Annotated in this window: 56 protein-coding genes, 1 tRNA gene and 1 pseudogene (1 of these 58 only partly in view); 25 read left to right on the top strand and 33 right to left on the bottom strand. The window is 65.9% G+C overall.

Annotation, left to right across the window (positions count from 1 at the left end; genetic code table 11):
- Positions 1-284: the end of a DEAD/DEAH box helicase gene (locus tag QCD70_RS04285; RefSeq protein WP_301213947.1), read on the top strand. Its footprint begins 1,534 nt before the window's first position; 284 of the gene's 1,818 nt are visible here — the last part of the coding sequence; its start codon lies beyond the left edge, outside the window; the stop codon is at positions 282-284.
- A gap of 28 nt (positions 285-312) precedes the next feature.
- On the opposite strand, the gene QCD70_RS04280 is transcribed toward QCD70_RS04285, so the two are convergent.
- On the bottom strand, positions 313-705 hold the full coding sequence (locus QCD70_RS04280; protein ID WP_055949911.1) for a PPOX class F420-dependent oxidoreductase: 393 nt from the start codon (positions 703-705) through the stop codon (positions 313-315).
- Positions 702-1,613, bottom strand: coding sequence for a DMT family transporter (locus tag QCD70_RS04275; RefSeq protein WP_301213946.1), 912 nt, complete (start codon positions 1,611-1,613; stop codon positions 702-704). The genes QCD70_RS04280 and QCD70_RS04275 overlap by 4 nt, the downstream gene beginning before the upstream one ends.
- Positions 1,614-1,652: 39 nt before the next feature.
- Here QCD70_RS04275 and QCD70_RS04270 point away from each other — a divergent pair, with 39 nt between their 5' ends.
- Both QCD70_RS04270 and QCD70_RS04265 read left to right on the top strand, forming a co-directional pair.
- Positions 1,653-2,165 carry a MarR family winged helix-turn-helix transcriptional regulator gene (locus QCD70_RS04270; protein ID WP_301213945.1) on the top strand — a complete coding sequence of 171 codons (513 nt, stop codon included), beginning with the start codon at positions 1,653-1,655 and terminating at the stop codon, positions 2,163-2,165.
- 68 nt (positions 2,166-2,233) lie between these two features.
- Positions 2,234-3,277, top strand: a complete 1,044-nt coding sequence (locus QCD70_RS04265) for an NAD(P)-dependent alcohol dehydrogenase (RefSeq protein ID WP_301213944.1) — start codon at positions 2,234-2,236, stop codon at positions 3,275-3,277.
- 84 nt (positions 3,278-3,361) lie between these two features.
- Here the strand turns inward: QCD70_RS04265 and QCD70_RS04260 are convergent, their stop codons facing one another.
- A complete protein-coding gene (locus QCD70_RS04260) occupies positions 3,362-3,931 on the bottom strand; it encodes an ECF transporter S component (protein WP_301213943.1) in 570 nt (189 codons plus the stop codon).
- 94 nt (positions 3,932-4,025) lie between these two features.
- Between QCD70_RS04260 and QCD70_RS04255 the strand changes: the two genes are divergently transcribed.
- Positions 4,026-4,622 (top strand): GIY-YIG nuclease family protein, encoded by a 597-nt coding sequence (locus QCD70_RS04255; protein ID WP_301213942.1) that lies wholly within the window; start codon positions 4,026-4,028, stop codon positions 4,620-4,622.
- A 9-nt stretch (positions 4,623-4,631) separates the two neighbouring features.
- Here the strand turns inward: QCD70_RS04255 and QCD70_RS04250 are convergent, their stop codons facing one another.
- The 4 genes from QCD70_RS04250 to QCD70_RS04235 all read right to left on the bottom strand — a co-directional run bounded on the left by QCD70_RS04250 (position 4,632) and on the right by QCD70_RS04235 (position 10,129).
- Entirely contained in the window at positions 4,632-6,866 is a 2,235-nt protein-coding gene (locus QCD70_RS04250) for a glycoside hydrolase family 3 N-terminal domain-containing protein (protein WP_301214218.1), read from the bottom strand.
- A gap of 79 nt (positions 6,867-6,945) precedes the next feature.
- On the bottom strand, positions 6,946-7,818 hold the full coding sequence (locus QCD70_RS04245; RefSeq protein ID WP_301213941.1) for a carbohydrate ABC transporter permease: 873 nt from the start codon (positions 7,816-7,818) through the stop codon (positions 6,946-6,948).
- Complete coding sequence (locus tag QCD70_RS04240) at positions 7,818-8,834, bottom strand: carbohydrate ABC transporter permease (protein ID WP_301213940.1); 1,017 nt, start codon at positions 8,832-8,834, stop codon at positions 7,818-7,820. Before QCD70_RS04240 ends, QCD70_RS04245 begins: the two co-directional genes overlap by 1 nt.
- Before the next feature lie 11 nt (positions 8,835-8,845).
- Entirely contained in the window at positions 8,846-10,129 is a 1,284-nt protein-coding gene (locus QCD70_RS04235; RefSeq protein WP_301213939.1) for an extracellular solute-binding protein, read from the bottom strand.
- Positions 10,130-10,354: 225 nt separating this feature from the next.
- Between QCD70_RS04235 and QCD70_RS04230 the strand changes: the two genes are divergently transcribed.
- Both QCD70_RS04230 and QCD70_RS04225 read left to right on the top strand, forming a co-directional pair.
- Positions 10,355-11,377: a LacI family DNA-binding transcriptional regulator gene (locus QCD70_RS04230; protein WP_301213938.1), complete on the top strand. Its 1,023-nt coding sequence runs from the start codon at positions 10,355-10,357 to the stop codon at positions 11,375-11,377.
- A 77-nt stretch (positions 11,378-11,454) separates the two neighbouring features.
- Complete coding sequence (locus QCD70_RS04225) at positions 11,455-13,839, top strand: HAD-IC family P-type ATPase (protein WP_301213937.1); 2,385 nt, start codon at positions 11,455-11,457, stop codon at positions 13,837-13,839.
- Here the strand turns inward: QCD70_RS04225 and QCD70_RS04220 are convergent.
- The 5 genes from QCD70_RS04220 to QCD70_RS04200 form a co-directional block, all read right to left on the bottom strand.
- On the bottom strand, positions 13,821-14,231 hold the full coding sequence (locus QCD70_RS04220; protein WP_301213936.1) for a hypothetical protein: 411 nt from the start codon (positions 14,229-14,231) through the stop codon (positions 13,821-13,823). The genes QCD70_RS04225 and QCD70_RS04220 overlap by 19 nt on opposite strands.
- A gap of 36 nt (positions 14,232-14,267) precedes the next feature.
- Positions 14,268-16,010, bottom strand: a complete 1,743-nt coding sequence (locus QCD70_RS04215) for an ABC1 kinase family protein (RefSeq protein ID WP_301213935.1) — start codon at positions 16,008-16,010, stop codon at positions 14,268-14,270.
- 5 nt (positions 16,011-16,015) lie between these two features.
- A complete protein-coding gene (locus QCD70_RS04210) occupies positions 16,016-16,576 on the bottom strand; it encodes a PadR family transcriptional regulator (RefSeq protein WP_301213934.1) in 561 nt (186 codons plus the stop codon).
- A 93-nt stretch (positions 16,577-16,669) separates the two neighbouring features.
- Positions 16,670-16,966: a hypothetical protein gene (locus QCD70_RS04205; RefSeq protein ID WP_301213933.1), complete on the bottom strand. Its 297-nt coding sequence runs from the start codon at positions 16,964-16,966 to the stop codon at positions 16,670-16,672.
- Positions 16,967-16,971: 5 nt separating this feature from the next.
- On the bottom strand, positions 16,972-17,679 hold the full coding sequence (locus QCD70_RS04200; protein ID WP_301213932.1) for a HEAT repeat domain-containing protein: 708 nt from the start codon (positions 17,677-17,679) through the stop codon (positions 16,972-16,974).
- 88 nt (positions 17,680-17,767) lie between these two features.
- On the opposite strand from QCD70_RS04200, the gene QCD70_RS04195 reads away from it, so the two are divergent.
- Entirely contained in the window at positions 17,768-18,751 is a 984-nt protein-coding gene (locus tag QCD70_RS04195; RefSeq protein WP_301213931.1) for a Ppx/GppA phosphatase family protein, read from the top strand.
- Between the two features lie 84 nt (positions 18,752-18,835).
- Positions 18,836-19,792: an alpha/beta hydrolase gene (locus tag QCD70_RS04190; RefSeq protein WP_301213930.1), complete on the top strand. Its 957-nt coding sequence runs from the start codon at positions 18,836-18,838 to the stop codon at positions 19,790-19,792.
- Between the two features lie 101 nt (positions 19,793-19,893).
- On the opposite strand, the gene QCD70_RS04185 is transcribed toward QCD70_RS04190, so the two are convergent.
- The gene (locus tag QCD70_RS04185; RefSeq protein ID WP_301213929.1) at positions 19,894-20,715 is read right to left on the bottom strand and encodes an SDR family NAD(P)-dependent oxidoreductase; all 822 of its coding nucleotides are present in this window, start codon (positions 20,713-20,715) and stop codon (positions 19,894-19,896) included.
- A gap of 127 nt (positions 20,716-20,842) precedes the next feature.
- Here QCD70_RS04185 and QCD70_RS04180 point away from each other — a divergent pair, with 127 nt between their 5' ends.
- Both QCD70_RS04180 and QCD70_RS19190 read left to right on the top strand, forming a co-directional pair.
- On the top strand, positions 20,843-21,319 hold the full coding sequence (locus tag QCD70_RS04180) for a TetR/AcrR family transcriptional regulator (protein ID WP_301213928.1): 477 nt from the start codon (positions 20,843-20,845) through the stop codon (positions 21,317-21,319).
- Between the two features lie 573 nt (positions 21,320-21,892).
- On the top strand, positions 21,893-22,270 hold the full coding sequence (locus tag QCD70_RS19190; protein ID WP_367316689.1) for a YbhB/YbcL family Raf kinase inhibitor-like protein: 378 nt from the start codon (positions 21,893-21,895) through the stop codon (positions 22,268-22,270).
- A 195-nt stretch (positions 22,271-22,465) separates the two neighbouring features.
- Here QCD70_RS19190 and QCD70_RS04175 read toward each other — a convergent pair whose 3' ends face one another.
- Positions 22,466-23,179, bottom strand: a complete 714-nt coding sequence (locus tag QCD70_RS04175) for a haloacid dehalogenase-like hydrolase (RefSeq protein ID WP_301213927.1) — start codon at positions 23,177-23,179, stop codon at positions 22,466-22,468.
- 672 nt (positions 23,180-23,851) lie between these two features.
- Here QCD70_RS04175 and QCD70_RS04170 point away from each other — a divergent pair.
- From QCD70_RS04170 to QCD70_RS04140, 7 genes and pseudogenes are all read left to right on the top strand, one after another.
- A complete protein-coding gene (locus QCD70_RS04170; RefSeq protein WP_301213926.1) occupies positions 23,852-24,232 on the top strand; it encodes a hypothetical protein in 381 nt (126 codons plus the stop codon).
- Between the two features lie 219 nt (positions 24,233-24,451).
- A pseudogene (locus QCD70_RS04165) lies at positions 24,452-25,358 on the top strand (IS982 family transposase).
- Between the two features lie 171 nt (positions 25,359-25,529).
- On the top strand, positions 25,530-25,805 hold the full coding sequence (locus QCD70_RS04160) for a hypothetical protein (protein ID WP_301213925.1): 276 nt from the start codon (positions 25,530-25,532) through the stop codon (positions 25,803-25,805).
- 114 nt (positions 25,806-25,919) lie between these two features.
- Complete coding sequence (locus QCD70_RS04155) at positions 25,920-26,318, top strand: VOC family protein (RefSeq protein ID WP_301213924.1); 399 nt, start codon at positions 25,920-25,922, stop codon at positions 26,316-26,318.
- A 236-nt stretch (positions 26,319-26,554) separates the two neighbouring features.
- Positions 26,555-27,925, top strand: coding sequence for a DUF7507 domain-containing protein (locus QCD70_RS04150; protein WP_301213923.1), 1,371 nt, complete (start codon positions 26,555-26,557; stop codon positions 27,923-27,925).
- 1,006 nt (positions 27,926-28,931) lie between these two features.
- Positions 28,932-29,702 (top strand): helix-turn-helix transcriptional regulator, encoded by a 771-nt coding sequence (locus QCD70_RS04145; protein WP_301213922.1) that lies wholly within the window; start codon positions 28,932-28,934, stop codon positions 29,700-29,702.
- Between the two features lie 104 nt (positions 29,703-29,806).
- A complete protein-coding gene (locus QCD70_RS04140) occupies positions 29,807-30,670 on the top strand; it encodes a hypothetical protein (protein ID WP_301213921.1) in 864 nt (287 codons plus the stop codon).
- A 68-nt stretch (positions 30,671-30,738) separates the two neighbouring features.
- Here the strand turns inward: QCD70_RS04140 and QCD70_RS04135 are convergent, their stop codons facing one another.
- Positions 30,739-31,302 carry a hypothetical protein gene (locus QCD70_RS04135; RefSeq protein ID WP_301213920.1) on the bottom strand — a complete coding sequence of 188 codons (564 nt, stop codon included), beginning with the start codon at positions 31,300-31,302 and terminating at the stop codon, positions 30,739-30,741.
- A 651-nt stretch (positions 31,303-31,953) separates the two neighbouring features.
- On the opposite strand from QCD70_RS04135, the gene QCD70_RS04130 reads away from it, so the two are divergent.
- From QCD70_RS04130 to QCD70_RS04110, 5 genes are all read left to right on the top strand, one after another.
- On the top strand, positions 31,954-32,931 hold the full coding sequence (locus QCD70_RS04130) for an aldo/keto reductase (RefSeq protein ID WP_301213919.1): 978 nt from the start codon (positions 31,954-31,956) through the stop codon (positions 32,929-32,931).
- Positions 32,932-32,988: 57 nt separating this feature from the next.
- Positions 32,989-34,551 carry an MFS transporter gene (locus QCD70_RS04125; RefSeq protein WP_301213918.1) on the top strand — a complete coding sequence of 521 codons (1,563 nt, stop codon included), beginning with the start codon at positions 32,989-32,991 and terminating at the stop codon, positions 34,549-34,551.
- Complete coding sequence (locus tag QCD70_RS04120; protein ID WP_367316688.1) at positions 34,440-34,937, top strand: PPOX class F420-dependent oxidoreductase; 498 nt, start codon at positions 34,440-34,442, stop codon at positions 34,935-34,937. The genes QCD70_RS04125 and QCD70_RS04120 overlap by 112 nt, the downstream gene beginning before the upstream one ends.
- Positions 34,938-35,105: 168 nt before the next feature.
- Positions 35,106-35,591: a MarR family winged helix-turn-helix transcriptional regulator gene (locus tag QCD70_RS04115; RefSeq protein ID WP_301213916.1), complete on the top strand. Its 486-nt coding sequence runs from the start codon at positions 35,106-35,108 to the stop codon at positions 35,589-35,591.
- A gap of 247 nt (positions 35,592-35,838) precedes the next feature.
- Complete coding sequence (locus tag QCD70_RS04110; protein WP_301213915.1) at positions 35,839-36,111, top strand: hypothetical protein; 273 nt, start codon at positions 35,839-35,841, stop codon at positions 36,109-36,111.
- A gap of 561 nt (positions 36,112-36,672) precedes the next feature.
- Here QCD70_RS04110 and QCD70_RS04105 read toward each other — a convergent pair.
- Positions 36,673-36,746: transfer RNA gene (locus QCD70_RS04105), tRNA-Pro, on the bottom strand.
- A 194-nt stretch (positions 36,747-36,940) separates the two neighbouring features.
- On the opposite strand from QCD70_RS04105, the gene QCD70_RS04100 reads away from it, so the two are divergent.
- Genes QCD70_RS04100 through QCD70_RS04090 form a run of 3 tightly spaced genes read left to right on the top strand, consistent with a single transcriptional unit; the run spans position 36,941 to position 39,868 of the window.
- Positions 36,941-38,032, top strand: coding sequence for a LolA family protein (locus QCD70_RS04100; protein WP_301213914.1), 1,092 nt, complete (start codon positions 36,941-36,943; stop codon positions 38,030-38,032).
- Complete coding sequence (locus tag QCD70_RS04095) at positions 38,029-39,012, top strand: ABC transporter ATP-binding protein (protein ID WP_301213913.1); 984 nt, start codon at positions 38,029-38,031, stop codon at positions 39,010-39,012. The genes QCD70_RS04100 and QCD70_RS04095 overlap by 4 nt, the downstream gene beginning before the upstream one ends.
- On the top strand, positions 38,999-39,868 hold the full coding sequence (locus QCD70_RS04090; RefSeq protein ID WP_301213912.1) for an ABC transporter permease: 870 nt from the start codon (positions 38,999-39,001) through the stop codon (positions 39,866-39,868). The genes QCD70_RS04095 and QCD70_RS04090 overlap by 14 nt, the downstream gene beginning before the upstream one ends.
- A gap of 23 nt (positions 39,869-39,891) precedes the next feature.
- Here QCD70_RS04090 and QCD70_RS04085 read toward each other — a convergent pair whose 3' ends face one another.
- The 17 genes from QCD70_RS04085 to QCD70_RS04005 form a co-directional block, all read right to left on the bottom strand.
- Entirely contained in the window at positions 39,892-40,272 is a 381-nt protein-coding gene (locus QCD70_RS04085; RefSeq protein WP_301213911.1) for a DUF3054 domain-containing protein, read from the bottom strand.
- Between the two features lie 144 nt (positions 40,273-40,416).
- Positions 40,417-41,925: a ribosome biogenesis GTPase Der gene (gene der / locus QCD70_RS04080; protein WP_301214217.1), complete on the bottom strand. Its 1,509-nt coding sequence runs from the start codon at positions 41,923-41,925 to the stop codon at positions 40,417-40,419.
- 25 nt (positions 41,926-41,950) lie between these two features.
- Positions 41,951-42,691 (bottom strand): (d)CMP kinase, encoded by a 741-nt coding sequence (gene cmk, locus QCD70_RS04075; protein ID WP_301213910.1) that lies wholly within the window; start codon positions 42,689-42,691, stop codon positions 41,951-41,953.
- Positions 42,688-43,770: a prephenate dehydrogenase gene (locus QCD70_RS04070; RefSeq protein WP_301213909.1), complete on the bottom strand. Its 1,083-nt coding sequence runs from the start codon at positions 43,768-43,770 to the stop codon at positions 42,688-42,690. The genes cmk and QCD70_RS04070 overlap by 4 nt, the downstream gene beginning before the upstream one ends.
- Before the next feature lie 3 nt (positions 43,771-43,773).
- Entirely contained in the window at positions 43,774-44,583 is an 810-nt protein-coding gene (locus QCD70_RS04065) for a pseudouridine synthase (RefSeq protein WP_301213908.1), read from the bottom strand.
- Complete coding sequence (gene scpB, locus QCD70_RS04060; RefSeq protein ID WP_301213907.1) at positions 44,570-45,190, bottom strand: SMC-Scp complex subunit ScpB; 621 nt, start codon at positions 45,188-45,190, stop codon at positions 44,570-44,572. The genes QCD70_RS04065 and scpB overlap by 14 nt, the downstream gene beginning before the upstream one ends.
- Positions 45,180-46,007 carry a segregation and condensation protein A gene (locus QCD70_RS04055; RefSeq protein ID WP_301213906.1) on the bottom strand — a complete coding sequence of 276 codons (828 nt, stop codon included), beginning with the start codon at positions 46,005-46,007 and terminating at the stop codon, positions 45,180-45,182. The genes scpB and QCD70_RS04055 overlap by 11 nt, the downstream gene beginning before the upstream one ends.
- A complete protein-coding gene (locus QCD70_RS04050) occupies positions 45,991-46,881 on the bottom strand; it encodes a ParA family protein (protein ID WP_044443921.1) in 891 nt (296 codons plus the stop codon). Before QCD70_RS04050 ends, QCD70_RS04055 begins: the two co-directional genes overlap by 17 nt.
- An 85-nt stretch (positions 46,882-46,966) precedes the next feature.
- Complete coding sequence (gene xerD, locus QCD70_RS04045; protein WP_301213905.1) at positions 46,967-47,893, bottom strand: site-specific tyrosine recombinase XerD; 927 nt, start codon at positions 47,891-47,893, stop codon at positions 46,967-46,969.
- A 3-nt stretch (positions 47,894-47,896) separates the two neighbouring features.
- Entirely contained in the window at positions 47,897-48,559 is a 663-nt protein-coding gene (locus QCD70_RS04040; RefSeq protein WP_441004908.1) for an NUDIX domain-containing protein, read from the bottom strand.
- The gene (locus QCD70_RS04035) at positions 48,552-50,315 is read right to left on the bottom strand and encodes a CTP synthase (protein WP_301214215.1); all 1,764 of its coding nucleotides are present in this window, start codon (positions 50,313-50,315) and stop codon (positions 48,552-48,554) included. The genes QCD70_RS04040 and QCD70_RS04035 overlap by 8 nt, the downstream gene beginning before the upstream one ends.
- A gap of 118 nt (positions 50,316-50,433) precedes the next feature.
- Positions 50,434-52,140: a DNA repair protein RecN gene (recN, locus tag QCD70_RS04030; RefSeq protein WP_301213904.1), complete on the bottom strand. Its 1,707-nt coding sequence runs from the start codon at positions 52,138-52,140 to the stop codon at positions 50,434-50,436.
- Entirely contained in the window at positions 52,133-53,047 is a 915-nt protein-coding gene (locus QCD70_RS04025) for an NAD kinase (protein ID WP_301213903.1), read from the bottom strand. The genes recN and QCD70_RS04025 overlap by 8 nt, the downstream gene beginning before the upstream one ends.
- A 2-nt stretch (positions 53,048-53,049) precedes the next feature.
- Positions 53,050-53,853 (bottom strand): TlyA family RNA methyltransferase, encoded by an 804-nt coding sequence (locus QCD70_RS04020; protein WP_301213902.1) that lies wholly within the window; start codon positions 53,851-53,853, stop codon positions 53,050-53,052.
- Positions 53,846-54,001 (bottom strand): hypothetical protein, encoded by a 156-nt coding sequence (locus QCD70_RS04015; protein ID WP_301213901.1) that lies wholly within the window; start codon positions 53,999-54,001, stop codon positions 53,846-53,848. Before QCD70_RS04015 ends, QCD70_RS04020 begins: the two co-directional genes overlap by 8 nt.
- 28 nt (positions 54,002-54,029) lie before the next feature.
- On the bottom strand, positions 54,030-55,049 hold the full coding sequence (locus QCD70_RS04010) for an HAD-IIA family hydrolase (protein ID WP_301213900.1): 1,020 nt from the start codon (positions 55,047-55,049) through the stop codon (positions 54,030-54,032).
- Positions 55,021-56,175, bottom strand: coding sequence for a hypothetical protein (locus tag QCD70_RS04005; RefSeq protein ID WP_301213899.1), 1,155 nt, complete (start codon positions 56,173-56,175; stop codon positions 55,021-55,023). The genes QCD70_RS04010 and QCD70_RS04005 overlap by 29 nt, the downstream gene beginning before the upstream one ends.
- Positions 56,176-56,394: the final 219 nt, after the last annotated feature.

Below are 56,394 nucleotides of genomic sequence, written 5' to 3'. Positions count from 1 at the left end.
GACCGAAGACCACCTACCGCATCGCGGTCGGCAAGCGCCAGAAGGTCGAACCGCGCCAGATCGTCGGTGCCATCGCCAACGAGGGCGGTCTGAATCGGGGCGACTTCGGCGCCATCCAGATCCGACCCGACTTCTCGCTGGTCGAACTGCCGTCCGATCTGTCGGGCGAGGTGCTCGACCGCCTGCAGAACACGCGCATCAGCGGAAAGCTCATCGAACTGAAGCCCGATCGTGCGGGCAACTCGGCCAAGCGTGAGGATCGCCCCCGCTACGGTCGCGACTGACCCGCGCCGAACGGCGCCGCGCGGTCGGCTACTGCTTCGTGCTCTTCTCGATGCTCATCACGAGAACGACACGATCAGCGGAGTCGGGCGGCGGCGTCTGTTCGGCGTTGCCGTAACGCTTTCCGAGCACGACGTAGAACGCCCCGGTGGGGTCGGGCTCGACGGCGATGAGTCGCCCTCGCACCTCGAGGTAGCGGAACGGATTCTCCGGGTCGATCACGGAGAGGCTCATCGACGGATTGTGCTGCAGGTTTCTGAACTTGGCCCTCTTCGTCGTGTGCGTGAAGCGCAGGGTGTCGCCGTCGCGCAGGAACCACATGGGGTTCACCTGCACGGTGTCATCGGGGCGGATCGTTCCCAGGTGGCCGTAGTTGGCGTTCTCGAGCAGCTCGGCGTAGTCGGCGGGGATGATGTCTGTCATACCCTCATCCAAGCACGCAGGCGCACGAGTGCACGAGAGATTCCCGGCTGGCCGAGCACCACCGCGGCGAGCACGATGAGCACGCCGAGCAGCTGCCGTGCGGTCAGGAGCTCGCCCGCGACGAGGGTTCCGAGGAGCACACCCGTGACCGGGTTCAGCAGGCCGATCAGTCCGACCGTTCCCGCACCGAGATGGCGCAGCCCCGTGAACCAGGCCACGAAGGCCACGGCCGTTCCGACGATGCTGATGTATCCATACGCGAGCCAGGTCGTGGCATCCATCGCCGGGGGCGCGCCCTCGACCGCGACGGCGATCGGCGCCAGGATCAGGCCGGCGGCGACGAGCTGCCACGCGGTCAGCGAGACGGCGTCAATGCCGGCGCTCCATCTCTGGGCGAGCACGTAGCCGAGAGACGACATCGCGAGGGCCGCGACGGATGCGGCAACGCCGGCCGGGTCGACGGCGCGCGTGCCGGCCAGAAGCAGCAGGGCGACACCCAGGATGCCGACGGCCGCCGCGAGCATCTGCGCCACGCGCGGTCTCGCGCCGAGGAGAGCCCAGGCGAACAGCATCATCACCACGGGAGCGGCGGCCATGACGGTCGACGCGACGCTGGTGGGCAGCAGCTGGGCGGCCAGGTAGACCAGCACGAAGAAGGCTCCCATGTTCAACGTGCCGAGAACGACCGCCTTCCACCACCACGATCCGTGAGGGCGACGGCGCACGATCGCCAGCAGCAGAAGCCCCGCCGGGAGCGCCCTGATCAGTGCGCCGTACAGCGGATATCCCTCCGGCAGGTACTCCCGGGTGACGAAGTAGGTCGTACCCCAGGCGGCCGGCGCCACCGCGGTGACCAGCGCCCAGATGACGGGCCGGCGAATCGTGCGTCCGCTCGATATAGCTTCCATGGAAACCATTATATCTTCCGTGGAAGGTAATATGACGGTATGCCAGAAGATCAGCAGTCCAGCGAGCCCGACCACGTGGCCCGAATCCAGCAGGAGTGGGAGCGCGAGAGGCCCGATGTCGATGTGCGGCCACAGGGCGTCATCGGCAGGCTGCACCGCGTGGGCATGCATCTGACCGATTCCATCGTCGAGGTGTACGCGCGTCACGGACTCGGAGAGGGCGAGTTCGATGTGCTCGCCGCCCTGCGTCGGGCAGGCCATCCATTCGAACGCGTGCCGGGCGAACTGGCCGCGCACACCATGGTGACCACGGGCGCCATCACGAAACGGGTCGACAGGCTCGAACGCGCCGGTCTCGTGGCGCGCCGCGTGAGCGAGAGGGACGGGCGCTCGCGCGTCGTGGGGCTCACCGAAGAGGGTCGACGCCTGATCGACGAGGTGTTCACCGAGCACATGGACAACGAGCGCGAACTGCTCGACGGACTCACGCGCGACCAGGTCGACCAGCTCGAATCGCTCCTCACGACGTGGCTGGCCCGCTTCGAGGCCTGAATGGGCGGACCCGTATCACAGTCCGCGCTCCCGGCCGATGCACGGGCATCACGCGAGATAATCTCTCTATGCCTACAGTGAACGCGTTCGCCGCGACCTCAGCCACCGAACCCCTCTCCCGAACCACCATCGAACGCCGAGACGTCGGCGCCAAAGACGTTTTGATCGAGATCGCCTACTCGGGCATCTGCCACTCCGACATCCACACGGTGCGCGGCGAGTGGGGTGACATCGCCTACCCCCAGGTCGTCGGACACGAGATCGTGGGAACCGTCACCGAGGTGGGCTCCGAGGTGACGCTGCACTCGGTGGGCGACCGCGTCGGCGTCGGCTGCATGGTCAACTCGTGCCGCGAGTGCGAGAACTGCCTCGCCGGCGAGGAGCAGTACTGCCTGAAGGGCAACACCGGCACCTACGCCTCGGTCGACCGCGACGGCACCATCACGCAGGGCGGATACTCGACCCACGTCGTCGTCGTCGAGGACTTCGTGCTCCGCGTGCCGGAGTCCATCCCCTTCGAGAAGGCCGCCCCGCTGCTGTGCGCCGGCATCACCACCTACTCGCCCCTCGCCCACTGGAAGGTCGGTCCGGGATCGAAGGTCGCGGTCGTCGGCATGGGCGGGCTGGGACACATGGCCGTGAAGATCGCACACGCCATGGGCGCCGAGGTCACGGTGCTCTCGCAGAGCCTCAGCAAGCAGGAGGATGGGCTGCGCCTCGGCGCCGACCACTACTACGCCACGAGCGACCCGGCCACGTTCGAGAAGCTCGCGAACACGTTCGACCTGATCGTCAACTCTGTGAGCGCCAAGATCGACATCAACGCGTACCTGTCGCTGCTCCGACTCGACGGCACTCTCGTGAGTGTGGGCGCGCCGCCCGAGCCCCTGCCCGTGCAGGTCTTCAGCCTGTTCGGCAACCGCCGCTCGTTTGCAGGCTCGGGCATCGGCAGCATCCGCGAGACCCAGGAGATGCTCGACTTCTGCGCCGAGCACGGCATCGCGCCCGAGACCGAGCTCGTGTCGGCCGACTACATCAACGAGGCCTACGAGCGGGTGCTCGCCTCAGACGTGCGCTACCGCTTCGTGATCGACGTGGCGACGCTGGCCTGATCGACAACGGCTCGGCCAGCACCTGATTCGACGCCCATCCCCGCAGCAGGGGGTGGGCGTCGAGTCATGTCCGGCGAAGCCCGCCTAGGCAGCCTGGGACTCGACCGGCCGAGGTCGGCGTCGGGCCGCAGCGCCGACTCCCGCGCGGCGCAGAGCCGCGGCGATGGCGATGCCGATGGCGGTGGCCGCAAGGCAGCTCGCGAGCGTCAGCGCGAAGAAGACGATCTGCAGACCGAGCGGGTAGGTGTCGAGGGCGAACGACTGGCGGGCCAGGATCGGGTAGGCGATGCCCACGACGACAGCCCCCGCGTAGTGCTGCCAGATGCTCCAGAAGCGATAGCCGACCACGAGGAACCCGATCTCGGCGAAGAACGCCCACCAGACGTTCGTGGCGACCGTCGTGAATCCGTAGCCGGAGAAGGGCGCGAGCACGAGGCCCGAGATGATCCCCACAAGAAGACCGGCGCCCGGGCGCTGAATGAGGCGCAGCGCGATGATCGCCGGAAGCAGCCACAGACCGGCGATGGCGATCGAGAAGAAGGGCACGGTCGCGTACAGCGCGGTCGAGAGCCAGTTCGCTGGCGCGAGCAGCAGACCTCCCGCGACGCCCAGCACGGCGCACGTCAGCAGGTAGGCGGTGGATGCTCTCTTCATCTCATGACTCTCTTCAGCGATACGGACAGGACGACAGTGGGTTAGGCAACCCTAACCTAGCGGGGATGTCGGTCGTGCGCGATACCGTGACGTCATGAATTCCACCGAATCTGCCCGGCAGACCTCGGCACGGGGCGCGATCTGCCGTGGGGTGGATGCGCAGGGCGCATGCACGGCGCCGGTCGCGCAGGGCGCCGAACTCGATCTCTGCCTCCGACACCACCTCGTCGCCTACGACTGGGTGACCCGCGACGTCGGAGTCACGGACATCCTCCCTTCACCCTGCCTGGCGTGCGGCTCGAGGCTCGGCGTGCGCTACCCCTCGGGCTGGCTGTGCGCCGTGTGCGAGTGGAAGGTGGGCGACCTGCCCGACGGCGGTGTCGCATCCACCCGGGTCGACGTCGTCTACTACCTGCGGGCGGGCGACCGCATCAAGATCGGCACGTCGGGCAATCCTCGGGCACGCCTCGCCCAGTTGAGTTTCGACGAGCTCCTCGCATTCGAACGGGGCACGCGCACGCTCGAACACCGCAGGCACGTGCAGTTCGGCGAGCACCGACTGGGAGGCGGCGAGTGGTTCACCGTGCACGAAGCCTTGCAGGCGCACATCGACGAGCTGCGGGCCGGCGTCGACGATCCGTGGAACAGCTACAGCCTGTGGGTCAGCCAGCACCTCGCCGTGCACGGCTGACCCACCGACTCATTCTCGGCCGCGTTCCACGGTCACGCCGGTGAGCACCGGCGCCTCCGACCCGATGCCATGGTCGCCGCCTGTGAGGGTCACGGTGGCTCGAGTCTGCTTGTCGGCGCACGAGCCGCCCACCCAGAGCTCGATCTCGCCCGGCTCGACCACGCGATCGAAATCACGGTTCGTGAAGGCAAGGCGAGCCGTCGGAACGTCGAACGTGACGACGGCGACCTCGCCGGGATCGAGCTCCACCCGGGCATAACCGAGCAGCTGGGCCACCGGCCGGGTGACGCTGGCAACGAGGTCACGGCCATAGAGCTGAACCAGATCGCTTCCCCCGCGCTGTCCGCTGTTGCGGATGCGCACGCTCGCCCGGATCGTTCCATCGGTCGCGACGCTCTGCTCGACGCGCAGCTCCGTGCGGTCGAAGGTCGTGTAGCCCAGCCCGAACCCGAACGGGCGCACCGGCGTGCTGTCCGAACTGGTCACCTCGTTCGGTCCGCCGAGGATCGGGTGGAGGTAGCTGTAGGGTTGCGCTCCGGCCGACCGGGGAAGGGAGACCGGCAGTCGGCCGGACGGTTCGGCGTCGCCGGCCAGGATCGCAGCGAGAGCGTTGCCGCCCTCCTCTCCCGGAAAGAACGACTGCACGACGGCCGCGGCGGCTGTCGGTCCGTCGAGCGCCCAGCCGATGGCGTAGGGGCGTCCCGAGAGAACGATCACGATGACGGGCGTGCCCGTCGCGACCACCGCCTCGACCAGGTCACGCTGCACTCCCGGCAGCTCGAGCGACTCGACATCGTTGCCCTCGCCGACGGTTCCTCGACCGAAGAGTCCGGCTCGGTCGCCGACGACGACGACGGCCACGTCGCTCGACCGGGCGGACTCGACCGCCGCGGCGATTCCCGTGCGATCGTCGCCCTCCACGGCGCAGCCGAGCTGCACGTCGATGCGCGCACCGGGATATCTCGATCGAAGAGCCTCTCCCACGGTGGGGATCTCGAATCCGAGGGGCGTGCTCGGGTGGTGAGCGAGCACGTGGTTGGCGAACGAGTAGCAGCCCATCAGCGCCTCGGCGCTGTCGGCGTTAGGGCCGATCAGTGCGATGCTCGTCGGCGCCGCGAGCGGCAGGGTGCCGTCGTTAGACAGGAGCACGATCGACTTCTCGGCCAGTTCGCGGGCGATCGCCCGGTGTTCGGGGTTGTCGAGATCGATGGATGCGGGCGGGGTGTCGAAGGTCGCATCGAGCAGGCCGAGATCCTCTTTCTGGGCGAGAACGCGCAGAACCGCACGATCCACGAGCTCCTCCGGGGTGCGTCCGTCGCGGATCCGTTCGATGAGCGGCTCCAGGTAGGCGTCCCCGCTCGGAAGCTCGACGTCGATTCCCGCCTCGAGGGCGAGATGAGCAGCCTGGCCTCGATCCGAGGCAACGGCGTGCATGGTCTCGAGGAATGCGACGGCGAAGTAGTCGGAGACGACGACGCCGTCGAAGCCCCACCGGTCGCGGAGGATGCCGGTCAGGTATTCGGGTGTCGCGGCGACGGGCACGCCGTCGATCTCGGCATAGGAGTTCATGACGCTGCGCACCGCGCCGGAGCGCACGGCCATCTCGAACGGAGGCAGCAGCACGTCCTCGAGCTCTCGACGGCCGACGTGGACCGGGGCGTGGTTGCGGCCGGCCTGAGACGCCGAGTAGCCGACGAAATGCTTCAGGGTCGCATGCACCCCGGCGTCCTGCAGGCCCCTCACGTAGGCGGTGCCGATGGTGCCGACGACGTACGGATCTTCAGCGATGCACTCGTCGACTCGGCCCCAGCGGGGGTCGCGGATGACGTCGAGCACCGGGGCGAGCCCCTGGTGCACGCCGAGCTCGCGCATGGAGCGGCCGATGGCGTGTCCCATGCGTTCGACCAGCTGCGGGTCGAAGGCCGCGCCCCAGGCCAGCGGTGTGGGGAACGTCGCGGCCTTCCAGGCGGCGAGGCCGGTGAGGCACTCCTCGTGCACGAGGGCGGGTATTCCGAGGCGGGTCTCCGTCTGCAGCCGTCGCTGCTCCGACCACAGCCACGCTGCGCGCTCGGCGGGGTCGACGGGCCGCGTGCCGTAGACCCGCGTGAGGTGACCGAGACCATGCGCCGTCGCATCCCCGTACCTCGTCGACGAGGCCATCTCGCCCGCCATCGGCGCCACGACCTCGTCGCCCTGGTCGACCCAGAAACCCACGAGTTGAGCCAGCTTCTCCTCGAGAGTCATGCGCGAGAGCAGCTCGAGCACGCGGGAGGAGGCCCCGGGAGTCGCCGCGGCGATCTCCACCTGTCCGATACTCACGCGCTCAGCCCTTGACCGCACCGGTGAGGCCGCCGACGATGCGACGTTCGAACAGGCTGAAGAAGACGAGGGCCGGAATCATGGACAACGACGTGAAGGCGAGCACCTTGGCGGTGTCGACGGCGTACTGCGAGGCGAACGCCTGCGTTCCGAGCGGCAGTGTGTATGACGCCTCTCCGTTCAGGATGAACAGGGGCAGCAGGTAGGCGTTCCAGCTCGCGATGAACGCCAGGATGCCGACGGTGATGACACCGGGCAGCGACAGCCGCACGACCATACGGAAGAAGAAGCCGAGCCGGCCGAGTCCGTCGATCGCAGCGGCCTCCTGCAGCTCGTTCGGAATAGCTGCGAGGAACGGCACCAGCACGATGATCGTGAGCGGAAGCGCGAACGCGATCTGCGGAATGATGACGCCCGCGAGGGAGTTCGTGAGTCCGAGGTTGCGCACCAGGATGTACAGCGGTGTGATCGCGACCGTGAGCGGGAACATGAGCCCCGCGGTGAACAGCGCGTAGACGGCCGCCCTGCCGCGGAAGGAGTAGCGCGACAGCCCGTAGGCGGCCATGAGACCCAGCACGACCACGAAGACGGTCGTGCAGACGGCGGCGATCGTGGAGTTGAGCACCTGCGTCCAGAACGACCCGCTGGCCAGCACGTCGCCGAAGTTCGACCAGGCCCAGGACTGCGGGAAGCCCGACGGATCGACCGTGATCTCGGAGTTCGTGCGGAACCCGCCCAGGATGATGTACGCCACGGGCGCGAGCATCAGCCCGACAAGCACGAGGGCCACGAGATAGGAGATCAGGCTGGAACGCCTGCTCTGTTCCGAGACACGCCTGCGGCGCGGTCGGGATGAGAGGGGTGCGGCGATGGCCATCAGTGTGCGCCTCCGGTTGTGTTGACCGCTGAGTCGCGGCGCAGGATGAAGCGCTGGTAGAGCAGCGCGACGACGAGAGAGATGAGGAAGATGACGACCGCGACGGCGTTGCCATAGCCGTAACTGCCCGAGTTGCGACCGTTCGCCACCATGTAGGTCGCCATGGTCGAGGTGCCGGCGGTGCCGGCCACGTACTGGCCCCAGACGATCCACACGAGGTCGAACAGCTGCAGCGAGCCGATGATCGACAGGAACGCCCAGATGCGAACGGTCGGCCCCATAAGCGGCAGAACGATGTAGCGCTGAACCTGCCAGTAGCTGGCGCCGTCGATGCGGGCGGCCTCGGTGATCTCGTCGGGGATCCCCTGCAGACCGGCGAGGAAGAGGATGACCGCGAATCCGACGTACTTCCACGTGATGATCACGAGCAGCGTCCAGATCGCCGCACTCGGGTCGCTGAGCCAGTCGGTGGCGAGGTTGCCGAGTCCGACCTTCTCGAGCAGGCCGTTCAGCGCGCCGTTCGACTGGAGCATCAGGCTCCAGCCGAGGCCGACGACGACCTCGGAGATGACGTAGGGCACGAAGATCAGAACCCTGATCAACGATTGGAAACGCAGCTTGCGGTTGAGCAGCAGCGCGATTCCGAGGGCGAGCGGTCCCTGCAGCACCAGCGACATGACGACGATGAAGGCGTTGTGGCTGAGGGCCTCGAGGAATGCCGGGTCGGTGAGGATCGTGATGTAGTTGCGCAGGCCCACGAAGTCGGTGGCCGCGCCGTAGCCCGACCAGCTGAAGAAACCGTAGTACGCAGCCAGCACGACCGGCAGGATGACGAAGGCCAAAAAGACCAGCAGGGCGGGGCCGATCAGCAGCAGAAGCTCTGCTCGCTTGGGCCAGCGGGACCGGGCGCGCGGGCTCGGAACCGCCGGGGGAAGCGCCGAAGCGCCTCCCCCGGCTGGGCGCCGGCTGCCCCGCGCGGCTTCCTCGGCGTGCGTTTCTTCGCGCAGGACAGCCATCGGTGTATCTCCTAGGACTTCGCTGCCGCGGCGTTCACGGCGTCGACGATGCTCTGCGCATCACCCTTGCCCGCGAACATGTCGACGACCGCGACGTTCAGCGCGTTGCCGACGTTCTGCCCGTAGAGCGTGTCGAGCCAGACACTCACATAGGGAGCGTCGTTGTACGCGGCCAGCACATCTTTCAGCGCGGGATCGGTGACAGACGACTGGGCCTCGGTCGAGGCGGGCAGGGTCTGGAACGCCGTGGCGTACGCCTCCTGGTTGGCCTTCTCAGCTGTGAAGTTGAGGAAGTCGACGCACTCCTTCGGAGCGTTCACCCAGCAGGTGAAACCGTCGACACCGCCCATCATCGCTCCGGCTTCACCGTCGCCGCCGGGCACCTCGGGGAACGGGAACCACTTGAGATCGGCGAGGGGCTTCTGGTCTGGGGTGAGGGATGCGATGACTCCCGGATCCCAGGCGCCCATCAGTTCCATGGCGGCCTGCTTGTTCGCGATCAGACCGGCCGAGGAACCCGCGCCCTGCTGGGCGGCGGTGGTGAGGAAGCCGTCGTTGAACGGCTCCGTCTTGATGAACGACTCCAGATTCTCGCCGGCCTTCAGCCAGCAGTCGTCGTCGAAGTTGCGGCTCGTGGCAGCCTCGTTGAGTACGTCCTGCGAGCAGGCGCGCAGCGCGAAGTTGTAGTACCAGTGGGCTGCGGGCCACGCATCCTTCGCTCCGACGGCGATGGGATCGATGCCTGCCGCCTTGAGCTTCTCGTCGGCGGCCTCCAGGTCGTCGATCGTCTTCGGAGTGTCGGTGATGCCCGCCTGGGTGAGCAGATCGGACGAGTAGAAGAACCCGGAAGGGAGCACTGCGGTGGGTACTCCATAGTTCTTGCCGTCGATCTCGAACGCCGACAGACTGTTTCCGACGGCCGTCTTGGTTGCGTCTGTGAGCCCCGAGGTGAGGTCCATCGCCTGGCCTGCCTTGACCACGTCGGCGAGCTTGCCGCCGCCGCGGGCCATGAAGATGTCGGGTGCATCGCCGGAGTTGAGGGCGGTCTGAAGCTTGCCGTCCATCTCCTCGTTCTGCACGGCCTGGATCTCCACGGTGACGTTGGGGTTCGCCTTCTCGAACGCCGCCGCCGTGTCCTCCCAGTACTTCTTGCCGTCGCCGGTCGTGGAGTTGTGCCACATCGTCAGGGTGACTTTTCCGTCGGCGGAGTCGCTCGATCCGGCGCTGCATCCACTGAGCGCGAGTGCGCCCACGAGGATCGCGGCCGAGCCAGCGACGAATTTGGTGAGTCTCATGTGATTCGAACCTGCTCTCTTCATTGAGGGGCGCCCGCGGCTGTGCGGGCGCTGTGCTGGTGCACGGGTCGTGCGTCGTGCCGTCCGACCGGATACCCGGATCCGTCATGGATCGTAAGGCAATGCTGTCGGGTCGGGCGTCATCAGTGTGCGTGACCCCGCGGAGACCGTCAAACGTTTTCGAAATCATTTTCGCACGTCTCGAATGAGCACTAGTATCGGCCCATGGCGAGGGCGACTATCCACGACGTCGCTGCGGCGGCGGGTGTTTCCGTTGCGACCGTCTCGAAGGCGGTGAACGGGCGTTATGGAGTGGCGGCCCCCACGGTCGACCGCGTTCTCGCGGCGGTGGCGGCCCTCGGCTACGAGTCGAGCCTCGTCGCGAGCAGCATGCGCTCGCGACGAACCGGGGTGATCGGCGTGCTCGTGGCCGACTTCGAGCCGTTCAGCGCGGAGGTGTTGAAAGGCGTCGCCGTCGGCCTGCGCGACTCCCGCTACGACCTCCTCGCCTACAGCGGATCGCGCCGCGGCGACGGCGAGGGGTGGGAGCGCCGATCGCTCAGCAGGCTCAGCGGCACGCTGATCGACGGGGCCATCATCGTCACCCCCACCATCGTGAACGTCGCCGCCGACGTGCCGATCGTCGCCGTCGACCCCCACACCGGTCGAGCCGATCTCCCGACGGTCGAGGCCGACAGCCGAGGGGGCGCGTTCGAGGCGACCGCCTACCTGATCGGCCTCGGCCATCGACGCATCGGCTTCGTCTCCGGGCGTCCCGATCTCAAGTCGTCGCGTCTGCGAGACGCAGGCTATCGCGAGGCCCTGGCCGCGGCATCCATCGCTTTCGACCCCGATCTCGTGCGGGTCGGCTTCTACGAGGCCGACACGGCCCGCCGCGCCGCGCAGGAGCTGCTGATGCAGCGCGACCGCCCCACCGCCGTGTTCGCCTCGAACGACCTCTCGGCGATCGCGATCATCGAGGTGGCCCGGTCCCTCGGGCTCGACGTTCCACGCGACCTCTCGGTCGTGGGCTTCGACGACGTGCCCGAGGCATCGCGACTCGCCCTGCCCCTGACCACGGTGCGGCAGCCCATGCAGAGCATCGGTCAGGCGGCGGCGCGCATGCTGACCAGCCTCATGGACGGCGAGGCGCTGTCATCGACGCATGTGCTGCTGCCGACCCGACTGGTCTCCCGCGCCACGACGGCTCCCCCGCGCGGTGCTGACGTGTCGACGCCGCACACGTGACCCTGACCGTTCTCGACTCCTCGCCTGCGCGAAGCGAGGCTCGATTGCTACAGTGAGCCGAAGTCGAGGGGGCGCTTGTGACGGGTTCGGGTCTGAGTTCCGCCGAGGTGGCGCAGCGCGTCGCCGAGGGTAAAACGAACGCGTTCGTCCAGGACACGAGCCGCAGCGTGTGGAGCATCGTGCGCACGAACGTGCTCACGCTCTTCAACGGCATCATTCTCGTGTGCTTCCTGGTGCTCCTCGCGATAGGCCGGTGGCAGGACGCGCTGTTCGGCTTCAGCGCGGTCGCCAATGCGGTGATCGGCAGTGTGCAGGAGTACCGGGCCAAGCGGGCGCTCGATCGGCTGGCCGTGCTGAACGCGCCGCACGCCCGAGTGCTGCGAGACGGCTCCGAGACCGAGATCGACATCGCGCTCGTCGTGGTCGACGACGCGCTCGTGCTGCGAGCGGGCGACCAGGTGGCCGCCGACGGACTCGTCGACGCCTCGAGCGGCCTGCAGGTCGACGAGTCGATGCTCACCGGCGAATCGGATGCCGTCGAGAAGGTTCCCGGGGATCGCGTGCTGTCGGGCTCGGTCGTCGTCGGGGGCGGGGGCACCGCTGTCGTCGACCGGGTGGGCGCGGACTCGTTCGCCAACTCGCTCTCCGCCGAGGCCAAGCGGTTCTCCCTCGTCGCGAGCGAGCTGCGCTCGTCGATCAACCGGGTGCTGAAGTGGGTGGCCTGGATCATCGGCCCGGTCGCCCTGCTGGTGCTGAACGCCCAGATGATGACACAGGGCGGCTGGGTCGCCGCGGCCTCGAGCGGCGGCTGGCGTGTCGCCGCCACCGCCACCATCGCGTCCGTCGTCGCCATGGTGCCGCTGGGACTCGTTCTCATGACGAGCATCACCTTCGCCGTCGGAGCGGTCAAGCTCGCCAGGCAGCAGGTTCTCGTCCAAGAGCTTCCCGCCGTCGAAGGCCTCGCCCGGGTCGACATGATCTGCCTCGACAAGACCGGAACGCTGACCCAGGGCGACATCGTGTTCGACGAGGCGCATGTTCTCACCGAGGTCGCCGGCTGGGAGGGAGTGCTCGCCTGGTACGGCGTGCAGAACGACGCTAACGCGACGGCGCGCAGTCTCGCCTCCCGGTTCACGGACTCGTCCCGCGAGGCCGTTCTCGATCGCGTGCCGTTCTCCTCCGCCCGCAAGTGGAGCGCCGTCACCTTCGACGACGGCATGTGGGTTCTGGGCGGACCAGAGATGGTCTTTCCGGCGCGGAGCTCGGCCGGCGACGATCACCAGCATCTCGCGACACGGGCGACAGAGCTCGCGGCCACCGGTCGCCGCACCCTCGTTCTCGCCCACGGGTCGCCCACCGACGACGAGACGGTTCCCGCCGACGCAGTACCGGTCGCGCTCCTCACCTTTCGCGAGAACATCCGTCCGGATGCCGCCGAGACGCTCGGCTACTTCGCCGCCCAAGGCGTGGGGGTGCGCATCATCTCGGGCGACAATCCTCAGACGGTCGCGGCCATCGCCCGCGAGGTCGGTCTCGACGCGCCCCGCGGTTTCGACGCGCGCGAACTGCCCGACGGCGACGACGAGCTTCTCGCGGTGCTGAACGAGTACATCGTGTTCGGGCGGGTCACCCCGGATCAGAAGAGGCGCATCGTGGTGCGGCTCAAGGCGGCCGGCCATACGGTCGCCATGACCGGAGACGGCGTGAACGACGCGCTCGCGATCAAGGAGGCCGACATCGGGGTCGCGATGAACTCGGGGGCCGCGGCCACCAAGGCGGTCGCCCGGCTGGTGCTGCTCGACGGGCGCTTCTCGCACCTGCCCAGCGTCGTGGCGGAGGGCAGGCAGGTGATCGCGAACATCGAGCGCGTGTCCATGCTGTTCCTCACCAAGACCGCGTACGCCACGTTCCTCGCGATCACCTTCGGCATCCTGCTGCTGCCGTTTCCGTTCCTGCCTCGACAGCTGTCGGTGACCGACGGTCTGACCATCGGCATCCCGGCGTTCTTCCTCGCTCTGCTGCCGAACGCCCAGCGCTACGTGCCCGGCTTCCTGCGCCGCTCGACCACCTTCGCCATCCCGGCCGGCGTCGCCGTGACGCTCGGCATCGCCGCCTATGCGCGGCTGGCGGCCGGCCAGAACATCGCCGAGGCCGAGATCCGCACAGGATCGACCCTGATCCTGACGATCATCGGCCTCTGGATCCTCGTGGTGCTGTCACGCCCGGTGACCAGGTTCAAGGGCGCGGTGATCGGCGCCATGATGGTCGGCCTCGTACTGGTGTACACGGTTCCGATCGTGCGGGACTTCCTGCAGCTCGTCGACCTCACGCTGCCGACGGCCCTGCTGGTGCTCGGCGCGTCGCTCGTGTCGATCGCGCTGATCGAGATCGTGCGCTTCGCCCATCGTAGGATCGCTCGCCGCGATGCGGAGCTGGCTGTAAGTCAGCGCGGGGCGAAGTAGCGGCGCCCGGCTCCGGTCCACAGGGGCAGGATGACGGCGGCCGACGACACGAGCTGCACCGCGACGCCCGACCAGTCTCCGTCGCCTGCGACGACCAGATCGGCGATCGCCAGGGCGAGGGCGAGCAGCAGCACGACGGTCGCCGATACGCGGGCCGCCCGGCTTCCCCGAGAGACACCCGACGCGAGCGCGATGACGAACAGTCCGAACAGGATCATGCCCGCACCGAAGAGCGACACGAGAAGGCCCACGTCGCCGGTCGGCGCGTCGGGAATGTAGCGGATGAACAGGGTCAGGATGCCGAGGGCGATCTGGGCGATCCCGCCCAGATACATCACCACCACGGCGAAGGTGACCAAGCCCGGCCGATCCCGTGAAGCGCTCTGAGTCATACCGCTAAGAGAACCACGGATGCGTGGTGGCGCGCATCACCCCTGTCGTCGTCCTGAGAAGACGGCGTGCAGCAGCGGGATCGCCGACACCGCCATGAGCACCGTGCCGAACACCGTGTCGTCGGCGCGCATGAGTGCTCCCGCGATCAGCAGCGCTCCGAAGAGCAGCGCCGACACGAGCCTGCGCGCCGCGTGCTCGAGCCGGATGACCCGGCGCTCCAGCCCCGGGTTGGCCACGGAGACGGAGCCGTCTTCGATGCGCGTGACGAGGCCGTCGATGCGCTTGGGCAGGCGCCAGACGAGAGCGGCGTTGTCGAGCGCCTGCCGCCCGAGCTCTCCCACCACGTTGCCTCGTTCGTCGCGGATGAGCTGCGCGGCGTACGGCTCGACCGAGTCCCACAGGTTGAACGACGGGTCGAGCGCGCTGCACACCCCGGAGGTCAGAGACATGGCGCGGATGATGAGCAGGAAGTTCTCCGGCAGCTGGAAGGGCAGCGACCTGACGACGTGGCCGAACTGCTCGGCGAAGTCGCGGAACTCCCGGGGGTCGACCTCGCGCAGCTCGGCGAACCCCATGCCGCCGAAGCGGGCGAAGAGCTGGGTCATGGCGCGTTCGAGTTCGGTGGTGTCCGCCGACGGGAGCAGCACGCCCACGTCGCGGATCGCATCCACCAGGCCTTTGCCGTCGCGCGAGGCGGCGGCGATCAGTAGCTTGCGCAGCCCGCTGCGTGTGTTTCCGGGAACCTCGCCCATCATGCCGAAGTCGATGAAGGTGAGCTTCCAGGTGGTCGCACCCGAGGCATCCGGCCCGTCGCCCGTCGGCGTCACGAAGATGTTGCCGGGGTGCGGATCCGCGTGGAAGAAGCCGTTCGTGAACAGCTGGTCGAACATGACGGCGGCGAAGACCGGCGCGACCTCGGCGGGATCGATGCCGGCGGCACGGAGCGCGGCTGCGTCGGTGATCTTGATCGCGGTGACGTCCTCGAGCGTGAGAACCCTGCGGGTCGTGCGTTCCCAGACGATCGACGGCACGGCCACCCTGTCGTCGCCGGCGAAGTCCGCAGCGAAGCGCTCGGAACTCTCGGCCTCGTGCAGGTAGTCGATCTCCTCGAGGCTCGTGGCCGCGAACTCTTCGACGAGGGCGGGCATGTCGACGCGATCGGAGACGAGGCGCACGTGGCTCAACCATCCGCCCACCTTGCGCAGCGCGGCCAGGTCGACGTCGACGATCTCGTCGATTCCGGGGCGCTGCACCTTGAGCACGACCCCCGTGAGACCGGTGTCCGCGGCGTCGAGCGGAGACAGCAGGGCCCGGTGGGCCTGGCCGAGGGATGCCGCGGCGACGGGCGTCTCATCGACTCGCGCGAACGCCGTCTCGAGCGACACCCCCAGCTCGGCCTCCGCGAGCGCGCGGATGGCGGCGAACGGAACCGCGGGAACCTCGTCTTGCAGGCCCTCGAGCTCCTTGGTGATCTCGGGCGGAAGCACGTCGAGTCGCGACGACATGAACTGGCCGACCTTGATCATGAGCCCGCCGAGGTCGACGGCGAGCACGTGGAAGCTGCGGGCGAAGCGCTGCATGCGCCGGGTGCGCGTGCGCTCCGCGACTCTCAGCAGGCCGATGCGGGGCAGGAACAGTTCGAACCACCAGGTCACGGCCAGGTGCCAGGCAGAGAAACGCAGGATGCGGCGGTAGCGCGCACGCGTATTGCCGGCGCCCGCCGAGCCTGCGTTCCCCTGGGAGAAGGTCGGTGCCCCGTTCGGTCTGACCGACGTCACTCCCGTCAGTCCTGCGCGAGGATCGAGTACAGGCGACGGCGTGCGTCGTCGAGCACGGCGACGGCCTGCTGCACCTGCTCCGGCGTGCCGGTGCGACCCACCTGGGCGGCGGCCTGCGCGAGCTCGACGCCGGACTTCGGCAGGGCACCGAAGCTGGGGCCGCCGTCTTTCGTCTCCGTCGACGCCCAGGGGGTCGACGTGCCGTCGGTGTCGACGACCTGCCGGCCGGCGTCAGTGAGGGCGTAGGTCTTGCGCCCGTTCGACTCCTCGGCGCTCACGAGCCCCTCGTCGGCCAGCAGCTGCAGGGTCGGGTAGACGCTGCCGGCGCTGGGCTTCCAGCTGCCGCCCGAGCGCTCCTCGATCTCGCGGATGATCTGGTAGCCGTGCATGGGCTGTTCGGCGAGCAGCGAGAGCACGGCGGCGCGCACGTCGCCCTTGCCCATGCGCGTGCCCGCTCCGGCCTTCTTCTCGAAGGTGGCGCGCAGCTGCTCCATCGCCTGCCACATGCCGTCGGCGTTTCCGAGGTTGCCGAGATTGAACCCGCCTGCGGGGAATGAGTTGCCCATGATGTCCTCCAGTTGACCTTGCGAACGATACTCAACGATATATCGGCAAGCTGACAGCCGGCTCCGTGTTCCGGGGATTCGAGCGGGCTGCTCTCAGTCCCTGTCGCTCTTCTCGAAATAGAGCGACAGGAAGATCGCCATGATCGCGGCCCCCGCCCCGACGGCCGCATTCTCGCCGGCCGTGCGGTCGCGACGGAGAAGCGCCGCCCCGGCCGCCGCGTTCAGCGCGCTCCATGCGACGTTCACCGTCGGCGATGAGAGTCCACGGCCGGGTGGACGAGCGAAGGGCGACGGGAAACGCCTGCCCTGCACACCGGCGACGCCGTGCGGCACCGCGTTGACGAGAAACACACCGGCAGCGAACTGCCTCAGGATCGTTGATCGCGACATGGGTTCTATTCTGTTCCCTCTGTGTCGGGAGCGCGCGGCGGGTCAGGCGGCGGATCGGGCGTCCCATCGGGCTCGCCCGGTCGGGTGACGATCCTCATGGCCTCGAAGATCGCCTCGTCGAAGTAGTCGTCCGGGTCCTCGATCAAGCGTTCGATCGCGAGGGCGTGCGCCCTGACGCCGGCACTCGGGTGGATCCTCGCCGCTCGGAGTGCCGGAACGGCATGGTCGCTGAGCTCCGCGAGCGCCCGGGCGAGACTCAGCTGCACGTCGCGATCGCCGCGCCCGAGCTGCGTGCTCAGCATCGTCGCCACCTCCCCCTCCCGGCCCACCGGCACCAGGATGACCCCGGCCCGCCAAGCCGCCCGTGCGACCGACTCGTCGGCATCCTGTATCGCGGTCTCGGTGACGGCCGCCCACCCGCGCGGATCGCCCACCTTCGACAGGCTGTGGAACGCCTGGCTGCGCGCCTGCGGCACGGCCGATGCCGTCTCGACGATCAGGCGCGGCACGGTGAGGTCGGCCGGATGCCGGGTCAGGGCCCAAGTGAGCATGTCGCGTACGAAGAAATCGGCTTCGACCGCGCAGCGATCGACGAGAACGTCGACATAGTCGTCGTTCGGATAGGTGCCGGCCGAGAGCGCGGCCTGAAGCCGGACCGAGGCGTCCGCCGAGCTCAGGGCGGCGCGCAGTGCCTCGTCGGGTCGTGTGTTCATGAGGTCCTCATGCATGCCAGTCAACACTGTCGGGTCGGGCACCGGGTCGTGCCCGTATGACGCGTGCACGGGCAATAGACTCCGGGTCATGCGCCTCGGAGTCATCGATGTAGGGTCCAACACCGTCCATCTCCTGGTTGTGGACGCCCATCCCGGGGCTAGCCCGGTGCCCTATCACTCGCAGCGCTCCACGCTGCGGCTCATGCGATATCTGGATGCCGATGGTGCGATCGTCGAGGAGGGCGTGCGGCGCATCGTCGCGGCGGTAAAGGAATCCGCCGAGACCGCCCGCGACATCGGGGTCGACGACCTCATCTCCACGGCCACCAGCGCGATCCGCGAGGCGACGAACGGCGAGGAGGTGCTGGCTCGGATCGCGCGGGAAACAGGCGTCGAGCTGCACGTGCTGTCGGGAGAGGACGAGGCGCGCATCACCATGCTCGCCGTGCGTCGCTGGCTCGGCTGGTCGGCGGGCGAGATCCTGCTGTTCGACATCGGCGGCGGATCTTTCGAGATCGCCCAGGGCGCCGACGAGTACCCCGACGTGCAGGCGTCTCTTCCCCTCGGCGCCGGGCGCACGACGGTCGGATTCCTCGCCGAGGACCCGCCTCAGCGCGCCGACATCTCGCGGCTGCGCGCGCACGCCCGCGCCGAGCTGACTCTGCTGCGGGATGAGCTGTTCGCAGACCGGCCCCGCCCCAAGCGGGTGGTCGGCACCTCCAAGACGATCCGCTCGCTCGCCCGACTGGTCGGTGGTCCGTCGGATCCGATGACCGGCGATCTGGCCCAGCTGCACTACGCGGGCCTGCGCGAGTGGGAGCCCTCCCTGCGGGCGATGACGGGAGCCGCGCGCGAGCATCTGCCCGGCATCACGCCCGAGCGGGGATACCAGATCCTCGCCGGCGCGGTCGTGCTGCGAACCGCCATGAAGGTGTTCGACGTGCAGACGATGACGATCTCGCCGTGGGCGCTGCGCGAAGGAATCGTGCTGCGCTACATCGACGCACTCGATGGACGCGACCGCCCGTTCGGCGCGCGTACCGCGCCCGCGGTAACCGCGGCCGAAGAGTGACCCCTCTGGGTTGACGCGCTCGCCTCTCGTGGCCAGGACCATGAGATAGGGGGTTCATTTCCGCGCCCTCCGCGAGAGGAACGCATGAAGAGATGTGCCCGAAGAGCCGTTCTGGCCGTGACCGCCGTCGGCATCATTCTGTCGCTTGGCTTGGCCACGACCACCGTGGTGCACGCGGTCGCGACGTCGGTTGAAAGCGACCGAATTTCGCCGTATGGCACCCCGGTCACCGTCGATGGAAAGCGGATGAACGTCATGGTGGCGGGCGAGGGACCCGACATCGTGCTGCTCCCCGGATTCGGAACGGCCTCCCCCGCGCTCGACTTCGCGCCCCTCGTGGCGGAGCTCGCCGCCGACCACAGAGTGACGGTCGTCGAGCCGTTCGGCTACGGCCTCAGCGACGGCACTGATACGGAGCGCACGACCGAGAACATCGTCACGGAGATCCACGACGCGGTCTCTGCTCTAGGGCTCGAGCGATACACGCTCATGGGTCACTCCATCGCCGGGATCTACGGCATCGACTACGCGAACCGCTATCCCGACGAGGTCACGGCATTCGTCGGCATCGACTCGAGTGTTCCGGGCCAGCCCGGCATGGATGCGGAGTTCCCGACGGGCCTCCTGGCAGTGTTGAAGAACCTCGGACTGGTGCGGCTCGTGGCCGCCGTCAGCGGGGACGACTACGGTTCCCCGGCATACTCCGAGCACGACAGGGAGCAACTCTCCATGCTCAGCAACCGCAACTCGCTGAGCCCGACGTACCTCGACGAGATGGCGCATATCCGCAGGAACTTCGCGGATGCTGCGGGGACGGGTTTTCCGGAGGGGTTGCCGCTGCTGCTGTTCGTGGTCGCGAACAATCCGAGCAACCCGGGCTGGTTGCAATTGCATGAGGAGCAGGCGGGTGCCGTGTCGGATGGGACGGTGGTGCCGATCGATGGGGAGCACTACCTGCATCATGCGCATGCCGAGGAGATCGCCGCAGGGTTCCGGGCATGGAGCGAGAGTCACCTGGGATCCGGCGCAGACCGCCGCTAGCACCCCGATCATGGCAGGCAACCACCAAGGCCCAGAGATAGGGGGCTGAGAGAGGAAGCGATCATGGCTCGGGCTGGCGTACCGCTCGAAGTGGCAAGGGGCTACTGGCCCGGGAAGCGGGGGTCTCGGGCGTAGTCCTGATAACGCAGATCGAGCGCCGCCCGCACCTGGCCCGAAGCGTCATCACCGACAAGCACACGGAGGCGTTTGTCGTCGGTGGATGCGATACGAGCGAGGATAGCGATAGCCGCATCCTGCGGTGTCGTGCCACCACCCGACTCGCCGTCGGGCCACGGGACCTCTGCTGTGCCGAACAATTCGGTTCGGAGGTCATCGTAGGCTCTCGTCGGAGCGCTGAACCTCATGCTCCCGCCGGCCCAGTCCGTGTCGAGGGCGCCCGGTTCGATGATGGACACACTGATGCCGAACTGCTGTGTCTCCGCAGCCATCGCCTCGCTGAACGCCTCCAGACCCCATTTCGACGAGTTGTAAAGCGCGAGCATCGGCATAGTGCCGACCGCCCCCACAGTCGAGATCTGAACGATGTGGCCGCCTCCCTGACCGCGCATGATCGGGATGACAGCTTGGCTCAACCACAAAGGGCCGAGCAGGTTGGTGTCGATGATTGCGCGGGCATCCTCCTCGGATGCCTCTTCTACTGCGCCGACAAGGCCATAGCCGGCATTGTTCACGAGGACGTCTATTCGACCGAGTCGCACCGCTGCGAGTTCCACAGCTTCGCGCGCCGCGGAGCGGTCACGGATGTCGAGCGTCTGTACGGTCAGACGCTGATGATCAGGGAGGGAGTGCTCACCCCTGACGGTCGCGACCACGGAATGTCCCGCGTCAAGGGCGGCCAGCGTGAGCGCTCGTCCGAGGCCTCGATTGCCTCCGGTGACCATCCAGTTCTGCGGTGAGGTCATACCCCCATCATAATCGAAAATGGACGCACCGTCTCGTTTTAGGTAGCGTCCTTGTATGGCCCGTCAGCGAACACGAAGCAAAGTGCACGAGGCAGTACTCTCCCTTGCAAGGGACACTCGAATCGGAATGATCACGATGGAGGGCGTGGCAAAGCGGGCGGGTGTCAGCAAGCAGACTCTTTACCGGACATGGCCTTCCACGGGGGCGATTCTCTTCGACGCCCTCCTTGCCCGGAGCACCGACGAGCATGACGCTGTCACCGTGCCGAACTCAGGCGCCCTGGCTGCCGACCTTCGGTCCCTGGCAACCGCAACGATCGCCGAGCTGACCGATCCGATGCTCGAACCACTGTTGCGAGCCGTGACGGCAGAGATGCAATCCGACGAAGCACTGGCGGCGCAGTTCCGCGAGTTGCTTCTTGCCCCGCAGCTCAGAGGTATTTCGAATCGCTTCCGTCAGGAGAACCTCCCGAACCCGGACGACCTGGCTGAGCTGTTCGTCAGCCCGATATTTCATCGTTGGCTACTCCGCTCGCGCTCATTCGATTCCGAGTGGGTGACGGCGCATGTGGCTCGGACGATGCGCGGGGCCCTCTCCGAGTGACGTCATCTCCATGCGACTGTTCGTGATCACGAGGAGCCTCCCTTCCCTCGACCGCAGAGAGATCGCGAAACGGTAAGAAGGCCACCCGAAATCAACAAAGCCCCGAACTTCTTGTCGAGGTCCGGGGGCTTATCTGTTGGGCTGACAGGATTTGAACCTGCGACCCCTTGGTCCATGGTCACTGGTGAGGTCCCCAGAATAACCGAGGTTGGAAACGGGCGCAGATCCGCGGAATGGCAGGCATGTAGGCAGGTTTGGTTGCGACATTAGGTGACCGGTCACTTCGCAAGATCCGGGACATTTTCCGGCTGATTTTGGATGCTTGCTCGCTGATGGCGCGTCACGACCGCGTCACGAGCGGACAACTGGAGCATCTCCGACTCCCTTATGAAGGGTCGTCCGCGCCGTGGCCGCATCCGGGCCGCAACAGATCCACCATGCCCGATGGGCTCAGCTATGAGCAGCTGCCCCCCAACCCGCGTCGCTTCTTCATCTACGCGGTGACTGTCCGGAATCTTCTCGAACTCGCTCCGGAGAGGACAACATGCCTGATTCTCCCGACGGACTCAGTTGATGGCACGAGTCGTTCGTCGGGAAGGTTTGTGCGGTGGATGTTCGCGATCTACTGCGCCCGGCTTCTGGCAGTATGTCGTCGCGGACATCCCTACAACCAAAACCGAGCTGGCGGAGGGCGCTGGGGATGCGGGTACTCTCTCGCTGCCCGACGGTGCTCGGCAGTTCCGAAATGATGCTGGCGTCCATCAACACGTGGGAGCTGCGCGCCCCGAAAGACACGGTCGCCATCGCTACTACGTTGTGGTGGCCGCGCTCGATATCACGCGCCTCGACGCACCCGACGACGCCACGCCAGCCTTCATCTGCTCCACCATATCTAGCCACATCGTCGGCCCGGCCACTATAGCCGTGATGGCCGATGCTCACGATTGCTGAGTCCGCACGCGTTTTGGAAGCCAACCCAGTTCCTGGCCCTCCCAACCCTCCAGGTCGAGAGAACGACACTCATAAAGAGGGTCGAAACCGGCCAAGAGGCGCGTCGACTGCCCTTCACTAGACCAAGTTCGCCGCTGAGCCAGCAGACGAATGTGTGGGCGATCCGGGTAAACCATCGGGGTGTGCGCCCCTGGCTCACTCGCCGAAAGCTTCAAAACGGATGCCCTCGCGGGCGAAGCTGGCCCGGGTGCGCCCTCCCGCACCGACTAGGGTCACGTGTCCGGAAAGGCGAGCGGTCGGCAGGTCGGTGGCCGAGTCGGTGATGAACTCCGCCTCGGACAGCCGCACCCCGGCCTCACACAACGCCTCAGCCTTCCGCTGGCCCACACGATGATCGACGAGATGCATACCTTCGGGGGTCTCGGCGAGTATGGAGGCAGAGAGCAGGTCGAAAGGAACACCCGCTCTCCGCAGCAGCGCCTCAGCAAGCCGAACTTCCGTTGCGGTCGCGACGACGACACACGCCCCGTCCCGCTTCTGTTCCCGCATCCGCTCCACCACATCGAGGCGCAAACAGGCGGAATCTGCTCCGATACGGTCGCCGAGCCGGGACGCCAGTTCGGCATAGTCGGCTTCACGCATCGTGGCCAAGCCGATCACCGCGATACGCCGCGCCGCCGCCGCTCGCCTCTCGGGATCGCGTCTCATCGCCCAAACTACCAGCCAAGGTGCAGCTCGAAGCAGCCGCAACGGTGAGGCACGCAACCTTGTGGTCAGGAGTGCAGCGAAAGTGTCCCTCTTTGTTACTACCCCATCAAGGTCATACACCACAAGCCGCGCACTTTTATGATCATGTCTTGACACCAAAACCACCTTGAAACTTAGCCAACACTCTAGCCCAGAGGACATCTAATTTGTCAAGGAGTGCGCCCGAGCGGACTGGGTCCGCTCCTGAGGAAGGCGGCGATGAGCTTAGAAAAGCGTGATTAGCTCGATCGTTAGCGCTTCAGGCAGACACGCATAGCTGCCTAAATGGGTCGTTCGCACATCTCATCGAGACCCGGAATCCCGGGGCACTTTCGCACCATCGGAGTCCCCAGTCCTCTGAGCCGGACTAGTTATTCCTTCAGTCCTCGGGCGAGTGGCCCCATGCGTCGAACTTACATCCCGCCTCGGCGCATTCCTGCGCCGGGCATTCCTTCTCGAGAGATCTCCGAAAGGTGGCTGGACTAACGACCACACGGCATCTAAGCGACCGGCTCTACATCGCGTTGTCGTCACCAAAGGTGAGTTGCCGGGATCTGGCGCCACCCGGCAATTCTGCGGACACCGGGACGGGACATTCGCCAGGAGTGATGAATCGTGCCCACCAAGCACGGGTCCATCGTCGGAATTGGCCCCCAAATCGGCGAATTCCTAAAGTATCCATAAAGCGGCGTAATACATCCGTTTTTGTTCGCTCCCTTGAGGAGAGGGACTCGCTGCGTGTCTCTCTGCCTCTTGCGGCCGGATCACATACCTCCTTCGACCCGGTCGCAAAGCGCATACTCCGATACGGCCTCGGATGGGTGGGAGAACAAAATGGATCGCCAACAGCAATCACGACGCCTGGTGCGCGCCCCCTCGCTCCTGACTGTCGCGTTCGGCCTGGTCCTGACGATCGCCGGATGCGCGACTCAATCGGTGGGCAGAGTCTCGGACTTCATCGAGGCTGCTCGCGACGGAGACACGGCAGAGATTCGGCACCTGACGACGAAGGACCTTCCCCAGGAGGACCTCGCCGTCGTAATTGCTTATGCGCTCGAGGGATGCAGCTGGAAAACAAGCGAAGCAACGATGGACAAAGTGCAGGGGGTTTTCGAGTGCTCCTCGGAGACTCAGCTCGACGACATGAGAGTTTCGTTCTCCATGTCCGGGAACCGAATCTCGGCTATTGCCAGGCTGAGCAAGGTGGACCATTGAGTCCTTTCGGCTCTCGTTGCCGCCGACTGAGCAGCATTTTCTGCATGACCGGTCCTGGCTTAAACGTATTGGTAGCAAATCGCTCGACGTCGACTTGGAGCAGTGGAGCGCGAAGGCGCTCCGAGCCAGTAGCAGTGCGCCAACTAGATGAGTGAGTCCTATTGAGGATCGGCCGCGTGGAGGCTGTTAATCGTAGGCGGAGGGTGTTAAACCCTGTGTGTGAAGACAGATCTAAACACCCTCCTGACCACACTGTACGTCCATCTCGACGATCGGATCATGCCCGCGGTCGGCTTTTCGCGTGATCACCACCCGGGCAGGAAACCACAACTCAATGACGTCGAGCTCGTGTGTCTACTCGTGGCCCAGCATCTACTCGGGATCGCATCCGAACGAAAATGGGTCCGCTACGCCCACTCCCATCTGAAGAGCATGTTCCCCGCCCTGCCACAGCAATCAGGGTGGAGCAAACGGGCCCGGCACGCCAGCGGGCTCCTCTCGAGAGTGATCACGGAACTCGCTCGCGACACACCATCCTGGGGCGAGATCACCAGACTCATCGACTCCACCCCGGTGCCCTGCGGAAAGTCCAGAGAGACGGTGAAGCGCTCCGACCTCGCCGGACACGCCGGCTACGGATACTGCGCCTCTCACTCGCGATTCTTCTGGGGATTCCGTCTTTACCTGCTCTGCGCACCCGACGGGATGCCGGTTGTCTGGGGACTCGCGAACCCGAAGATCGGCGAACGCGAAGTCACCGAAGCGCTCTTCCGCCACGATCGCCACCTCATCAACCCCGGCCAGATCATCATCGCCGACAAGGGCTTCGCCGGCCGTGACTTCGAGGCCTTCATTACCAACGAACTCCACGCAGAGCTGATTCGTCCCGACCGCAAAGACGAAACACCCAGGTTCGGGAAACTCGGCGGCATCCGCCAATGGGTCGAGTCCGTCTTCGACACCCTGAAGGGCCAACTCACCCTCGAAGACCACGGCGGCCGCACCACCGCAGGCGTCTACTCCCGCGTCGCCGCCCGACTACTCGCCCTCGCCGCCGCAATCTGGCACAACTGGCTCACCGACCAACCAACCAACCAAACGCTCCCTTATCGCCTACGACCATTAGGACTCACTCATCTAGCAGTGTCGAGCCAGCTTACGTAGTCACAAATGCCGCGTCCCACCTCTGTGTGACGCGGCATTTGCGCTTTCTTAGCAACAACAAGTGCAGTTTGATCTGTGATGCGTATCGGGTAGCGTGCAACAGGGGGTATCGTCAACGAATTTCGGGAGCCTTATGTCCAGCCAGTTCATTCTCGTCATCGAGGCCAATCTCTCGGTCAGTTCTTGGGGAGCGAAGATTTCCACCACTGAGCCGACGGATGAAAGGTCCGCCTTGGACCTTCTTGAACGAGTCATTCGCGGCGAAGCCCTTGACGTCTACACGCCCCACAAGAAGGGGATCAGTGTTCGAGTAGACGAACGGACCTACCTCGACCTTTCGGTATCGAAGGCCACACCGGCTCGTCAGACTCGACTTACTGTTGCGGAAGTGGTTGCCGAACGCTCGTAGCGCATTGCCTCCCGCCCAAGTATCTCCGGGCCGGAGGTACCCCTCCTAACAGTGAGGGGGCGGCTCACGCCGTTAGCCTTAGCTACAGACCGTCGCTCCTTTCGTGCTTGCAAGATGAAGATAACCCCGGGAACTCTCCATCACGTGGAGTTACAAGTCCACGACCTTGTATTGGCGATGCCGAGCTTCAACTGGCTTTTCGCGGAGCTCGGATACATCGTCGATCAAGATTGGAGTGACGGGCGGAGCTGGGCCCTTGGGAACACGTACCTTGTTGTCGCCCAGGCCCCGCACGACGGTTTGCATGACCGTCGCATGGCCGGGCTAAGTCACTTGGCGTTTCATGCCGGGCCGGAGACACAGGTTGACCGGCTCTGGTCGGAAGCTCCTCATCATGGATGGTCGCAGCTTTATGCTGGCCGCCATCCGAGGGCCGGAGGCGAGGCCCACTACGCGGCGTTCCTCGAGAACGGGGAACGCTTCAAAGTCGAGTTGGTCGCATCACCTGAATAACCGCGCTGTCAGAACTCGTTGTGATTAGAGGGCTTAAGCCATATCGCGCTTTGAGCAATTGTTGAGGGTGATTTTGGAGGTGAATATTTCTCGGCTTGAGTCATACCTGGGAACAAGGATACACAATGATCCCTAGGGGCAAATAAAACGAGAATTCGTCTTCGGCGCTCGGAACTGACATATGCCCGCCGCGACTGTGGTCCGACGAGAGACTACCCGTACCAGATTGGTTAAGCATGCAGCGTAAACCTTTGAAGATGCTCCCGAAAGCGGTGGTAGTTACCGTCGCTGCATTAGCCACTCTGGCCCTGGCAGCGCCAAGCGCATCCGCTGCGGTGATTCCGTTGCCGCCCACGTATCCCTCGGCCGCGGACGCACCGGGCGGCACCTTCGCGGGATTTAATGCTCCAGTGTCGATAGGTGTCCTGCCGCCGGGCTCAACGGTAACGCCGCTCGAACTTCCTGAACCGGCCCCTTCAACTGGATTTGTCTTGGACCCTGCCACGCGCGGCACCGTGACTATGACAAGCGAACGTATAATTACGGAAAGCAATTCGAACAGCTCCGTTGCGGACAGCCCTGTAGGCACGAGTTTTCCCAGCAGCACCCCCGAAAACGTTACCGTCCTGAGTGATTTCTGGCTCCGGAATTCAACAAACGGCGCCTGGAAATACGAATTCGACTTCTCGGGGCTCGCAGGCGGTGTTCTCCCGGCCGGTTCGCTTCTCAATACGTCAGACATAGACGTTTGCTCGGCGACCCGTCCTGAAGGTATTCAGATGACCGCCGATTCCGCGTTGCCTTGGCTTCAGTTCGACTTCCATCGTCAAATCACGGGGCTGCCCGCCACCGGCACTCCTGCCGTGGTCACTCTCGACGACGCCTCGGCCACTTACTCCGTTACGGCTGCCACGCCTTGTGGAGATGTAAACATGGGCGATTGGTTCACGACCACGCGCCCCATTACGACCCTCACAGTCGTCATGAACAACGTGGCACAGGCATCAGGCTTTGTTTACTTCGGAATGCGGGTTCCCGTCCTGGAGGCTGCTCCAGCAGTTGAGGTCGTCAAAACGACCAACGGTGAAAACATCCTTCAAGCGCCTGGCCCGGAGATCTCAATTGGCGAGGACGTTCGGTGGGAATACGAAGTTCGAAACACGGGCAACGTTGCACTCGCCGATGTCACGGTTGTAGACGACAAAGTTGATTCCGGCAACATCGACTGCGGTGCTGGCACGAACGTCGTTACCTTCTTGGAGGTTGGTGAGAGCGTTATCTGCGTGGCGACCGGCCTCGCCGAAGAAGGTTCCTACACGAACACGGCAACCGTCACCGGCCTTCCAGTAACGTCCACCGGAGAAGCCTTCCCGGGCCTCGAAACTGTTACGGCACAGGACACCTCTTGGTACACAGGAGTCGTCGCTGGGGAAGAAGTTATCCCGCCCACGAGCAGCCCGACAAGCGTTCCCGCGGCTACTCTCACCTCTGACAAGCTCGCGTCAACGGGAGCGGAAGTGACGATTCCGCTCGTGTCTGCGGCCACGGCATTCCTGTTGGGCGCGTTCCTGCTTTGGAGACGAAGAGCGCACCGCATCAACAACTGAAACAACTGAATAGACGGGCGGCTCACGATTCCAGGTGGGCCGCCCTTTTCGTTCAACCTCATTCGTAATTGCAGCGGGGATATTTTCCGCTGCTACCAAACCATGCCCCATTCGCTTCAGACGCCCAGCACCCATCGGGGACATCGAGTCTGGTTCTTGAAAAACGTTCTGTGCCTTCTCGACGGCGTAGTGTCACCAGTTGCTGGCAGCGTCGCCGGCCCGCGGTTCGACAACGTCGAGTCGATGCGGCCGCGTGGGCCACTCAGTCTTGGCGGTACCGCATTGTCTGGACGATAGGAGATCGGATGGATACGGCACAGTTCCAGAAGGAGGTATTGAATGTGCCGGCGCTTGCCTTGGGCCAGCATGACGATGGGGCGCGGGTACGGCATTGCTCGCCGGCTCTGTAATAGCGGTTTTGGGAGTGTGGGTGACGCATCTGTGTACGGAACGCTCCGATGCCTCTTCGCGGCGGAAGCTGGCCAGGTCCGTTGTTCCCTCCGAGGGGCCGCGGTCAGAGTCCCTCTAATCGTCGTCGGCGAGCGCGAACTGCAGTGGCACGACAGCACCCCTATCGTCGACATCGGGAAGGCGGCACCGACAGCGGCTGGGTCCACGGGTCTCCGCGAACGACTCCGACCGTTCAGTTCCAAGAGCGCGAGCCATTCCGGCGGACATTCCATTTGGCAGCTCGGCGACGCGGACGAACTTATTGTCGGCTGGAGACGATACGAGGACCCACCTGCGCGGGACCGCCACTACCTCATAGCGTTCCGGGCCACCCAGGATTGGAAGCTGCCGTTCGCGAACAAGAACGGCGGGCGGGTCAAGAATGCGCGGGTCAGGCGGGCGACGGCCCCTCGCACGTGAACGACTATGCGCAGCGTCGTGTCCAAGCGATTGCATACAAGGCAACCATCCGGTAATCCCTGATGGTTGGTGAACTTCACCGCCCGTTCTGCCGCCGCGCATAGTAAAATTGCGTACACGCAAACGAAGGAGCGACATGAAAGCGAATGAGGCCCTCAGCTACATCCGCGCGCGCGGCGGACTCACGCGCCTCGAACTCGCGCAGCTCGCCGGCGTCGCACCCTCGACCATCACCCGCATCGAGGACGGCTCAAGCGAGCCGTCATGGAAAGTGATGAGCAGCATCCTGACCGCTGCCGGCTACCAGGTGCTGGACGGATTGAAGCCCAGCGGAGACCTCGACGCGGTCCGCGCCGCTCGTGTCGCCCTCGGCGAACTTGACCCGAACGACACCAACTCTGGGACGCAAGCCTGGCTCACCCGGTGGAACCGTGCCCGACTCATCGACGGAAACTACCGTGTCCAGAACGTCGACAAGCTCGTCGCGCAAGCAGGCATCGCTGCGCCTCTGATGAGCAGGCCCGGACGCCGAATAGCGGTGAAGTACGACAAGCCTTGGCAGGAAACCGCAGCCAGACTGTCACAGCTGAACCGGAGGTACGCCGTCACGGGTATCACCGCGACGAGCAAGACACGGTTGCAAGACGGTTCCGCTTGGCCCGTCATGTACGTCGATGACCCGGAAGGAGTAGTCCAAGAACTCGGGCTTACCCCTGCTAAGCGCGGCGCCCTCCTGACCCTCCTCCCTTTCAACACCTTGGCCGAAACCGGGACTGTCACAGAAGACGGCGTGACCTGGGTGAGCCCCGCGCAGGCGCTCATCGACTCGTACTCTGGCCCGGGTCGAATGGCGGACCAGGCGGAATCCGCGGCAGCACGCTGGCAGCAGAGACTGGCGAACGCATGACCCACGGACGTTGGACAGTCGGTTCGAACCAGCACAAACGAACCCCACAGGCCGTACCCATGGAGGGTGACCCGGAGGTGACTTTGACGGAGAGCAACCCGTACATGAGCCTGACCCCGGAGCTCGTCAGCTCGCGGCGCGTGCTCGTCGACGTTATCGAACGCCTCGAAGCGCAGCGGGATGCGCTCGTGGTGCTCGGTGCACACGCTGTCTGGGAGGTGACCAAGCACGATACCGACCTGCCGCCGATGGACCCAACCCACGACGCCGACCTCGGAGTCATCCCTCAGCTGCTCCTGCACGTTCCGCTCCTCGACCAGGTCATGGACGCCGCTGGACTCGAACCGGCAGACATGAGCAGACCCGGCGTGTGGGGCCTGAAGACAGAACAGGAGCTTCCGTTCCGAGAACGGCTCACGATTGACCTCATCGCCGCAGCATCCGTCGCCGGCGGCCGGCTAAAGGGGCGAAGCGCTGACGTCGGCAGCCACGGCAAACGCTCCGTGTCCAAGACCCAAGGCACCGAGTTATCCCTCGTCGACAAGCGAGAGATGGAGCTCGAGAGCTTCGAAGACAGCGGTCAATCAGTGACCGCCTGGGTGGCCGGCCCTGCCGCGCTGCTGTGCGCGAAGGCGTACAAAGTCATCGACCGGCTCGACCCGAAGGAGCTTGAAAGAAACCCCGCTCGGTACAAGCCGAAAGACATCGCCGACATGTACCGGCTCATCGTCGTCAGCGACGGTGCCGAAGTGAGAACCATCTTTGAAGAAGGCATTGCACGCTCAGACATCGGCGACGCGGTCACGGAAGGCAAGCGACGCCTGCTCGAGCTCAGCAGGCGCCTCGACGGAAACTTCATGGCCCAGGAAGTCGCTCAGCAATGGGGCTACGACACAGACGACCAAGTGGAAGTTGCCAGCGTCATTCGTGCCTGGTTCGAAGACTTCACGGCGGTCGACCGCGACTGAACCTCGATTCTCGGAAGCATCCGCTAATTTGGAGTCGCTGTGGCTCTTCTACTGAGCGACCAGAAGCGTCAGTCGCCAGCCTTGTCACGCTCGCGCAGTCGCTCAAGAGCATCCGTGGCCATGACGGTGAAGTCCCTGAACGCATTCTCGGATGTGACAATGCCGCGCCGCCACATCATTAGCAGCGAAACACTCGCCTCAAGTGTGGTTGCCTCATCGGTCGGGTCCTGGCCGTCTATGAACGCCACAAGGCCACCCAACGGGTCCAGCACTGTGAACTCGTCCGAGTCGGCCAATATCGCAGCGATGGCCAGCGCAGTCACGATGCCATTGTTCGACGGAGGAACAGCACGCGGCGTCGGGTCATTCAAAGGGGTCGTGAAGTGATACCGCGGACGTGAGTCACGCCAAGCCCGAACCGCGCCGGCATGCGCGCCCATCGCTCTCATCAGCTCCGCCAGGGCGGGTTCGAAACGGTCGTCATGCCTTTGCTTGTCACGGGACGCCTCCTCACGGCGACGGCTTGCTTCCTCAGCTCTGAACAGAAACCAAATAGCCAGTGACGAGATGCCACCGCCGACCAACGCACCAACCACGGAACTCAGAAGGGCGTTCCCGTCGAAATCCGTCACGGACGTTACCCTAGCGCCGGGCACCGACACAGCTTCGCGAGTGAGATTACGAACCCGACCGGGCTCGAACGGGCTGCCACCCTCGTCAACTCGAAGTTGGGCACAACATACTTGTGCAGAAGCGCCTTGGGCCGGCTCAGAAGCGAGCCTCGCTACGGGTCGACATGGAACGTTCGCATCCTGTCTCGATGGGTTGTTGCGCTACCGACCACCGTTGCGATGATGTTGTCGATGGAAAGCGCTAGTCAGGTGGCCAGTTGAACCGATGACCTTCTCTTGCGTTGGTCCTATCCGTTGGGCTCACAAAATCTGAGTTGGCTACCGAACGGATCGATGATGGTCATGGTCGCTCCGTCTGGGCGTCACGGCCGAAACCGAGACGTTGTGACCCTGCGGGGTCGCCATCAGCGCGTCCCGATAGGGCATGAGGGCTCGTGTGGGAATCAACATGACACCGCCCGGTGCCCCATCGCCGTGATCCTCGCTCAGGCCGAGGTCTGCGTCATCTCGGCTGACTCCAACGAACAGCGGCAAGCACGCCCAAGCCGGCGAGTCCGGCCGGTGGTGATCTTTGTTGGCGCAAAAGAAGTATCAGTAGTCTCATTTATGACAGTGTACTGTTATAGAAATGGCAAGAGAGAAGGTCAGAGCATGAATGTTCGCGAGGTTGGCAGTACCGGTCAGGTCGTGGGAGCTATTGGTCTCGGGTGCATGGGGATGAGTTGGGGGTATCGGGAGTCTGCCCGTGATGACGATGTTTCGATTCGGGTGATTCGCGAGGCTGTTGAGCGAGGTGTAACCCTGATTGACACGGCCGATATTTACGGCGACGGGCACAATGAGTCCCTCGTAGGTCGGGCCTTGAGTGGGATTCGTGACGACGTCGTCATCTCAACCAAGGGTGGTCTCGTTGTTGACAACCTCGAGTCGCGCGCAATGCATCGCGATGCGAGCGCTCGGCACATGCGCGATGCGCTTGACGCGAGTCTGAAGCGTTTGGGTGTCGACGGGGTCGATCTCTATTACCTGCATCGCGTCGATGAGAACGTTCCACTTGAAGAGACATGGGCGCAGTTGGCAGAGTTTGTTACCAGCGGGCGGGTGCGGCACCTTGGCCTGTCGGAAGTCTCCGTGAGTGATGCGGCCCTTGTACACGCAATCCACCCGGTTGCGGCCATTCAGTCCGAGATGTCGCTCTGGACCAGAGACGCGCTCGTTCCCGCACCAGATGAGGACACCAGCGTTCTGGACTGGACGTCAGCCAACGGGGCGATGTTTGTCCCATTCGCACCGCTGGGGCGAGGATTCCTCTCCGGATCCATCGGAGTGGCAACATCATTCGAATCGTCTGATTTTCGCGCATCAAATCCGAGATTCTCCGACGAGGCACGGAGGGCGAACGAAACGATCATCAGCGTCGTACGTTCCGTTGCTCTACGCCGCAATGTGACCCCGGCTCAAATCGCTCTCGCCTGGACACTTGCCCAGTCCGGAAATGTGATTCCCATCCCTGGCACAAAATCGAGCAAGCACCTCGTGGAGAACATCGAGGCTGCGTCAGTACACCTCGACGATCAGGATCTCCGCGAGCTGAACGAGCTACCCGCAGCAATGGGTTCGCGCTACTGAACTGGAAGAGTCTCAATCCCCGCATCCGAACTTCGACCAACGATACGAAAGCTCTCCGTGAACTCCACAACATCCTCACGCGCCAGATTTACGCTGGTCGCCGCCTGTCTCGCAGTACTCATCCTGCCTGCCTCATTGACAGGAACATCCGTCGCGGTACCGCACATCAACACCGAGTTCGAACCCAGCATGGTCGCTCTGCAGTGGGTCGTTAACTCCTACAACCTCACCTTCGCCTGTTTCATGCTGGCGTGCGGGTCCCTCGCAGACATCATCGGCCGAAAGAAAATCTTCATAGCCGGCACGCTCCTGTTCGCGCTCTGCTCACTTGCCAGCGTCCTTGCGCAGGACATTGCCACTCTAGATATTGCCCGGGGGGTCTCGGGAATCGGTGCAGCGGCGATGATGACCGGAGGAAGCGCGCTCCTTGCAAACACCTACAGCGGTCCGGAACTCGCGAAAGCCTTCGCGATGTTTGGCTCATCGGCCGGGGTGGGGCTTGCGCTTGGACCTTCCCTCTCAGGCGTTCTTGTTGGCGGTTTCGGGTGGCGTGCGGTTTTCCTTGCGCACGTTATAGTCGCGGTTGCGACTCTGGTCGTGACCATTGGCGTGACCGACCTCGCCTCGAGGAAGCCTGATGCACGAGTCGACTGGGCCGGCACCGCCACCTTCACCCCGGCATTGTTCGCTTTCGTCCTCGCCATCATGCTTGGCCCCCAGCTGGGATGGACAAGCCCGACGGTGATCACCCTGGCTGTCACAGCCCTCTTCCTGGGATGCCTGTTTGTCTTCGTCGAATCGCGTGCCCGCCGCCCTATGTTTGACTTTGCACTGTTTCGTCAGCCCCGGTTCTTCATGTTGTGTCTGATTCCTGTGACTCTGGCTTTCGGTTTCGTGACACTCCTTGTGTACCTTCCTGCATACTTCACCGCCGGATACGGAATGGCCGCAGGAACCGTCGGCATCGTGATGGCGATCATGACTGGCCCGGTGATCGTCGCGCCCTTCCTCTCCGGCAGGCTCCTGGCCAAAGGCGCAAGCGTACGTTGGCTACTGGCAATCTCGCTTCTCCTCGTCGCCCTCGGCGCCGCGCTACTAACCATCATCGGCCCGTCAACTCCCATCGGTGCGATCGCTCCTGCGCTCGTACTCATCGGGGCAGGTATGGGCCTATCAGCAGGTATTCTCGACGGAGCCGCAGTCAGCTCAGTAGAACCACAGCGCGCGGGAATGGCTGCCGGCATGTTCAACACCACACGACTGGCTGGAGAAACCATCGCGATTGCCGTGTTCGGCACCGTGCTTCTCGCTCTTACGCAAAACGGTATTCAGCCAAGAATTGCTGACTTCGCAGCCGCATCCCCCGACGCGCTTGACCCAACTGGCATCGCCAATCAGGTCGCGAGCGGGAACGTCTCCGGCGCCGTTTCGCTCGTCCACGACGGCCAACAAGACGCGTTTGCCGGGTTCCTCATCGACTCCCTCACCGGATCACTTCACAGCATCCTGTGGGCGATCGTCATGATCACGACCGTTTGTGCAATGACCACCGTGATCATGATGCGTTCGCAGACGCAAACTCAAGGAGCAACGCTTTCGAACGAACGGCAAGCACTGTGAGCGTCATACCGGACAGCCATCTGGACCTACTGACTCGTCCACTCTTTGGGCACCTCGCAACGGAACGCGCTGACGGCTGGCCTCAAGTGAATCCTATGTGGTTCACCTGGGACGGCACGCTACTGCGCTTCACAGGAACCACGACCCGATATAAGTACACCAACATTATGCGCAATCCAAAGGTCACCGTCTCGGTCAATGATCCTGAGAGCCCCTACAGATATCTGGAAGTGCGAGGAACAGTTGTCAATATAGTCCCGGACGATTCGGGGATCTTCTTCGCCGAGATCGCCGCACGCTACGGGCTCCCGATGGATGGACCTCCAAGCGACGTACTCGACCGAGTGGTCTACGTTGTCCGCCCGGACAGAACAACATCCCAGTAAGCAGGCCAGGGTCCCCAGAGTCATGGTCGTGAGGCTGTTCTGTCGTGGACGGATAGCGGGGAACGAGTGCCTATTTGGTATCCTGACCATCGGAGACCGGGCACGAGCATCTGACAGGATGCTGGGAAAGCGGGACGCTGAATGACTACTCGCGGACAAGAAACACTGATGGCTGAAATGGCCGGACGACTTGGCCACGCAGTCAAGCGTGCCGAACAGGTGGTAATGGCCGAGAAGGCCCGCGTTCTAAGAGAGTTCGGACTAACGGTGCCGCAGTACGTGACGCTTATGACCTTGCACCACGTGCCGGGCCAGTCCGCGGCACAACTGGCGCGGGCTGCTCTTGTGACGCCCCAAACCATGGCGACCATCCTGGGCAACCTGGAAGAGAAAGGTTTGGTTCGCCGAGCAGTCTCGACACTGCACTCCAAAGTGCTGGTGACAGATTTGACGGACGATGGCGACTCGCTTTTGATTAAGGCGGACCTCCTCGTGCTTGGGGTAGAAGAACGCCTCAAGGGCGCATTCAGTGACGTCGAATTTAGACAGCTTCGGTCGCTACTCGAACGAGCCGAATCCGCCCTCCTAGCGGACGCCCGTGATGAAACGGCGGTCAATAACGGCCCCAACCGGCCTCGTCCGACACAAGGCTAAGTCCCCCTACGGGTTTGGCAGTGTCGATCAGGGCGACCGCCGCGTGAGCGATTAGCCCAACAATTCCGGGACGCCACGTCGGCGCTGGGCGTCAAAGCCGACTTAACGGTCTTGATCCGTTTGGGAATGACGAATCATCACGACTGCTTTGTCCAGCGTCATCGACAACGCAATCAGAAGGTTATATAGCGTGGGGAGGGACTGCTGTCGGTCTAGTTGACTCTCGGGGTTTGGTTTTTTAGGCCGCGTGAGCGGTGGGTTTGATCATTTCAAACTCGAGCGCTTCATCAGATGCGACGGATGCGCGAGTCTCCTCGAGCTCGAGGCCGGGAACTGGAGCGTCGACGAGAACGCCGCCGACCTCGGTGCCGTGATCATCGAGACGCCCAAGCTCACCAGGATGGAGAAGCACATCCTGCACGCCTGGTTCTCCCTGACCCAGGGAATATCCGCCCACCCCGCCGAACTGAAAAAACTGGTCAGGCTCATTAACCGGCGAAAAAGTCTCGGACGTCGCTGAAGACCGGTCATTCTCCCGGTCAAGCTGCCAGTTCGGGGTCGAATCGTACGGAAAACTCGCCCGCGTCTTGTCCGGCGAACCATGCGGGACCGGCGAGGTAGATGATCCTGCAACCCAGCCAACGCATATCAGCGCTGATGATTGCCCGTCTGCTTTCCGGCAAGACCCGTCCGTATCCAAAACCCGTAGAAGGACCCTAAAGCGGACCGTTGCACCAACCCAGATCGAGCTTTCAAGATCAGGTCCGCGAGTGGTTTCTGGGAAGTTCGTCTCATTACCCGTTCGCAATAAATCCGACAGAACCATCCGGCCAAACACACGAAATGGAGCCCGGCTGACTCCCGGACATTGCCGTGCGCTTTCGAGCCAACCGACTTGTGCTCGACCTGTACCGAACCGTCGCCAAGAATCGTCGGAACCGTCCCGCATTCACCTGGAAACGTTCGGCGACGACACGCTCCATTTGCCCATAGCGCGTCACCAACGCCGTTTTCGCCGATTTCACCATCATCAGGGCAAAGCAAAAGCCCCGAACTTCCGCAGAAATTCGGGGCTAATCTGTCGGGCTGACAGGATTTGAACCTGCGACCCCTTGACCCCCAGTCAAGTGCGCTACCAAGCTGCGCCACAGCCCGTGGCTTTGTCATCCGCGAAGACAACTTGTCCATATTAGCCTGACTTTCGCCCGCTCGCGAACACGCGCCGCGAGCGACGGCCCCGAGGGTGCAGGAGAAGACTGAGCAGATTCACGGACTTCCGGCGTAGCGTTCGTCACACCGCGTCGCGGATCCCGTTCACGACGACCGCACCACCCGAAAGTTGGCCGCTCATGCCCCGCACCTGGCACCGTTGGATTCCCGCCGCCGCAGCTCCCGTCGCTATCGGCGCCGTCGTTCTGGGCGGGGTCTTCGCGACCAGCGCCTCCGCCGACCCTGCAGACAAGACGCCGCAGCAGGTTCTCGAACTCGCGGCCTCGAGCACGGTCGACACCTTCTCGGGCACCATCGAGCAGTCGTCGAACCTCGGGCTGCCCGATGTCTCCGGCCTCGGCGGCTCCACCGGCTCCTCCTCCGACTCCTCCGACGGCAGCGACCTCACCTCCGCACTCGAGCTGCTCACCGCCTCGCACACGCTGCGCGTCTACGTCGACGGCCCCACCCAGAGCCGCGTGCAGATCCTCGACGACATGGCCGAGCGCGACGCGATCCGCAACGGCGACGACCTGTGGCTCTACGACTCGAACGACTCCACGGCCGTGCATTCCACCCTGCCGGCCGACGCATCCACAGCACCCGACGCCTCGGCCGAGTCGCTGACCCCCGCCGAACTGGCCACCCGCTTCCTCGACGCCGTCGACCCGAGCACCGAGGTCACGATCGGCGATCCCGTGACCGTGGCCGGCCGCTCGGCCTACGACCTCGTCCTCACCCCCGACAGCTCGACGACCCTCGTCTCGTCGGTGGAGATCGCGGTCGACGCCGACACCGGACTCCCCCTGAGCGTCGACGTCTTCGCGCAGGGTTCGTCCGACGCCGCGTTCCACGTGGCCTTCACGTCGCTGTCACTCGACACTCCCTCCGCCGACCTCTTCGACTTCACTCCCCCCGCTGGAACCGACGTCACCGAGAAGGCACTCCCGAACCGCGATGACGCCCCTGCCGACGGCAGCGTGGCACCGGATGCCGGCACGCACCCCGAGCCGACCGTCACGGGAACGGGATGGGACACCATCGTCGAGCTCCCCGCGAGCACGGACCCCTCGTCGCTCACCGACTCGCCGATGCTCTCGCAGCTGACGACGTCTGTCGACGGAGGCCATGTGCTGCAGACCACCCTGCTGACCGTGCTCATCACCGACGACGGGCGCGTGCTCGCCGGCGCCGTGCCGGTCGAGAGCCTGCAGGCGGCAGCCGGGAAGTGATCGACTGCAGCGGCGCGGGCTCGTCGGCACCCGCACACGCATCCGGACTCGCGATAGAGACAACGGCGCTCACGAAGCGCTTCGGCCGCCAGACGGTCGTCGACGGCCTGGCACTGTCGGTTCCGCGCGGTTCCGTTTTCGGCTTCCTCGGCCCCAACGGTTCGGGAAAGACGACGACGATCCGCATGCTGCTGGGACTCGCCCAGGCAAGCGGCGGCGAGATCAGCGTTCTGGGCGAACGCATGCCGCAGAAGCTCGGGTCGGTCCTTCCGCGGGTCGGTGCCCTGATCGAGGGTCCCGGCTTCTCCCCGTTCCTCTCAGGCTCCGCCAACCTGCGCCGGCTCGACTCCGCCGACGGGTTCGCGCCGAACGGCACCCGGTCCGCCCGGGTCTCGCGCGCCCTCGACAGGGTGGGCCTCGGCCACGCCGCCGACAAGAAGGTGCGCGCCTACTCCCTGGGCATGAAGCAGCGGCTCGGCATCGCCAACGCCCTCCTCGCGCCGCGCGACCTCATCGTTCTCGACGAGCCGACCAACGGCCTCGACCCGCAGGGGACGCGCGAGGTGCGCAGTCTCATCCGGTCGCTCGCCGACGAGGGAACGACCGTCTTCGTCTCGAGCCACCTGCTCGCCGAGATCGAGCAGATGTGCACGCACGCCGCCGTGATGCGGGCCGGCAGGCTCGTCGCCCAGGGCACGCTCGACGAGCTGCGCTCCGCGGGCACGACTCGCGTGATCGTCACGACGCCCGATGCCGACGCCGCCGCCCAGGTGCTGCGCACGCTGGGTCTCGACCCCGGGCATCCGGATGCGCCGGGTGCGGCCGTCACCGCAACGCTGCCCGAGTCGATCGAGCCGGAGGACATCGTCGCGGCGCTGGTGAACGCGGGGGTGCGAGTGCGCGGTTTCGCCGTCGACCACGCATCGCTCGAAGACCTCTTCGTCGCGCTGACCGGGGAGGGATTCGATGTCGTCCAGTGACCCGACAGCGGCCAGCCTCGTCGCGCGCCGAACCAGGCGCAGCCTGGGCGTGGGCTTCTTCGCCTCGGAACTCGCCGTGCTCTTCCGACGCCGCCGCACCTGGGCGATGCTCCTGGCGCTGGCCGCGGTTCCCATCCTGATCGCCGTCGCGGTGCGCATCTCGTCGTCGGGATCGAGCGGCCGCGGCCCGGCATTCATCGACAGCATCACGCAGAATGGCCTGTTCGTGGGCATCGCGGGGCTCACCATCGCGATCCCCCTCTTCCTTCCCCTGACGGTCGGCGTCGTGGCGGGCGACTCGATCGCGGGCGAGGCGAACACGGCCACGCTGCGCTATCTGCTCGTCTCGCCCGTCGGGCGCATCCGGCTGCTCGTCGTGAAGTACCTCGCGGCCGTCGTCTTCTGCCTGGCAGCAACGCTGACTCTGTCGATCGCCGGCATCCTCATTGGAATCGCGTTGTTCCCGGTCGGGCCGGTGACCCTGCTCTCCGGCGACACGGTGAGCATCGGCGACTCGCTCGTGCGGTCGCTGCTAATCGCGCTGTACGCCACGGTGTCGCTGCTCGGCCTGTCCGCGATCGGCCTGTTCATCTCGACGCTCACCGACGCGCCGGTCGGAGCCATGGCCGCCACGGTCGTGCTCTCGATCGTGGCGCAGGTGCTCGACTCGCTCTCTCAGACCGAGTGGCTGCATCCGTGGCTCTTCAGCCACTACTGGCTCGACTTCGCCGACCTGCTGCGCCAGCCCATCGAGTGGTCGTCGTTCGGGCAGAACGCGCTGCTGCAGCTCGGCTATGTCGTGGTGTTCGGGGCGCTCGCCTATGGGCGATTCTCGAGCAAGGACATCCTGTCGTAGCGTGCGTCCGTCTCGTGTGACGGTCAGCGCTCCGCGTGCGCCTCGTGGCGGGTTCTGCGGGAGACGACAAGCCTGGCGAGGGCGCGCCAGCCGAACAGGAACGCCGCCAGCACCAGGAGCGTCACGATCACGAACGACACGGCGACTCCCTGACCGCTGAGGGCCCGCAGAATCACGCCGATCACGACCGTGGATGCCCAGACCGGCAGGGCCGCTCGCCGCATCGACAGGGGCCTGCGCCACGCTCGTGAGACGAGCCAGCCCGCGGCCAGGCCGGCGACGAACGGCCAGGCGGTGTTCAACGTGCCGAGCAGGGTGAAGCCCTCCTCGTGACTTCCCCGGCCGATCAGCACGAAGATGAGCACCAGGACTAGATCTGCGGCGGCGGCGATGATGAGGCTCATCGGAGCAGGCGTGCGGCGGGATATCACAGAACAACCCTACGAAACGGTAGCGGAATTACGGCGCAGCGAATGTGACCGTACGCGACGTCTGTTGCCGGCGGCCCGGTAACAGACGTCGTCACCGGTAACAGACGCCGCGAACGGCTAGCGCTTGCGCTTCTCGCGCACGCGCATGCTGACGATGATCGGCGAGCCTTCGAAGCCGTAGACCTCGCGCAGCCGGCGCTGAATATAGCGACGGTAGCCCGGGTCGAGGAACCCGGTCGTGAACAGCACGAATGTCGGCGGGCGGCTCGATGCCTGCGTTCCGAACAGGATGCGCGGCTGCTTTCCTCCGCGCACGGGGTGCGGGTGCGCCGAGGTGAGTTCGGCCAGGAATGCGTTGAACTTGCCCGTCGGAAGACGGGTGTCCCACGAGTCGAGCGCGAGTTCGAGTGCGGGTACGAGCTTCTCGAGGTGACGACCGGTCTTGGCCGACATGTTGACGCGCGGTGCCCACGACACGTGCGCGAGATCCTGTTCGATCTCGCGCTCGAGGTAGCGACGTCGTTCGTCGTCGAGCATGTCCCACTTGTTGAAGGCGAGCACGAGGGCGCGTCCCGATTCGAGAACGAGGTCGATGATGCGCACGTCCTGCTCGCTGATCGGCTCGGTCACGTCGATCATCACGACGGCGACTTCGGCTTTCTCGAGCGCGGCCGAGGTGCGAAGCGACGCGTAGAAGTCCGCGCCCTGCTGCAGGTGCACCCGGCGACGGATTCCGGCCGTGTCGACAAAACGCCAGATGCGTCCGGCGATCTCGACCTGCTCGTCGACCGGATCGCGGGTCGTTCCGGCGAGCTCGTTGACCACGACGCGTTCTTCGCCCGCGGCCTTGTTCAGCAGCGACGACTTTCCCACGTTCGGGCGGCCGAGGATGGCGACGCGACGCGGTCCGCCCACTTCCTGCTTCGCGACGGCCGAGACCGGCGGCAGGTCCTTCATGATGATGTCGAGCAGGTCGGCGACGCCGCGGCCGTGAAGCGCCGAGACGGGGTACGGCTCGCCGAGACCGAGGGACCACAGCACCGAGGCGTTGGGCTCCTGGCGCAGGTCGTCGACCTTGTTCGCAGCGAGGTACACGGGCTTCTTCGCCTTGCGCAGCAGACGAACGACGTGCTCGTCGGTCGACGTGGCGCCGACGTTGGCATCGACGACGAAGAGCACGGCGTCGGCGAGGTCGATCGCGATCTCGGCCTGCATGGCGACGGAGGCGTTGATGCCCTTGGCGTCGGGTTCCCATCCGCCGGTGTCGACGATGGTGAAGAAGCGGTCGGCCCACTCGGCCTTGTACGAGACGCGGTCGCGGGTGACGCCGGGGGTGTCCTCGACGACGGCCTCGCGGCGGCCGAGGATGCGGTTGACGAGCGCGGACTTGCCGACGTTCGGCCGGCCCACGATCGCGAGCACGGGGAGCGCCGGCAGATACGTGATGGCGTCGGGGTCGTCGGTCGCGGCTTCGAGAATCTGAAGGTCGTCGTCGTCGAGGTCGAAGTCGGCGAGCCCGGCGCGCAGCGTCTCGGTGCGCGCCGAGATCAGCTCGTCGTCGAGAGTGTCGAGCCTGTCGAGCAGGGTCGGGTCGGTGCCCTCGAAGTCGTCTTCGGAGTCGGTCATCGGGCTGGACGGGTTGGGAGCCTTTTTATCGGCCATGCGAGATCCTCGCTGTTTGAGTGTGGACGATCTCGACCACCGCGTGAACGGTCTGGTCGAAGTCGAGTTCGGTTGAATCGAGGGTGAGAACACCATCGGCGGCGTTCATGAAATCGACGACTCGAGAGTCGGCCTGATCTCGGGACCGGAGCTGTTCACCCACGACGGCAGCACTCTGATCGGTCAGTTCCTTGGAACGCCTCGCCATTCTAGCCTCTTCCGACGCTGTTAGCAGGATTCTCACGGGAGCATCGGATGCGACGACCGTCGTGATGTCGCGACCTTCCACGACGATGCCCGGGTTCGGCGTGGCGCGGATGATTCGGCGGAACAGCGCGGTGAGCCCGGATCGCACCTCGGGCACCTTCGAGATGTGCCGCACGGCGTTGGTGACGCGGGGCTCCCGGATGGCGTCGGTCACGTCGGTCTCCCCGACCCGCACGAAGTAGTCGGCGGGCTCTGTTCCGATGCGAAGGTCGAATGTCGTCTGCGCCTCCACGACGGCGGCCGAGTCCTCGAGGTCGACTCCGCGGTCGAGCAGGCTCCAGGCCAACGCCCGGTAGCAGGCACCCGAGTCGAGGTAGGCATAACCGAGTGCAGCGGCCGCTGCCTTGCTCACGCTCGACTTGCCGCTGCCCGCCGGGCCGTCGACGGCGACGACGAAGGTGGTGTCGCTGTTCGCGTCCGACGTGGTCTCGCGCCGAGTGTTCGTTCGTTCCGGGGTGGTCATCCTGCAATCCTCCAGCCTCGCTGCGACAGTTCGTCGGTGAGGCGCTGCACCGCTTCGGGCAGAACCAAGATCTCGGCCAGGCCGATCTGGGCGCCGGGCGAGTGTTCCAGGCGCAGATCTTCGAGGTTCACGTTCGCCTCGCCGATCTCGTGGAACAGTCTCGCCAGTTCGCCCGGTTTGTCGTCGACCATGACCACGAGCGACGAGTACCGCCGGTCGAGTCCGTGCTTGCCCGGAATGCGGGCCACTCCCATGTTGCCGCCGGCGAGCTCCTCGTTGATGCGTCGCCGAGAGGATCCCTGCGACGGATGCTCGAGCGCGTCGATGAACCGGTCGAGGTCGGCGCGGAAGTCTCGGAGCACGTCGGCGACGGGCCCGGCGTTGGCTCCGAGGATCTGAACCCACAGCTCCGGGTCGCTCGCCGCGATGCGGGTGACGTCGCGCAGTCCCTGACCCGACAGGTTCACAGCCGCATCGGGCGCATCGGTGAGCCGCCTGGCCATGACGCTCGAGATCACCTGGGGAACGTGGGAGACGAGGGCGACCGACAGGTCGTGCTGCTCCGGGCTCATCTCCACGAGCGTGGCCCCGAGGTCGAGAATGAGGTCGTCGAGCAGCGAGCCGCGCTGGTACGACACGCCCCCGTGGTCGGCAACGACCCAGGGACGCCCGAGAAACAGATCGGCCCTGCCCGACAGGGGGCCGCCGCGCTCGCGCCCGGCGAGCGGGTGCGAGCCGAGGTAGCGCGTCACGTCGGCACCGGATGCGCGCAGCTCCTCGAGGGGGGCGACTTTGACGCTGGCGACATCGGTCACGAGGGCATCGGGGTAGGCGAGGAGTTCTGCGGCGACGATCTGCGCCGTCACGTCCGGGGGGACGCAGACGACGACGATCTGCGGGAAGTCGTCGGCCGCAGCCGCCCGACCGGCGCCGTAGTCGATGGCGATGCTGAGGTTGGTCGGCGACGCGTCGGAGAGGATGACGTCGACGCCGCGGGCGCGCAGGCCGAGGCCGATGCTGGTGCCGAGCAGGCCGACGCCGACGACGCGCACCTGCCCGGTGAGACGGGATTCGACCATGGCCTACTCCCCCGCTTCTGACGAGCTGTCAGGCGAACCGGCCGGCGCAGCCGCATCCTTCGAGCGCGACAGCGTCAGAATCTGGCCGAGCTCGGCAGAGGTGAGCTCCCTGGTCGCGCCAACGCGCAGGTTGCCGAGGTGCAGGGGGCCGAACGAGCGTCGCACGAGATCGACCACGGGGTGCCCGACCTCTTTCAGCATGCGTCGCACGATGCGGTTGCGGCCGGAGTGCAGCGTGATCTCGATCAGGCTGAACCCGTTCGAGGTCTCGAGCAGTCGAGCCTTGTCGGCGGCGATCGGGCCGTCCTCCAGCTCGAGTCCGGTCGTCAGCCGCTGCACGGTCTGCGGCGTCATGGCACCGCGCACCTTGGCGATGTAGGTCTTCATCACACCGAACGACGGGTGCGCGAGCACGTGCGCCAGGTCGCCGTCGTTGGTGAGGATCAGAAGACCTGACGTCTCCGCGTCGAGACGTCCGACGTTGAAGAGCCGCTCCTCGAACTGCTCGGTGAACTCGCGCAGATCGGGCCGGCCGTTCTCGTCGGCGAGGCTCGACACGATGCCCACCGGCTTGTTGAGCATCACGTAGCGCTTCGACTGGTCGAGCTGAATGGCGACGTTGTCGACGGCCAGCTTGTCGACGGCCGGATCGATCCGACGCCCCGGCTCCCGCACCACCTGGCCGTTGACGCGCACGCGCCCGGCGGCGATCAGCTCCTCGGATGCGCGACGCGAGGCCACGCCGGCGGCGGCCATCACCTTCTGCAGGCGAATGCCCGTGTCGTCGGGGGTTCCGTGGTCAAAGTCGTTCATCAAAGCCTTCCGCGCCGTCTGCGAGCAGCGGCGAGATCGGGGGGAGTTCGTCGAGGGAGTTGAGGCCCAGCTGGGTCAGCACGAGGTCGGTCGTGCCGTACAGGATCGCGTGCGTCTCGGCATCCGTCGACACCTCGGTGATGAGGCCGCGGCCGAGCAGGGTGCGCACGACCGAATCCACGTTGACCGCGCGGATCGATGCGATCGACCCCCGCGAGATGGGCTGCTTGTAGGCGATCACGGCCAGCGTCTCGAGGGCGGCCTGGCTGAGGCGCGACGGGTTCTGGGTCGAGACGAAGTCGGTGACCACATAGTCGTAGTCGGCGCGCACGTACAGCCGCCAGCCGCCTCCGACCTCGCGCAGTTCGAAGCCGCGCCTGATCGAGCCGCCGACGCCGTCGAAGTCGTCGACGAGTCGTTCGATCGCCTGCCGCACGACGGCGACGGGACGTGACACGACCGTGGCGAGGGCGACCAGGCTCTGCGGTTCGTCGGCGACCATGAGGATCGCTTCGAGCGCGCGATCGACATCGGCGACCACGACGGGGGCCGGGGCGACCGGGTCGTCGGGTGAAGGGATGTCTTCGAGCGAAGTGTCAGTTGTCATAGTCCGCTCCCAGATTAGAGAGGTTCTCCTCGGTCCACGACTCGGCCGTCCAGCTGAGCGTCAGCTCGCCGAGCGGCTCGATCTGCTCGAACGAGATCGACGCGCGCCGATAGAGCTCGAGCACGGCGAGGAACCGGGCGACCACGACGCCCTTCTCGGCGATTCCCGCGATCAGCTGACGGAACGACATCGGGCCGGCGCTCGACCGAAGAAGGGTCACGACATGGGCCGCCTGTTCCCGGATGCTCACCAGCGGCGCGTGCAGATGTTCCAGTCCCACGGTCGGTATCTCCCGGGGCGCGAGGGCCAGGGCCGCAAGCGCGGCGAAGTCGTCGGGGGTCAGCGTCCACACCAGCTCGGGCGTCTGCCGTCGGTACTTCTCTTCGAGCCGAACCTGCCTCACGTGCCGGGTCGATTCGGCTTCGAGGCTCGTGCCGAACCACTCCGCGACCTGCTTGAACGCCCGGTACTGCAGCAGGCGGGCGAAGAGCAGGTCCCGCGCCTCGAGGAGAGCCACGTCTTCGGCATCGACGAGCTCGCCCTGGGGCAGCAGCCCCACGATCTTCAGGTCGAGCAGCGTCGCGGCGACCACGAGGAACTCCGACGCGCGGTCGAGCTCCTCCGCCGAATCGACGCCGCGGAGGAAGCCGATGAACTCGTCGGTGACTTTGCTGAGCGCGATGTCGGTGATGTCGAGTTCGTGCTTCGAGATGAGCGAGAGCAGCAGGTCGAACGGACCCTCGAAGTTGTCGAGGCGGAGTTCGAACGCGGGCGCATTCTCGCCCGCGTTGAGGTCGGGGCTAGGCGACCGCGCCACGCGCGACCAGTTCTCGGGCGAGCTGCTTGTAGGCCTTCGCCGCCGAATGCTCCGGCGCGAACTGGGTGATGGGGCGTCCGGCGACCGACGCGTCGGGGAACTTGACCGTGCGCCCGATGACCGTTTCGAGCACGGCGTCGCCGAACGCATCCACGACCCGCTCGAGGACCTCGCGGGAGTGAAGCGTTCTCGGGTCGTACATCGTGGCGAGGATGCCGTCGAGCTCGATGGCCGGATTGAGCCTGTCGCGCACCTTGTCGATCGTCTCGACGAGAAGTGCGACGCCGCGCAGCGCGAAGAACTCGCACTCGAGGGGAATGAACACTCCGTGGCTGGCCGTGAGGGCATTGATGGTGAGCAGCCCGAGCGACGGCTGGCAGTCGATGAGAATGACGTCGTAGTCGGCGCTGACCTTGCGGAGCACGCGGGCAAGGATCGTCTCGCGGGCCACCTCATTGACGAGATGCACCTCGGCGGCCGACAGGTCGATGTTGGCGGGGATCACGTCGAGGCCCTCGACCGAGGTGTGCTGGATGGCGGCCGACGGATCCTTCGCGCTGCCCAGGAGCAGGTCGTAGATCGTCAGCGCGTCGTGCGTGTTCACGTTGAGTCCGGCGGAGAGGGCGCCCTGCGGATCGAAGTCGATGGCGAGCACCCGGCGGCCGTAGCCGGCGAGCGTGGCGCCGAGGTTGATGGTGGTGGTCGTCTTGCCGACGCCACCCTTCTGGTTGCAGAGCGAGATGATGCGCGCCGGACCGTGCGACTTCAGGGGTGCCGGATCGGGGAATTCCCGAAGCGGGCGCCCTGTGGGACCGAACTTCGGTGTCTCGAGTCCCGGAAGCTCGGACCGACCGGTGTTCTTAGTGCCCGCCACGAACGCTGCTCCCATTCCTCCCGGCAACTGTCACCGGAACGAACTCAACTGTACCGGCCCCGCAGCACCGGGCCGCGTAGGCGACTCAGCGCGCCCGAGGATGAGCTGTCACGTACATGTCGCGGAGCGTGTCGGCGGTGACCAGCGTGTACAGCTGCGTGGTCGCTACCGAGGAGTGGCCGAGAAGGTCTTGCACCACACGAACGTCGGCGCCCCCTTGCAACAGATGGGTTGCGAACGAGTGCCGGAAGGTGTGCGGCGACACGTGCGCCTCGAGCCCAGCACGGCGCGCCACCGACTGGATCACGAGCCAGGCTCCCTGCCTCGACAGACGCTGCCCGCGCTGGCCGAGGAAGAGCCCGGGTGTGGCCCGACCACGAGCGGACAGCGCCGGACGCGCCCGCACGAGGTAGGCATCCACGGCCTCGCGGGCGTAGCTGCCCACCGGAACGACCCTCTGCTTGCTGCCCTTGCCCACGAGGCGCACGATCTCGTTGTCGTCCATGACATCGTCGACGTTGAGTCCGACGGCCTCCGACACCCGCGCGCCGGTCGCATAGAGCATCTCGAGCAGAGCGCGATCGCGCAACGCGAGCACATCGTCGCCGGTGACGGCGCCGAGCAGGGTGGTCATCTGATCGATGGTGATGGCCTTCGGGAGCCTGCTGGCGAGCTTCGGCGGCTTGACCTCTCGGGCCGGGTCCGAATCGACCGCGCCCTCGTCGGCCAAGTGCCGGTGGAATCCCCGCACGGACGACAGGATGCGCGCCACACTCGACGCGGCGAGCGGCTCGGAAGGCGCGTCGTCACCCGTGTCGACGGTGCGCAGCGATCCCGCGAACCGGCCGATCTGCGCCGCCGTGATGAGCCGCGCATCCGATACGCCCTGGGCCTCGAGCCACTCGGTGTACCGTCTCAGGTCGCGCGAGTACGCGGCGAGCGTGTTCGTCGACAGGCCGCGCTCGATCGTGAGGTGGCGCAGATAGTCGTGCACCTGCGGCTCGAGCGCCATGGGCTATGAGGGCCGGCGGGAGCTGCGCAGCACGTCGCGCTGGGGCCACGGCGCGTCGGCCGCACCCAGGGTGGACCAGCCGCGCGATCGCGAGATCGCCGCCGCGTAGACGGCCACCACCAGAGACGGGTTCTGGATGCGCCGCGCGACGACGGCATCGAGCGCCTCGTCGAGCGGCACCCAGCGCTTCTCGATGTCGGCCTCCTCGTCTTCACGAGCGAAGGCATCGGTCTCGGTGAGGTCTCTCGCGAGATACACGCGGATCGCCTCGTTGTTTCCACCGGGCGTCGTCACGTAGTCGGAGAGAACGCTCCACGACGCGGCGGCCAGGTCGACCTCCTCGGCCAGCTCGCGCTTGGCGGCCTCAAGGGGATCCTCGTCTGCGACGTCGAGCAGACCCGCGGGGATCTCCCACTCGCGGGCACGGATGGGGTGCCTGTACTGCTTGATCAGCAGCACGCGTTCCTCGTCGTCGACCGCGAGAACGGAGACCGCTCCCGTGTGGTCGACGAATTCGCGGGTGATCTGCTGACCGTTGTAGTCGAAGGTCTCCCGTCGCACATCCCAGATCTTGCCCTGGAAGACGACGTCGCTCGACACGATCGGCAGGTCGACGCGGTCATCGGCCAGCAGACCCTGCACCTGCTCGGGCTGCTGGTCAGGCACGGGCGGCGACCTCGTCGGCGTCGCCGATCGACGCGGCCTCGTCCTGCGAGAACAGGCTCGAGGCCTCGTGCCGCTCGAGAGCCGCCTCGACGAGGCCGCGGAACAGCGGATGCGGGCTGCTGGGTCGGCTTCGCAGCTCAGGGTGCGCCTGGGTCGCGACGTAGAACGGGTGTACAGCGCGAGGAAGCTCGACGTACTCGACGAGCGAGTCGTCGGGCGACGTTCCGCTGAACCAGAGGCCGGCGTCGGCGATCTGGGCACGGTAGTGGTTGTTCACCTCGTAGCGGTGCCGGTGGCGCTCGCTCGCGACCGGGGCGCCGTAGAGCGCCTCGACGATCGAGCCCTCTGCGAGGTTGGCCTCGTAGAGACCGAGTCGCATCGTTCCGCCGAGGTCTCCCCCGGCGATGATGTCGACCTGCTCTGCCATGGTCGCGATGACGGGGAATTCGGTATCGGGGTCGAACTCGCTCGACGACGCTCCCTCGAGGCCGGCCTCGTGCCGGGCGTACTCGATGACCATGCACTGCAGGCCGAGGCACAGGCCGAGCGTGGGAATGCCGTTCTCCCTGGCGAAGCGCAGTGCGCCGAGCTTGCCCTCGATGCCGCGCACGCCGAAGCCTCCGGGAACGCAGATGCCGTCGACGTCGGACAGCTCGCGGGCGGCTCCCTCGGGCGTCTCGCAGTTGTCCGACGGGATCCACTTGATGGCGACCTTGGTCTTGTGGGCGAATCCGCCGGCCTTGAGGGCCTCGGTCACCGACAGGTAGGCGTCGGGAAGGTCGATGTATTTTCCGACGAGCCCGATGGTCACGTCGTGCTTCGGCTCGTGCACCGCCGTGAGCAGCGGCGACCAGCGTGACCAGTCGACGTCGCCGGCGCCCTGGGCGAGGTCGAGGCTGTCGATGATGTAGGCGTCGAGACCCTGGTCGTGCAGCATGGTCGGGATGTCGTAGATGCTCGGAACGTCGACGGCGTTCACGACCGCGGCCTCGTCGACGTCGCACATGAGCGCGATCTTGCGCTTGTTCGATTCCGAGACGGGCCGGTCGCTGCGCAGCACCAGGGCGTCGGGCTGGATGCCGATGGAGCGGAGGGCGGCGACGGAGTGCTGGGTGGGCTTCGTCTTCTGCTCGCCCGATGCTCCCATGTACGGAACGAGCGAGACGTGCACGAAGAACACGTTCTTGCGGCCCAGCTCGTGCCTCACCTGGCGGGCGGACTCGATGAACGGCTGGCTCTCGATGTCGCCGACGGTTCCGCCGATCTCGGTGATGATCACGTCGGGTCGGGGCGAGCCGTCGGCCGGCGGCTCCGCCTGCAGGCGCATGCGGCGCTTGATCTCGTCGGTGATGTGCGGGATGACCTGCACCGTGTCGCCGAGGTATTCGCCGCGGCGCTCCTTGGCGATGACCGTCGAATAGATCTGACCCGTCGTCACGTTGGCGGCCTGGTCGAGGTTGATGTCGAGGAAGCGCTCGTAGTGCCCGATGTCGAGGTCGGTCTCGGCGCCGTCGTCGGTGACGAACACCTCGCCGTGCTGGAACGGGTTCATCGTTCCGGGATCGACGTTGAGATACGGGTCGAGCTTCTGCATGACGACATGCAGCCCCCGGGCGGTGAGGAGGTTGCCGAGACTGGCGGCTGTGAGGCCTTTGCCGAGACTGGATACCACACCACCCGTGACGAAGATGTGCTTCGTCGGGGTGTTAGAAGTCGAGGGGAGGCCGGTCACCGAAGCGCCCGCCTGGGATGCCATCGACGAGCCGGAAAGGACCTGGGGATTTTGACCATCTGCCACGGAGTTTCATCCTAACAGTCGCTGCGGGCGGTGAGCCCCGTGGATCTCGCTCGGCGGGCGCGCCGAACGAGCCGTACTACCCGGCAGCCGCAAGATCGAGCAGCTCGCGGGCGTGTTCGAGGCCGCTCTTCGAATCGGGCAGTCCGGAGAGAAGCCGGGCCATCTCGGCCGCCCGGGCATCGCCGTCGAGCTGCGTGACGCTCGACGCGGTCACCGCCCCCGACGAATCCTTGACGACGGTCAGGTGGTTCGTGGCGAACGCCGCGACCTGCGCGAGGTGGGTCACGACGATGACCTGCGACGTCTTCGCCAGCAGGGCGAGTCGTCTTCCGATCTCGATGGCGGCCGCCCCGCCGATGCCGGCGTCGACCTCGTCGAACACGAAGGTGGGCACCGGGTCTGTGGCGGCGAGCACCACCTCGATGGCGAGCATCACGCGCGAGAGCTCTCCGCCGGACGCGCCCTTCGCCAGGGATCGAGGAGTGCTGCCGCCATGGGGCTGGAGCAGGAAGGTGACCGAGTCGGCCCCGGAGGCGGTGAGCTCGTCGCGGGCGGTCACCTCGATGACGAAGCGCGCCGTCGGCATGGCCAGCGCGGCGAGCTCGTCGGTCACCCTCGCCGACAGGATGGCGGCCGCCTCGGTTCGTGCCGCGGTGAGCTGGGCCGCCAGTTCGGTCGACCGGGTGTCGAGGTCGTCGAGTTCGGCCCTGAGCTGCTCGATGCGGTCGGAATCGTTGTCGAGTTCGAGCAGCCTCGGCCCGGCGGCTTCGCCGAAACGGATGACGTCGCCGAGCTCGGGGCCGTACTTGCGGGCGAGCACCGCCAGCGAGGCCCGCCGCTGCTGGATCGAGTCGAGTTCGGCCGCCCCGTCGGAGTCGAGCGAGGCGATGTAGCTCGACAGCTGGGTCGACACCTCTGCGACGAGGAATCCCGCGCTGGCGAGGGACTCGACGATGGGCTGAAGGGCGGCATCGTGCGGCGCGACCCGCTCGAGCTGGCGCCGCGCGCTGTCGAGCAGCCCGATGATGTCGGGGTGGGAGTCGAGTGCTTCGCTCGAGACCAGGTCGCGCGATTCCTCTGCGGCCAGCCGGAGATCCTCGAGGTTCGTGAGCTTCTCCGCCCTCTCCGCGAGTTCCAGGTCTTCACCCTCGATCGGCCCGACCTCGTCGATCTCGCCGAGGGCGACCCTCAGCCCCTCGGCCTCTCGTGCACGCTCGTCGCGCTCGTCGATGAGGCGGGCGAGCTCGGCCCGAGCGGCGCGAGCCTGGCCGAAGACCGCGGAATACTGCTCCGCGATGCGGGCCAGCGGCTCTCCGGCGAAACGGTCGAGGGCCGACCGCTGCTCGGTCGACGAGGTGAGACGCATCTGGTCGGATTGCCCGTGCACCACGATGAGGTGCTCGCCGAGCTCGGCGAGCAGGCTGGCGGGCGCTCCGCGGCCGCCGACGACGGCTCGGCTGCGACCCTCGCTCGACACGGTGCGCAGCAGGATGAGCTCCGCCGTGTCGTCACCCTGTGGATCGAGGTCTCCCCCGGCATCCTGCACACGCGTCGCGATCTCGCCGGTCGCGGGAACGATCCACCGACCCTCGACGGAGGCCTGTCTGCTGCCGCTGCGCACCGTTCCCGAGTCCGCCCGGGCGCCGAGCACGAGGCCGAGCGCCTGAACGACCATCGTCTTGCCGGCACCGGTCTCCCCCGTGACGGCCGTGAAGCCCGCACCGAGCGGAAGAACCGCGTCGTCGATGACACCGAGGTCGCGGATGGAGATTTCGTTAATCACGGGTCGTCGGGCCTCGCCATCCGGTGACGGGCAGATTGAACTTGCCCACGAGTCGGTCTGAGAACGGGCCTAGGTGAAGCCGCGCGAGCCTCACAGGGGTCGGCGAACGACGCACGACGACCCGTGCTCCCAGCGGGAGATCGTGGGTGCGTCGCCCGTCGCACCAGAGCACTCCTGTGCCCTGCGTTCGGGGAAGGACCTCGACCGCCAGCGCGGAGTCGGGACTGACGACGAGCGGGCGGGCGAAGAGCGCATGGGGGCTGAGCGGAACCATCAGCAGAGCATCGAGGCTGGGCCAGACGATGGGACCGCCGGCTGAGAACGCGTATGCGGTCGAACCGGTGGGCGTCGACATGACCACTCCGTCGCAGCCGAAACTGGATATCGGCCGGCCATCGACCTCCATCACGACCTCGAGCATGCGTTCGCGACTGGCCTTCTCGACCGTCGCCTCGTTGAGCGCCCAGGTCTCATAGACCACCTCGGAGTCGACCTTCACCCGCACGGAGAGAGTCATGCGCTCCTCGACGTGGTAGTCGCGGGCCAGCGCTCGACGCACCGTCTCGGTGAGGTCTTCGCGTTCGCTCTCGGCCAGGAAGCCCACGTGGCCCAGGTTGACGCCGAGCAGCGGAACTGCCGAACCGCGCACCAGCTCGGCGGCACGCAGAATCGTGCCGTCGCCGCCGAGCACGATCACGAGTTCGAGATCGGCCATGTCGACGTCGACACCCAGAACCGGCATGCCGGCGAGCTGCTCGGGGTATGCGCCGACGTCGTCGGTCTCTTGGGGCGCGATCACCGCGGTCACGCCGGCGTCGTGCAACTGGGCACAGACCCGCACCGCTGCGTCGACGGAATCCTGGCGGCCCGTGTGCAGCACCACGAGGATGTTGCGCTGGTTCACCATTCTCAGACTCCCGTCATTCTGGTCACGCGATCCAACCATTCTGTCGGATTGCCTCCGACAACCGCGCTCAGCCAGATCAGGTACTCCTTGTTTCCGGCGGCACCGATGACTGGGGAGGACGTGATGCCCGCCGTGCCCAGCCCCAGGTCGAAGGCGCTCCACAGAACGCTCGCCACGGCCTCGCCGCGAAGCCCGGCATTCTTCACGATGCCCTCTTTGATGCCCGTGCGCCCGACCTCGAACTGAGGTTTGACGAGCAGCACGAAGTCCGCATCCGGCGTCGCCACGGACTGGAGCGCCGGAAGAACCGTTGCCAGCGAGATGAACGACAGATCCCCGACGACGAGCGACGGCGACTCGTCGACCCGCGCGGCCGCACCGAGCGTCTCGGGCGTGGCGAATCGAACGTTGAACCCCTCGACCACCCGCACCCGCGGATCGTCGGCGACCACCCGTGCGAGCTGGCCGTGTCCCACATCGAGCGCGATCACCTGGCGTGCGCCGCGCTCGAGCAGCACCTGGGTGAACCCGCCCGTCGAGGCACCCGCGTCGAGCGCGAGGCGACCCTGCACGACCACGTCGGGGAAGGCATCCAGTGCCGCCACCAGCTTGCCCGCCGCCCTGCTCACGTAGCCGTCGTCGCCGTCGACGGTCAGCGCCTGCCCCTCGGCCACACGGAACGACGGCTTCACCTGGCCGACCCCGTCGACGCGCACGAGCCCATCTGCAATGAGCTGGGCCGCGTGAGTACGGCTTCGGGCCAGGCCCATCGCGGCCAGAGCGGCGTCGAGTCGAGACTCAGTCATCGACAAGGGCGTCCCCGCCCTCGAGCCGCACGCGCAACGCATCGTGCAGCTGCACGTAGGCCTCGGCTCTGGCGTCGAGGGGCTGCTCTTCGATCACGCGGAGGCGGGAGAGAAGAGCGTTCGACGTCTCGGGGTCGGTGTCAGTCACAGGTTCTAGAGTACCGCCGCGATTCGCCTCAGCCCGCGTAGAGCTCCTCCGGCACCTGCAGTCCGTAGATCGCGCGGCCCGATGTCCAGATGACCGCGCATGCGGCCCTCAGCAGGTCGGTGCGGTTGTCTCCGGCCGATGCGATCACGACGTCGTTGCCGCGGATCCGCACCGTCGCGGCGCCCACCGTCGCGGTCGACGAGTCCTTGGAGAACGTGGTCGCCGGGTACGGCTCGAACAGTCCGCGCAGGTCGTCGAGGATGAACTGGGGACGCTCGTCGGGCTTCGCCGACAGCAACTGCTTCGCCGTGTCGACGCCGGTCAACACGTGGGCCACCGGCATTCCTGCCCGATTCGCACCCAGGATGTCGGTGTCGAGCCGGTCGCCGACGAACAGCGGCGACGACGCTCCGAAACGACGCCGAGCCTCCTCGAAGATCGCGACCTCGGGCTTTCCCGCGACCACGGGAAGGCGCCCCACGGCCGTGTGAACGGCCGAGACGAGGGTGCCGTTGCCCGGGGCGATGCCCCCGGCCACAGGGATGGTCCAGTCCGTGTTCGTCGCCACCCAGGGAATGCCGCGATGAAGGGCGAAACTGGCTTCGGCGAGCTGCTTCCAGCCGACCTCGGGCGAAAAACCCTGGATGACGGCGGCCGGCTCGTCTGCGGATTCTCGCGTCACCCGGAACCCGGCCTTGCCCAGTTCGTCGACGAGGCCGTCGCCGCCGACCACGAGGATCAGGGAGCCCGGCGGCACAAGATCCGCCAGGAGCCGCACGGCCGCCTGAGGACTGGTGACCACATCGCTCGCCGCGACGTCGAGACCGAAGCTCGACAGGTGCTCTGCAACCTGGCGGTCGGTCCTGGACGCGTTGTTGGTGATGTAGCCGATCCGCGTGCCCGCGGCGGCAACCCTGGTGAGGGACTCGACGGCGAAGGGAATGGCGTTAGGACCCTGATACACGACGCCGTCGAGGTCTGCGAGGACAGCATCCACTCCGTCCAGAGGGGTCACCACGCTACGACTCCGACGGGTGAACAGGCTCATCGCCGCTCTCTCCCCCGCTCGAATCGGCGATGGCGTCGTCGACGGAATCGAAGACGACCTCTCCCTCGTCGATGTCCTCTTCGTACACCTCGATGAGGTCGCCGTCGTCGTCGCCGAGGGCGGCGTCGGCCCGAGCAGCGCGGTCACGCCAGGATTCCGCCTCGTCGACCCTGCCCAGATCCTCGAGCACTTCCGCGTAGGCGGAGAAGAGGTCGGCGCTGTAGGAGTACGCGACGTCGGGGTTCAGCTGGGGGATGTCGAGCTCGTCGAGGGCGGCCTCGGTCTGGCCGAGGTCGAGGCGTGCACCGCTCATGGCGATCGCAACGGCGACCTGCGCAGCCGACGACAGCTCTGAACGTTGGACCGACCTGCCCACTTCGAGAGCCCTGTCAGGACGACCGACGCCTCGCTCGCTGTCGACCATGAGGGCGAGCTGCTCGTTCGATCCGGAGATGCGCCGGTAGGTGCGCAGTTCACGGATGGCAAGCGCGAAGTCACCGGTCGCGTAGGCCGTGATGGCCAGCGTCTCGCGAACGATGCCGATGCGGCCTGCACGTCGGGCCGCCGAAATGGCGTGCCGGTGGGCGAGCTCAGGATCGGACTCGATCAACCGGGCGGCCATCGCCAGGTGCTGGGCCACGCCTTCCGCGTTCTCCTTGCTCAGGGTCTTCAGCTCGTTCCGAGCACCCTTGTCGAGATCGCGGGCTGTCACGCCTTCGGGGATCTCCGGATCGTCGTGGCGCGGGCGGACGGCGCGAAGCGCACGAGCCTGCTTCTCCTCTTCGCTCAGCTCGACTTCGCGGGCGCGCGCGTCCCGGTCGTTGCGTGCGGGTTTGCCTCCGCTGGTCCAGAGCTTGCGATCGGAACCCCTGTCCGGCCGCCCCCCGCGCACGGGCCTGTCACGCTGCGGACGGTCTCCATCGCGGTTCGGCCGCTCAGGACGGTCGGAACCGGCGGCTCCGCCCGGTCGGGCAGGACGGTCGGGGCGCTGAGACCGCTCGGGACCGTCGTGCCGCTTCGGTCGTTCCGAGTTGGACGGCCGGCCGGAGTGCGGACCGCTGTTCCGACGAGGAGAGTCGTCGCGTCGTCCTGGTCGCTGCGGACCACGGTCAGATGAATCGGTCATGGAAATCTCCTCGCGCGGACTGGTCCGGCGTGCTCTTCAGTGCTGTGTAGTTGGATGACGCGCACACGCTCGAGATACGAGTCGTGGGGTCCTTCGCACACGGTACACGGTTGTAGGCAACCGCGCCGTATGGGGTGATGCTCGTTAACGCGAAATGGCCACCCCGGTGTGGGGTGGCCATTCGTGTAATAGGAGTCCGGCGGTGTCCTACTCTCCCAC

It is taken from the genome of Agreia sp. PsM10, from assembly GCF_030433855.1.
GTDB lineage: Bacteria > Actinomycetota > Actinomycetes > Actinomycetales > Microbacteriaceae > Agreia.
This window is presented reverse-complemented; position numbering and strand designations above follow the sequence as displayed.

Excerpts from the sequence above, each read along its gene's own strand:
- QCD70_RS04280 (WP_055949911.1), bottom strand. The coding sequence starts at position 705 with ATGACAGACATCATCCCCGCCGACTACGCCGAGCTGCTCGAGAACGCC.
- QCD70_RS04275 (WP_301213946.1), bottom strand. The coding sequence starts at position 1,613 with ATGGAAGCTATATCGAGCGGACGCACGATTCGCCGGCCCGTCATCTGG.
- QCD70_RS04270 (WP_301213945.1), top strand. The coding sequence starts at position 1,653 with ATGCCAGAAGATCAGCAGTCCAGCGAGCCCGACCACGTGGCCCGAATC.
- QCD70_RS04265 (WP_301213944.1), top strand. The coding sequence starts at position 2,234 with ATGCCTACAGTGAACGCGTTCGCCGCGACCTCAGCCACCGAACCCCTC.
- QCD70_RS04260 (WP_301213943.1), bottom strand. The coding sequence starts at position 3,931 with ATGAAGAGAGCATCCACCGCCTACCTGCTGACGTGCGCCGTGCTGGGC.
- QCD70_RS04255 (WP_301213942.1), top strand. The coding sequence starts at position 4,026 with ATGAATTCCACCGAATCTGCCCGGCAGACCTCGGCACGGGGCGCGATC.
- QCD70_RS04250 (WP_301214218.1), bottom strand. The coding sequence starts at position 6,866 with ATGACTCTCGAGGAGAAGCTGGCTCAACTCGTGGGTTTCTGGGTCGAC.
- QCD70_RS04245 (WP_301213941.1), bottom strand. The coding sequence starts at position 7,818 with ATGGCCATCGCCGCACCCCTCTCATCCCGACCGCGCCGCAGGCGTGTC.
- QCD70_RS04240 (WP_301213940.1), bottom strand. The coding sequence starts at position 8,834 with ATGGCTGTCCTGCGCGAAGAAACGCACGCCGAGGAAGCCGCGCGGGGC.
- QCD70_RS04235 (WP_301213939.1), bottom strand. The coding sequence starts at position 10,129 with ATGAGACTCACCAAATTCGTCGCTGGCTCGGCCGCGATCCTCGTGGGC.
- QCD70_RS04230 (WP_301213938.1), top strand. The coding sequence starts at position 10,355 with ATGGCGAGGGCGACTATCCACGACGTCGCTGCGGCGGCGGGTGTTTCC.
- QCD70_RS04220 (WP_301213936.1), bottom strand. The coding sequence starts at position 14,231 with ATGACTCAGAGCGCTTCACGGGATCGGCCGGGCTTGGTCACCTTCGCC.
- QCD70_RS04210 (WP_301213934.1), bottom strand. The coding sequence starts at position 16,576 with ATGGGCAACTCATTCCCCGCAGGCGGGTTCAATCTCGGCAACCTCGGA.
- QCD70_RS04205 (WP_301213933.1), bottom strand. The coding sequence starts at position 16,966 with ATGTCGCGATCAACGATCCTGAGGCAGTTCGCTGCCGGTGTGTTTCTC.
- QCD70_RS04200 (WP_301213932.1), bottom strand. The coding sequence starts at position 17,679 with ATGAACACACGACCCGACGAGGCACTGCGCGCCGCCCTGAGCTCGGCG.
- QCD70_RS04195 (WP_301213931.1), top strand. The coding sequence starts at position 17,768 with ATGCGCCTCGGAGTCATCGATGTAGGGTCCAACACCGTCCATCTCCTG.
- QCD70_RS04190 (WP_301213930.1), top strand. The coding sequence starts at position 18,836 with ATGAAGAGATGTGCCCGAAGAGCCGTTCTGGCCGTGACCGCCGTCGGC.
- QCD70_RS04185 (WP_301213929.1), bottom strand. The coding sequence starts at position 20,715 with ATGACCTCACCGCAGAACTGGATGGTCACCGGAGGCAATCGAGGCCTC.
- QCD70_RS04180 (WP_301213928.1), top strand. The coding sequence starts at position 20,843 with ATGATCACGATGGAGGGCGTGGCAAAGCGGGCGGGTGTCAGCAAGCAG.
- QCD70_RS19190 (WP_367316689.1), top strand. The coding sequence starts at position 21,893 with ATGGCACGAGTCGTTCGTCGGGAAGGTTTGTGCGGTGGATGTTCGCGA.
- QCD70_RS04175 (WP_301213927.1), bottom strand. The coding sequence starts at position 23,179 with ATGTCCTCTGGGCTAGAGTGTTGGCTAAGTTTCAAGGTGGTTTTGGTG.
- QCD70_RS04170 (WP_301213926.1), top strand. The coding sequence starts at position 23,852 with ATGGATCGCCAACAGCAATCACGACGCCTGGTGCGCGCCCCCTCGCTC.
- QCD70_RS04160 (WP_301213925.1), top strand. The coding sequence starts at position 25,530 with ATGTCCAGCCAGTTCATTCTCGTCATCGAGGCCAATCTCTCGGTCAGT.
- QCD70_RS04155 (WP_301213924.1), top strand. The coding sequence starts at position 25,920 with ATGAAGATAACCCCGGGAACTCTCCATCACGTGGAGTTACAAGTCCAC.
- QCD70_RS04150 (WP_301213923.1), top strand. The coding sequence starts at position 26,555 with ATGCAGCGTAAACCTTTGAAGATGCTCCCGAAAGCGGTGGTAGTTACC.
- QCD70_RS04145 (WP_301213922.1), top strand. The coding sequence starts at position 28,932 with ATGAAAGCGAATGAGGCCCTCAGCTACATCCGCGCGCGCGGCGGACTC.
- QCD70_RS04140 (WP_301213921.1), top strand. The coding sequence starts at position 29,807 with ATGAGCCTGACCCCGGAGCTCGTCAGCTCGCGGCGCGTGCTCGTCGAC.
- QCD70_RS04130 (WP_301213919.1), top strand. The coding sequence starts at position 31,954 with ATGAATGTTCGCGAGGTTGGCAGTACCGGTCAGGTCGTGGGAGCTATT.
- QCD70_RS04115 (WP_301213916.1), top strand. The coding sequence starts at position 35,106 with ATGGCTGAAATGGCCGGACGACTTGGCCACGCAGTCAAGCGTGCCGAA.
- QCD70_RS04100 (WP_301213914.1), top strand. The coding sequence starts at position 36,941 with ATGCCCCGCACCTGGCACCGTTGGATTCCCGCCGCCGCAGCTCCCGTC.
- QCD70_RS04090 (WP_301213912.1), top strand. The coding sequence starts at position 38,999 with ATGTCGTCCAGTGACCCGACAGCGGCCAGCCTCGTCGCGCGCCGAACC.
- QCD70_RS04085 (WP_301213911.1), bottom strand. The coding sequence starts at position 40,272 with ATGAGCCTCATCATCGCCGCCGCCGCAGATCTAGTCCTGGTGCTCATC.
- der (WP_301214217.1), bottom strand. The coding sequence starts at position 41,925 with ATGACCGACTCCGAAGACGACTTCGAGGGCACCGACCCGACCCTGCTC.
- cmk (WP_301213910.1), bottom strand. The coding sequence starts at position 42,691 with ATGACCACCCCGGAACGAACGAACACTCGGCGCGAGACCACGTCGGAC.
- QCD70_RS04070 (WP_301213909.1), bottom strand. The coding sequence starts at position 43,770 with ATGGTCGAATCCCGTCTCACCGGGCAGGTGCGCGTCGTCGGCGTCGGC.
- QCD70_RS04065 (WP_301213908.1), bottom strand. The coding sequence starts at position 44,583 with ATGAACGACTTTGACCACGGAACCCCCGACGACACGGGCATTCGCCTG.
- scpB (WP_301213907.1), bottom strand. The coding sequence starts at position 45,190 with ATGACAACTGACACTTCGCTCGAAGACATCCCTTCACCCGACGACCCG.
- xerD (WP_301213905.1), bottom strand. The coding sequence starts at position 47,893 with ATGGCGCTCGAGCCGCAGGTGCACGACTATCTGCGCCACCTCACGATC.
- QCD70_RS04035 (WP_301214215.1), bottom strand. The coding sequence starts at position 50,315 with ATGGCATCCCAGGCGGGCGCTTCGGTGACCGGCCTCCCCTCGACTTCT.
- QCD70_RS04025 (WP_301213903.1), bottom strand. The coding sequence starts at position 53,047 with ATGGTGAACCAGCGCAACATCCTCGTGGTGCTGCACACGGGCCGCCAG.
- QCD70_RS04020 (WP_301213902.1), bottom strand. The coding sequence starts at position 53,853 with ATGACTGAGTCTCGACTCGACGCCGCTCTGGCCGCGATGGGCCTGGCC.
- QCD70_RS04010 (WP_301213900.1), bottom strand. The coding sequence starts at position 55,049 with ATGAGCCTGTTCACCCGTCGGAGTCGTAGCGTGGTGACCCCTCTGGAC.
- QCD70_RS04005 (WP_301213899.1), bottom strand. The coding sequence starts at position 56,175 with ATGACCGATTCATCTGACCGTGGTCCGCAGCGACCAGGACGACGCGAC.